Origin of the sequence: Leptospira paudalimensis, from assembly GCF_026151345.1 — a bacterium.
Classification (GTDB): Bacteria; Spirochaetota; Leptospiria; order Leptospirales; family Leptospiraceae; genus Leptospira_A; species Leptospira_A paudalimensis.
In genome coordinates, this window is sequence record NZ_JAMQPR010000004.1 from 1 (window position 1) to 48,686 (window position 48,686).

Genomic DNA, 48,686 nt, shown 5'->3' on the forward strand with positions numbered 1-48,686 from the left:
CATTTGCGAAAGGATTTCCGCTTCGATCCTTTGCGCAAGGCTTCCCTTCTATATCCTACATTCTAAATTGATAATCAAATCCCAAGGTACGCCGGCGTACTTTTCAAAATTTAGATCTAAAAATTTAATTTTATTGCATCAGTAAGTAGGAACCAAAAAATAAAACTGCAATGAAAATCATTACGGTTGCCAACATCAAAGGTGGAACTTCCAAATCCACCACCGCAATTCACCTCGCACTCGCTCTTTCAAAAAAAGGTTCTACCCTTGCCATTGACATGGACCCCCAAGCGGACCTTTCAGACTTCTTTTTCCCAGAAGAACCTGTGGAGTTTTTTGACTCAGGGAACACATTATCCGTTTTAAATGCGGAAACCACTCTCGCCGAATCGATCAAAAAATCTAATAATGTAGATGTACTTCCTTCCATCATCGAACTCTCAGATTTGAGTTACCTTGCCTCCAAAGATTTTTCCATCATCCCAAGACTAAAAAACGTTCTTTCGAAAACTAAATACGACTATGTTGTCATAGACACACCCGGATCGGGTTCCTCCGAAAACATCACTTCCTACTTACCAGCTTCCGTAATTCTTGTGCCGGTCACTCCCTCCAAATGGGCTGTCCGAACTGTTGCCCAAGTATTAAAAAAAGTAAGCGAAGCAGAAAGATTCGATGAACAAAGCAAAAAAAAGTCTGTAATGATCCTCCCCTCTCAATGGGGAACATCCCAAAAACAAATGGATCTTTTGGATAAATTAAGAAACATCAAATCTCTAAAAATTTTAGAGCCGATTCCAAAAAACGAGGGTATTCGGGACCGAACAGAGACTGGCAAACCTCTCCAAGAAGGAAGTGCTCCCTGGAAGGCTTTCGAAAATTTAGCGGAGATTCTGAAATAAGGTACGCCGGCGTACCTGAAACAAATATTATGAAAACTAAAACAAACTTTAACCCTGCAGATATTTTATCAAAAGCCTCAAACAGAACATCCTCACTCAATCCGTTCTTAAGTTCTGAAAACTCGAACCAACACCAGACCATTGATATCCCAATGGACCAAATCATCACAGAAAACAATCCAAGAAAAACGTTTAATGATGCTAGTATCCGAGAACTTGCCGACTCCATTTCTCAATATGGATTATTACAACCTATTGTTGTCAGAAAAAAAGCAGGTAAATATGAACTCATCAATGGAGAAAGAAGATACCGCGCTCACAAACTACTAAAATCAAAAACAATTCCCGCAGTAGTTAAAAACGTAGAACAAATCGACATCACAAAATTACCAGAAATCAAACTGGTTGAAAATCTACAAAGGGAAGACCTATCAGAATCTGATCTTGCCTTATCCCTCCAAGAGCTAAAAAATAGGCACAAGGAAACCAACGAACAATTAGCAAAAAGAATTCACAAATCAGCGCAGTGGGTAAAAACTAAAATCGCACACGCAGAGATTTTAAAGGAAACGAGTCTTAACTCAAATGTAGATAAATCTCATCCCATTTACCAAATCCCAACAAGCCTATTCACCGAAATTGCACCTCTCGATGTATCAAATCGCAAAAAAGCCATTGATTACCTCATCAAAGGTCTTGAGAAAAAAGGAGACTTCCCTTCCAGAAATGACCTTCGGGAATACGTACGACCTTTAAAACCGACCAAACCATCCAAAACAAAACCGAAACTCAAACAACTAGAGCTTAAAGATTTAAAATCAAAATTAGCAAAAATCAAAGAAAAGATTTCAGTTTTGCAAAATGAAAAGGCAATCTTAGAAGAAACAATTCGAAAGTATAAGAAGTAAAGTTGGTCTTTAACAAGGATTTCTTTAAGTAACTTTTTTATGTTTTAGTCAGAAAAAAACTTGTACTGTTTTCCAACTTACGCTATCTTGTACTCAATCCTTAACTGGGTTGAACAAAAACCCTGGGAAGTGTGGTAGCAACCCAGGGACTTTTCCAACAGAACAAATCCTCCCATCCAAACTTTTCTAAAGCTCACAAGCTTAGTCAGAAGCATCTTCCACTCCCCCTAATGAGACTCTGGTCGAATTATGTCTCATTTTTTCCATTGACAAATTGGAGAGATCTGTACATGTAGGGAACGTTCGGGGCACACAACCGGACACGGCTCTACCACTTATGCCGTTTTAGTTCAACCCGGAATTTTACCAAAAGTTCCGATGGACGTTCGTAAGAACTTCCAAAACGTTTCTTCTTTCTATGACCGAAGGTTTGTTTTCTTAAATGCAAAACTTCTGATCAAGAGAGTAGGGGACAATACATCCTTGCGATGTATCGGCTAAATATAACCAAACACTCGTAGCCGGAGTTGTGTGGGTTTGGAAAAGGAACCTAAAATGAAAACGAACCGAAAAGGAATATGGATCCCCGTTTGGATTGAAAACCTAAACTTATCCCATAGCCAAACAAAACTGTTTGCCGAAATTGTTTCCTTGCATGACAACGGTGGTTGTTTCGCATCGAATCGTTACTTCAGCGAAATCCTTGGGCTCAAAGCAGATACGATTTCAAGACTCATCACATCCCTCAAAAAACTCGGAATCCTAGAACAAACTGGTTTTGATGGAAGGAGACGATTTTTGAAACCAATCCTTCAATTCCAATCGCAAGCCCCGGAAAAAAATCCAAGTCTCCAACAAGAAACAAAGGGTATTAAAATCCAAACCAACACTGCAAAGGATTCCAAACCAGCATTGGATTCTTGTTACGTCCCTAGTAGTACAGTACAAATAAAGAATAAAGTACATACAAAAACTTCGTTTGAAGAATTTAAAATTTGGAGCGAAAGAAGTTTGTCCCATTCTACATTTTCCAAAATTTCACATTTAACTTCGCCAGATTGTTTGGAAGAAAGTTTACAAAGGATTTGGAACCAGTGGATGGAAAAAACAAAACCTAAATCAAATCAGTTTCAGGTAGGAATTGTATGAAAGTGTATCGGCATAAAAAAACGGGGAATTTGTACTTACAACTCGACGAAGTGAAAAATTGCACCAATGCAAATGATGGACAAAAGATGTTTTTCTACACTGAATATGGGAAAGAAAATCCAAAGAAGTTTGTGAGAGAAATCTCGGAATTTTTGGAGAAATTTGAGGAAGTGAAACTCTCTTGAATTGGATTGTTCTTAGGTGAAAGTTTTAAGTTGCATAACGAAGCATCGTTTCTGCTAACTCGATTTGGCTTTGGTTCAATCGTTTGCCTTCGGAAAGTGGAAAATTAGTTTCTAAACTTAAATTGCTAAATCCGTGGACAAGTGACCAAGACATGAGTGCAAAACTCCTGTGGTTTTCTTTTCTCTTTTTGGTCTTTAGATAAAAACGACAACCATGTACGAGAACTGCATACGATTTCAATTTTGATTGTTTCAATTGTTTGGACTCTTTGTCTCGTTTGGTTTGGAACATCAGTTTATAATAGTTGGGATTTTTCAGAGCAAATTGGATGTAGACTAGACCTAGTTTCACAAAGTATTCGTCGGGATTCTTTTTGTCTTGTGCGACTTTTTTCTGTAAGGAAGCCAATCGATCAAAACCAATCGCAGACAAAATCTCTAACACTTCGTCTTTATGTTGAAAATGCCTGTACACCGCTGCATGAGAAACTCCAGATAAATTGGCAACTTCCCTCAAAGTAAAATCGGCCATCCCTTTTTTTTGAAGGAGTTTATGGCAAGATTTGATAATGGAATTTTTTAAATCTCCATGGTGGTAGGTATTTTTTCTCACAAAGATATTCTGGAAAATAAGTTACCATTGGCAACATTTTTTCTTGCTTTTGTATCTAGGAATGTTACTGCTGGTAACATAAGTAGGGAATTTATGCAAACACTAAGCACAGCGGAAACCCAGGCCATTTTACAAGAAATGACAGAAAATTTTAATCACGGTGGTAGAAAAATCACAGTTCCACCTCCTATTTTTGTAGCGATGAATGCTGAGATCATTTCCTACACAAAAGGGAAAAGTATTACTGTTTCATTTCCAGTAACGGAAGACCAAACCAATCCAATGGGAATGATGCAAGGCGGAGTGATCGCTGCTGCATTTGATAATGCGTTTGGGCCTCTGAGTTATTTGGTGGCAAAACGCCCAACAACGACAATCGATATGAATATCCAATACATCCGAGGAGTTGCTGTAGGCCAAAAGGTGATCGTAAAAGCAACAATCGAAGCAAAAGGATTTTCAACGATTCATATGGTAGGGGAGATGAGAACAGAAAAGGATAAATTGTTAGCCACTGCGACTACCAATTTGTTGATCTTAAAAATTCCAGGTGGAGTAGGGGAGTAGTCTTTCTCTTATTTAGAATCGTAACGTTCGAGAAGCATTTCAATGATTGTGGGAGTACAAGTGGTTGTATCGTTGAAATGTTGGCTCATGATCACACCATGTAAAAATGTTTTGATGAAAATCATTTCTTTATCAGGGTCTTTGATTCCATAAGTCCTAAAACGTTCCCGCATTGCTTCTTTGAACGGAGCAAACCGTCTTTCCACGTTTTCGATCATTTTTTTGGAAAGGGAAACCGCACTTGGTTGGAATAAACAAACGGATATTAAAACCATCGTTTTTCGTTCTTCCTTTGCAAATTGGATGGAACGAATGAAAAATTCTCTTACATACTCTTTCGCAGATAAGTTAGGTGGGATATTATTATAAAATCTTTCTTGTTTTGCTAAATGAGAATCGATGATTTGTTCAAAGATTTGATTTTTACTCTTAAAATAATTGTAAGCTAACCCTTTCGAAATTTTTGCATGGTTTGCAATCATTTCCATTGTTGTTTGGGCAAATCCGTGTTTGGAGAAAAGTACAATTGCAGAGGCCAAAATTCTCTCCGTGGATCTCTCCCTAGCTAATTGCTTTTTGTTATCGGATTTATTGGGAATCTTTTGTGGCACTGTCATCAGCCTTCTTACTAATCTGAATTTCGCAAACACTTTTTGGACCAGTTTCAATGGGAATTAGTTGAGAAATCACTTGGAAGCCATCCCTTGCTTCGAAATCTTGTCAGTATGAGTTCATTTACATCCGTAACAGTACTAAAATCTGCAAATATTTACTATGATGGTAAGGTCACAAGCCGCACCGTTTTATTCCCGAATGGTGAGAAAAAAACCCTTGGGATCATGATGCCTGGAGAGTATGAATTTGGAGCGGATCAGAAAGAGATTATGGAAATCCAATCTGGTAAATTGTCTGTGTTGTTACCAGGATCCGAAACATGGCTTCAAATTAACGGTCAAGCTACCTTTGAAGTCCCTGCTGGATCCAAGTTCAAATTAAAAATTGAAACAGTAACAGATTATTGCTGTTCTTACGTTTGATCGTCGATTCCTGCATCTGCGGCATTAGTTTTTACAGATTTAATGCCGTTCTCACATGCTTGTTTCGATGAGTATCCTTCACTAGAAGCTATGATTTCACCATTGGCTGCTTTGAGTCGGAATCGGAATTCCCCTGCTTTGTCTTTGTAAATTTCAAATTTTGCTGACATGTACGTATCTCCTTGGAAAAGCAATGGTATCAGATTTTGAAAAATTCTGGCAATGAAGTTTTATTTCGAATTTTTGAATCATCTCAAGTTAATTTTTTTCATCCAATGAATAAGGAAAGAGTAAGGGCCATCAAATGATCCGTAAGGTTTTGAAAAACAGTCTATGGTTACTCTTTGCTTTTCTTTCCATCACTAGTTGTTCTGGCAAATTACCAGAAAGACCAACCATCCAATATAGTTTTCAGAATCTAACTTTAGAACAAGTGCTAAACGATGAAGTGGATTGGTCCAAACCAGAGAAAATGAAGTATAACTTTGGTTACTGGAAACGATTTGTTTGGGTAAAATTTGAACTGATCAATCCTTCTGAATTTCCTTCTCAGTACATTTTAGATATCGAATCACCATGGGTGGATGAAGTGGTGTTGGCATGGAAGTCCAGCGTTAAAGTGGAAACGACTGTCTTTAAGGGAGCCGATTCTCATACACTCAAAGAAATCCCACACAGAAACCCAGTCTTTTCACTTGATTTGTCACCAAACGAAAAACGGATTGTTTACTTAAAAATATCGAATGTTGGGATTCTATCGGCACCTCTTAGGTTATGGACACGAAATTCATTCCTGGACCGAGTGGAAAGGGATTACATTGCCAATGGAATTTATTTCGGAATCATTTCTGCTTTATTACTCTATAACCTTCTTATTTTTGTCAGCGTAAGAGAGAAGGCTTATCTCTTTTATTGTCTGTATCTAACAACACTCCTTGTCAACTATGCACTGCTTGGTGGGTTCTTCAAACAACTGCTAATTCCAGAAGTTGATTTAAATGTGAAACCTTACTTATATACTTCCGTAAATGCATCTCTTTTGTTTGTTGGCCTCTTTTCTCTTACCTTTCTCAATTTAAAAACAGTACATCCAAAGTTAGATCGATTGATTTTGGGAAGTGCTCTCGCCATTGGAGTGTATTCCGTTTTTTCTTTTTTCATTCCTTACCATTGGATGGAAATATCCTTTATCTATACTTTCCCATATTTTCTTCTATTGTTAGTATCTTCTGGGATTTACTCCTATTGGAAAGGAGTGAAGTCTTCACTCTTTTTTGTTTCAGCTTGGGTGATGTTGTTTGTGGGAGTGATTGTAGATTCCTTAACAAAAGCTTCCATCCTACCAACCACAACGTTTGGAAGGTATGGTGTTCAAATTGGTACAGCGTTTGAAGTAATTTTGTTTTCCTTAGCTCTCGGGAGAAGGTTGCGATTTTTATTAGAGGAAAACTTATCGACTCAAAACCAGTTATCAGCAATTCGTAAAGATTTTGAAATTGCTCGCCGGATCCAAATGCGAATTTTACCTGCAGAGGTACCAAAGTCGGAGTTTGTATCTGCAATTATTTCTTATCTGCCTCTCTATGATATCGGAGGTGATTTCTATGATTACTTCGAAACGAATGGAAACGAATTGGGAATTGTCATCGCCGATGTGACTGGGCATGGAGTGAGTGCGGCACTTGATTCTTCGACAGTGAAAATTGCCTTTCGGAACGCAAAAGGATTCATACATTCTCCAAAAGAATTGATGGGTGAGATGAATCAATTTTTATGCACAAGCCTACATGCACGTTTTGTGAGTGCTGCTTACTTTTACTTTGACTTCGAACAGATGAAACTAACGTTTACTTCTGCTGGTAATCCTCCTTTGATTTTCATTCGAGATGGAGAAGTCAAGTCAGCCGAATGCCCTGGACTCCTTCTCGGTGTAAGGCCCGATTTTTTGTACGAACAAAAGGAAATGTACCTCAAGAAAGGGGATCGGTTATTGATTTTTACTGATGGTTTGTATGAAAATTTGAAACCTAACGAAGATTTATATTCCATCTTATACCCTGAAATTCGACCCATCGTAGGACTTTCACAAAATGAGTTTCACCAAAAATTATTAGATAGGCTCTCTTCTATTAGAACAGTTCTAAAGGATGACATTACTTTTATCTCACTCGATATTGTATGATTCCCTAATATATCTGTTTACTTTTTTAGAACTTAAGTTTTAAAACTTGAATTTTCGCTAACGATCTGTTAGTATTCACATTTAAAACATGCGTATTTATAGCTCATTTCTCGGCTTGAAACAAATCCAGTTTTATGGGCTGATCCTGCTTTTTTGTATCGTCCCTATGGCATGTATCTTGTTATTTCCGGATGTATTCTACAAAGAATATCCCCTTGAATCATTTGTTGTATTTCATAATATCACAGAAATCTTTAGCATCATTGTTTCGTTTTCTATTTTTGGACTGGGGTATTCTTCTTACTCCCAAAGCCGAAATACTCAAACATACTTTTTGAGTATTGGATTTTTAGTGATTGGGCTCATCGATTTTATGCATACCTTGGGATACAAAGGGATGCCTGATTTTGTGACTCCCAACACAGGTAATAAATCCACTCAATTTTGGCTGATCTCAAGGTTTATCACGGCTCTTGTTTTTATTCTGGCGATTTATGTAAAACCTAACAGACGATACAGTGCTTTCAGGGCAAACGTGTATGTTGTTTTTTCGTTTTTGCTTGTTGGTTTCGTTTACAATTTGGTGATTTTTAATTCCCACCTTATCCCTGATACATATGTCCATGGTGTTGGTCTCACTCAATTCAAAAAGAATGCAGAGTTAGTGATCATGTTTATGTTGGTTGTGGCCATCATATTGTATTCGTTTTCCAAGTCCTTACACTCCGATAAACAAAAACAATATTTTTTGGGAGCATTTATCATATGCTTTTTTAGTGAACTCGTATTTGCAGTGTATACAAGTGTGTTCGATGTATTCAATGTGTTAGGCCATATTTTTAAAGTAGTTGCTTTCCAATTGATTTATCGGGCAGTGTTTGTTTCTGCGATTAACGAGCCATATGAAAGACTAATTGATTCGAATGCACTGCTTTCCAAAGAAATACAAGAAAACGAAGAGTATGCAAAAGTAATTCAGAAGTCATTAAAAGAAAAAGAAAATTTAATCGGTGAGATTTTCCATCGAACAAAAAACTCAATGGAACTTGTTAGGTCACTTCTAATGATCCAGTCATCCGATTTTCCAGATGATAAAAATATACGTAGTATCGTAGAGAATACATCTCTCAAAATCCAAACCATGTCCCTCGTACATGATCATTTGTACCAGAACAAAGACTTAAGTGAAATCCAAGTATCAGATTACCTTTTATCACTGACTGAAATGGTAAAATCGATGTTTCCAAACTTGGGGAAAGGAGTTGAGATCCAACTCGAAGCGAACCAAGGTGTACTTTTGTTAGATACTGCTGTTCCATTAGGATTAATTTTTACGGAACTTCTCTCCAATAGTTTAAAATATGCATTCAAAGATGTAACCAATGCTAAGATTTCAATCAAGTTTAGAATTGATGGGGACAGGTCTCATTTTGAATACAAAGACAATGGGATTGGTCTGCCTGCTTCGTATGATACAACTAATCATAAAAAATTGGGTTTGAGTTTACTTAAGATCATGGCTGAGAAACAAATGGGAGGAAACTTGAAGATTGATGGTAGCCAAGGGTTTTCGATGCAATTTGATTTTCCAAATAATTTGTATAAAAAACGAGTTTAGTTTTTAATCTAAACTCGGTTCCATCCATTTCATTTCAGACTAGAGTTGTATTGATTGATAACAATGTTATGTTATGGAATCTGAATTCCTGTATGCCGTTTGCGGAATGATTGTAATCCAAATTCCCATGTTTGGAAATCTCCAAATAAGATTACTTTTTCTTTCGCACGAGTGATCGCCGTGTATAAGATCCTTCTGTTGACTATGGAAAGATTGTTTTCTGTATCTACATCCAAAGCTGTTTTGGGAGGAAGATAAAGGTAAATCGATTTGTATTCAGAACCTTGGCTTTTGTGAATCGTGAGAAAGAATGCTGGTTCATGGTCAGGTAATGTATCGAGTGCAAAGGAATACAAACGATCTTCAATGGGGAATACTGCCCTTAACTCAGAATTGATGGATACCACAAGGCCAATATCACCATTAAACAATTTTCTCATTTGGTCATTTGATTGGATGATGATCGGCATGCCTTCAAAGTAAAAGGACTTGGATAATTGCCGGTATCTAAGATTCGTTTGGTTTTTAGGATTTGAAATTTGTTTTTTGGCATAACTTAAGATTTGGTTTTGGATGGCTTCGATACCAAAGTATCCATTCCGTAAGATCGTGAGGCATCTGTATTCATTCACAATGGACTCAAATATCGCTTTGTTAGATGGGTCTTTCAGTGCATTTGGTTCCCAATGGAGTTTGGATGTCGCATTGGCAGTGTGCAGATACAATGTTTCCCATAAAAATGGAACTAAACTTTCTAAGTTCCAATCGAGAATCTCAAGATTTCCATTGGCTGACTTTGTTTTTTTATCACCTTGGATCCAAACAAAATCCTTTTCCAAGTGGAGTTCTGATTTTGTGATCAAGTTTGGTGTTGGGAATGGTTTTGGTTTACTATTTTCACCAAAGGATTGTTTGACGACTTCAGCAAAAATACTAAATTCGGAAGTATCTGAAAAACGGTGGTTACTGGTAAGTTCTGATAAAAATTCTTTTTTGTTTTTTAATGTTGTGATGAGATCGGTTAACACCTCACCTTGCCCCACAGAAGGGAGTTGGTTTGGATCTCCAAGTAAAATGATATGGGTATCAAAATGAATCGCTGAGAAAAATAAATTCATCAATTTTAAATCTACCATGGACGATTCATCCATGATGATCAAATCATATGGTAAAGTGCGTTTCTCACCAAATTTGGCTTGGTTTGTCGTTGGGTTGATTTTTAATAAATTGTGAATGGTTTGTCCGCGGAACTTAGAAGACTCAGAAGGATTCTCTGCAAATCTTTCTAAATTCCTTTGGATGGATTCTGTTAATCTTTGTGATGCTCTTCCTGTTGGTGCCACAAGTGCAATCCGTTCTACGTTGGGGAGTGATTCCAATCTGTATAATGCCATTAAGAGAAAGGAAACAACCGTTGTTTTCCCAGTCCCTGGGCCACCAGAGATCACTCGGAAGTTTGTTGTGATGACATCTCTGATCGTATCCCTTTGTTCTTTCGCAAGTGTGATGTTTGATTCGGTTTCTAAATTTGTCACGATCTTAGTGATTTGTTCTTCTGTGATCGTTGTATTCTTTTTTTGGTTTGTTTTATGGGTTAAGAATGCCTCGAGTAAAGATTCGAATTTGATTTTTTCCGAATGGCTTTTTTGCAGATACAACCTGGATTCTGTTCCCTCTTTCTCGATCAAAAAAGGGAAGTAGGTTTTCAGTTTGTCGATTGTGTTATCATCCGTGATGGGAATGTACAAATCTCCGCTCTGGGATTGGACGAGTAAACTTGCAATTATATCCTTAAGTGACGAGTCCCAATCGGGGAAAAGATTGTATAAGGAATTCACAAAGGTTTGGATTTTTTCATCGATCACTTTCATGAATATACCTTTTCCAATTGGTCAGAGGCACTACGGATATAAGCCATCACTTCTTTTTTGATTCCTTCAAACTGCTCGAGTGTCCATTCGGAATCGGAATGTTTTAAATCAGAGTAGATACCAGTTTGTTTGTCACCAGACATTCCTCTTAAAAACAAATAATAGACTCCGCCAAACTTATCTAAGGCTACCTCTGGTCCGAAAAGAGACTTTAGGTATTCAAATAAAATAAAGGAATACACTGACTTTTGGAAGAGGTACCCTTTGTCACGGACGGCATTGGCGACTGCTTCGCTACTATAATCGTTGTTTGGTAATAAATTGGATTTATAATCGACAATATAGAATTTCTGATCCTTTACAAACACCAAATCGATGGCTCCTTTTAAGTAGTGTTCAAACCCATCAGTTAAAGAGGCGCCACTTTCTTTCAGTAAGTTTTGTAAGAATAAATGGAATTTTAATTCTGCAGACTTTTCTTCTTCCTTTAATTCACTTAAGGATATGGAGTTGCCAGTTGCTAGATTGATCTTTGCCGTCATTGCATTTTTTAATAGGGAAGCAACAGTCTCTTCTATTTTAAGTTCCTTACCTTCGACTTCAACGGGATACCTTGCAAACGATTTTTGGTAAGCCCACTTCCATACGGAACTTTGTAGAATCGTATCCACATCCGATTGAAAAATAGAGAAATCACATAATTCAAGAATGTTATGTAAAAAATTTCCGATCTTCGCACTTGAGGGCAATTCGATTGTCGAACTCACTTCCACATCAGGAGTTTCTTCTAATTCTTTTTTCTTTTCTTCTTGGGTGACATTTAAGTTTTTTTCATTGGCTTGCAAACTTGTATAACTATGTTGCAAGAGCACTCTACCAATTTTGATTTCAGAAGGGTATAAAATCGGGGAAGTTGGTTTCTTCGATTGGGTGTCATTTGTAGGTAGAGGATTTGTTTTTGTAACTTCTGAAATTTCGTTTGGATCTCGGAATACAAAACTCGATGTTAGAGAAGGATTCTGGTTTCTCAACGATTGGATTCTTTCTAATTCTTGGTAGAGGATTTGGCTATAACCAGAATTGGGAAGTTTATTGGCTCCGCCCCAATTGAGTTTGGGAAGGTAAAGCCTGAGGTTAGGCCTTGTGAGAGCAACATATAACAGGCGTTTTTGTTCATTCAGGAAATGATTTTGTTCGTCTTCTTTATCTGGATTTAGATCCCATAAGTCAAGAATCCATTTTCGTTTTTTACCTTCCGGTGTTTCGATTTCGATCGGGTATTCTTTATTCGTGATACGGTTTCCCCTGTTTCCAAAATAAAATAAGAATACGACTGGCCACTCCAATCCTTTTGATGCATGGATGGTTAAAATTTGTACAGAATCTTCTTCTGTCTCACGATCAAATAACGGCTCTTCTTCGGGAGATTGTTTTTTTTGTTTGAGTTCACGTAAATGGGAGAGTAACTCTTGCAAACTACAATTTGACTTCAGTTGTATTTCTAATAGTTTTTGAAAGATTTGCCGGAAGTTTGTACGTTTCCGTTCCCATTCGAGTGTACTTTTGCCTTCTAACCAAAAGAGTTTGGTTTCGTCCATGACAGAACGAAAGAAACTTGCATATCGATTTTCTTTGACGAGTCTTTGCCACTTATCGATGAGTGATTTCTCATACGAATCAATGGAGTGTTCATCAAACTTTTGGATTTCATGTGGGTGGATAGAAAAGATATCAGAGAATAGAATTTTTTTATAACTTTGTGAAGAGTTGGAACTCAGTAAACATTCCAAGAGATTTTGAATTTGATCGGCTTCTCTGGATTGGTAAATCCCTCTTTGTTTGTAGATGGAACATGGGATTCCCGCTTTTGATAGATAGAATTCAACAAGAGCTGATTCCTTCTGATTCCCACAAAGAATGGCTATGTCTTTTAACTTGACCTCTTGGATTTCTCGTTCGCCTTTTTTATTGTAGGAAAGAGTTGTTTCTTTGGTATGGATTCGTTTGATTTCATTGCGAATTGTCTCCGCCCAAGTATTTCTTACTTTGTCTACGTTTTGAATCCGTTCTTTGAAATCAAAAATATGAATCGCTGATTCATCAGGATTCACATATTGGTACTTGATGGTATCAGAGTCAGGGGAGGATACTTTCTTATATAAGTAGTTTTCTTTACTAGAGCCAGGTTCTTCGATGGGGAAAAAATGTGTTGTACCATATTCTTTTGTTTCATCATGGAAAATGGTATTGAGACCATGGATTAATTCTTTTGTGGATCGATAATTGGTTTCTAAGGTAGCTTTGGATTCGAAGTCACGAGATGCGTCCAGATAAATTCCAATATCGGCTCCGCGAAATCCGTAGATACTTTGTTTCGGGTCACCAATACAAAAGAGCATTCTTGACTTTGTATCTTTGTCTAAAAATAAAGTTTTAAAAATTTGGTATTGGTTTTTGTCTGTGTCTTGGAATTCATCTAGAATACATACTTGGAATCGTTCTTGTAAAGATTGGACCAAGGTTTGGTTTGGGTTACGAACAATCACATCATATACCTTTAAGATCATTTGATCATAGGTCAGGTATTCGCCTTTATCGATAATAGCTTTTGTTTTAGAAGTGAGTTCATTGACTGTATTTTGTAAGAAGATAGATCCTTCATAATCCAATTGATCAAGAGGGAAGATTTCCTTCAGAGAATCGACTACCGATTTTATTTTCCCTTGTAACGCAACGGCGGCTTGGTCTAATTTTTTGACAATTGCATTACCCTCCAATAGGAAATAATCGAATTCTGTAGCGTTTATTTTGTTACCAAGAGAACGACCTAACTTCTTAATCAGTTTCAATCCTTTCGTTAGATACTTTGTATCTTCGCTAAGGATCGCATTTGCAAATGATTCGAGTGAGTGCCAATTCTCCATCCATGGTTGGATGCTACCTTTCGCTCCTTGCGCAGTAATTGCTTCACCAGTTGTTCCATTTAAAGCTTCACAGATTGTGAGGATGACTTCCGAGACATTGCTTTTCTTTGCATTGTGAATGCATTCGTCTAAGGATACAAATTTAGGAAATACATAGTCCTTTGTGTCAGCAAGGAGTTTAGAAGTTGTGTTAACAACGAGGTCTTCCTTCGTTTTTAAATTAGAGATGAGAATCTCATTTGCGAGTGACTCTTTGTCTCTACCTTCCCATTGGCTCCTTTTTAATTCGTAAAACGTCTTTCGAATCAATTCTTCATTCGATGTGAGTTTGACATTGGGATTGTTTTGGGTTTCGACTGGGTATTCCGTTAATACCATATTGCAGAAACCATGGATGGTGGAGATTGTAACTTGGTCTAAATCGCGGAGATACTGGTAGTATTCTGGGTGTTGCCCATTCTCATAGAGTTCTAGGATTTTTAATTTTAATCGGGTCTTCAATTCCCCAGCAGCTTTTTCGGTAAAGGTGAGCACCAAAAAATTGAGTAGTCGATTTTCTTTGATACGATTGGTTACATCATGGGTCATCACATCACCTAACATTTGCATGATGAGGTGTGTTTTCCCAGTTCCAGCAGATGCTTCGATAAAATTGGGATGGTTACTTAAAGGATGGTTCATTTTGAAAATCCTTTTCTCAGAAGGGGTAAGAGTAGGGGATAGACCTTCTTGAATGAAAATTGGTTTAGTAAATCCTTTCCATAAGGTGATAGTTTCATATGTTCAGACTCGAATTCTAAGATTTGGTCTGCCTCTTCTTCCAAAAATTCCTTCCATGCTGATTCTAATGCATCTCTATCGTCTTCTGAGTGATCCGTTCCGTTTTCCGCAAAAAATAAATTGAGACCAGGATTTGGTACATACATAGGTGGTGATTCATTGATGAGTGTGACAATGTTTCGAATGTAATCTGCCGATTCCTTTTCTGGTAAATGGTCCAATGGAAGGATCATATCCTTTTCTTTTTGTTTTGATAAGATGGGAATGATGACTAATTTTTTTCCAATCGTTCGGAATAGGCATGCACTGAGGAATAGAAGGATCATCTTACCAAAATAGTCTTTTACGTATTCATTTGCTTTTTCGGGTTTTGGTACAAAACTCCTTGGATAAAACCAATAGTAAGTATCACCGATCGCGATTAGATTTTCCCACTCGCCCGTGATGGATTGGTTTTCATCCAAAGGAAAGGAAGGCAATTGGAAACCGTCACGTAAGCCAGTATCACCAATCGAGAGTGAACTCAAATAGACCATTCCATTCGCATTCGAAAAGAGTTCTGCCTTTAATGTTTTGTACACTTCTGCAATTGCAGTCAGTTCCTCTAATAAGGTTTCTGTTGTGACTAAATGGAAAGCACCATAGGGAAACTCAGCTTTTTTCTCTGCGATTTGACTGAACTCATTGATTTTTTGTGCAATCGTATCTTTGTCCCAAGGCCAAATTCCTTCTTTTGCCAATGATTCCGTAAAGAGAGGCACAAATTTTGATTTGAATAGGTATGTTTCCAGTGAATTGAAATAAAATGGTTCTTCCGCAGATGTTTCCTCTTCATCGTCAATATAACCTAAGTTTTCTTTGATGAAGGGGAGAATTGGATTTTTAAAGGCAGAAGCAATGGATGAAATTGAAATTTCTTTTTTGGATTTTAATTCTGAATTAGGCAAAGCCAAATCTTCTAAGGAAGTAAAACTTGGTTTTGGCAATTCTGCCTGTAAACTTCTGTATTGTTTTAAATTTCTAGCATAATCATAGGAATGTAGAATTTCCATTTCATAAAATCGACTATAGGGTGTTAGTGGGATTTCGGTCGCACTATCGATCCCAAGTGAATTCATAATCTCAAATAAACTCGAACAAGGCTCAAATTCTTTATCTTCTAATGTATTCTTACCAACATAGGAAAATGTGATACTGTCTTCTGCCGATAGAATGGTTTCCCAGAGCAATGATTCTTGGATTTCAACTCGATTCAAATCCCAAGGTTTTGCATCATTTTTTCTAAGATTAAACCTAGATAGATCTTTGGATCCAGGAAATTTTCCTTCGCCTAATCCAACGATATAGATATGGGAAAAGGGAATGGGTCGCATGGGTTGCAAGAGAGAAATGGTAATCCCTTCTGTTAGGTAATTTCCTTTTTGAGTCGCAATGTTAGAAAAGATTTCATCCGTTTGCAAGGTTAGGAATTGTAAGAAGTCGTTTACATTATTCCATTCAGTATCACACCATTTCGCAATGGTTTCTAACCATGTAGTCAAATAGATCCTTTCGTTTTCTGTTTCCTCACTAAACTTGAAGAACTGATTCCATTTGGATTCGAATGACTTAAATCTTTCACTTGTAGGCAACTGTAAAAATTCAGATGTAAAAAACGTTTGTAACGATTTGATTTGTTCCCAAACCAAATTGAGATGCAAAACGGAATCTTCTTCTGCTAAAGGATCTGTGATCATACCCATATTGTCCCAAGTTGTTTTTTCATCACTGATGACTGAGAGGACTGCGCGTTTCACTCCAAAGGAAATGGTATATGGGTTCTCCTCTTTGTTTTCGTCATAGAGGGAACCAAGTGAATTGAGTAGTTGGGTTACGGAATTTGTTTGGTCAGAGGATTCGTTTTTGTTTTTGCCAGTGATGAGTGGATTTTCTAATAATTGAATGAAATCGTCTTTTTCAATGCGTTGGTTTAAAAACGATGCGAAGAGAATTGAAAATACTTTGTATAACAAAGAAGAATCTTTTGCCACTAAATCAGAAAGAGAATAATGCAATCGATGGAGAGTAGGGGTCTCCTCTAATCTTTGTGTTGTATAAATCCCTCCATGGAAAACCCATTCAATTGCTGCTTTGTAATCATTGGTATTGGGAACAAGGATCGCAAAGTCTAACAAACTTAAAGTCCCTTTGCTTGCACTTATTTTATGAAGGATATCATGTGCGATGGATTCCATCTCGCGGTATTCAGAAGGTGCATTCCATACCCGAACAGTTTGGTCGTTTAAGTAGTTCTCTTCCTTTACTTGTTCTTCAAGTAAGATGGACTTGAGTTTTGCAAGCATACCACCACTTGCATATTTGGATTTTTCTTTTTGTTTGGTACTGTTTGAAAATTCTTTTGCTATATAGGATTGTGGTTTTGCAAATTTGGATAAGTAGTTTTTAGTTTTCTCTGGATTTTGTCCAATGACTTTGCCATTATGAAATTGGTAGATATAGATGTTAAAATTTGGATTCTTCGAAACTGTTTTCAAAAAATCAATATAAGTCCCAGACAAATTGGACAAACAAAAAAAATGTAAATTCCCATGGAGGGATAATTCTTTTCCTTTCACGAGGTAATAGAATAAGTTTTTTTTGTCGTCTTTGTTGATCCCAAGATAAATTTCTTTTTCCAATTCCCAGTATGGATCTTTTGTGAGTTGGTTTGAAATGTTACTCTTCGTATCCCTTAGCCAGTTGTGAATCCAGTCTGACCTGTTCAATTCATAATCTTTGAAATATTTTGTCAATAGATCAGATAAATAGTATAACTTTGGTAAATCGGAAATGTATGTTTTGATCTCTGGATGATTTTGGAATAAGGTTGTTTGGTTTTCATATAGGTAACGAAAACAATCCTTTTGAAAGGAATTGTAATCATAAAAATTTTCCTCTTCTGCCCAAGGAGGAATTTGTAAGGAAGCAAATATCGTTTTTAAAATCGCTTTTTCTAAGAATGTAAATTCAACATTGATAGAAAGTTGTGAGTCATTGTATTTCGGTATGTTTAGTTTTAACCAAGGAATTAAATTGGTATTCGGCACAACCACAAGTGGCATGCGAAGTGGATTTTCAATTTGTTCCTTCTTGATTTGTTTGGTTAGTTCCGAAGTGATTTCGTGCAGATGAAGTCCTGCAAAATAATGTATTGGCAAAAAAAATCCCTTATTTCAAAAATCAAACATAGTTTCACCTCGTAGAATTGGGAACGCAATCATTATCTGTTGTTCCTTTTTGAAAAAGAAAAAATTAGGGCGCCATTTCCGGCTATACGCTCCAATCTTTGCCAAAGGCAAAGGATTTCCGCTGCTATCCGGGGCGCACCTGTATCGAAAAAAAATAAAAATGGGAGAGAAGGTCTCTCCCAAATGTCCACCTAGCAAATACTAAGTGATCAGTAGTTTATTCACTTTCAAACTTAAGTGTGGATGCAGTGCTTGTGCTGTGTTTAAATGTTGTTGTGTAGAGTGAAATTGGTTTTGGAACCGCATACATTGGGTCTATGTTATCAATGGCTAAACCAATGCGAGATCCAGCAGGGAAGTCATGTGCGACTGCTTGGAGGTCTACATTTAGGTCTACGTCTTTTCCTTTTACATTGAAAAGCGTTGCTGTTCCATGGCTGATGAGTTTTCCCGTTCCCCAAAAGTCAACTTCATAGAGATAAACAACTACATGCGGTGCGTAGTCAGAACTATTGATACGACCTTTGTAGAATGTTCTCCCACGAAGTTTGAGTGGGGAAGATAAACTATCAGATAGATACACCATCGCATTTGTCCGATCAATTAAATTCACATTGGTTGTGACAGGAACAGAAACGGCACCGTCCAAAATCTCTGATAAAAGAGGAACTCCTGTTGTCGCAATAGTTCCGCCAGATAGAATCGTATCATTTCCGTTACTTGTGTTTGCTGTTGATGTGATTTTGCCAGGGCTGAATAAACCCATTGGTCGCAAATGGTAAGTCTTTTCAACTTTCGATGGGTTTGGCCAAGTGGAATAACTCACACGATCACTAGAAAAACGTTTTTGGATTGTCACTTTTGGTTTTGTCATGATTCCATTTTGGATTCCCTTTAACCAATAGTCAAACCAGTCATAGGCGTTCGTCCAAACATAATTGTTAATTCCGAGAATCCCACCAATCTCTGCTGTTGCATGGATTCCATTGTTTAAATCCAGTTTTTTAGGAACAGTGAGTTGTTCGAAGTAGGGAAGGATTTGGTTTGGTTGGAATAAATTATCTTGTGAGTTATTGGAAATGTAAACAGGTTTGCCAGATGCATTGAGCTCCGCTACAAAATTGTTAGGTGATCTTTCTCTTGCCCATGACAATACGGTAGCAACGTCTCTTGTATCCAATAGTTTTTGAAAATTCTCTGCAATGATTGGATCCATCCTTCCTGTGATATAACCTGCAGTCACAAGGAGGAGTCCCCAAACAAGTCTTGGCGTTTGGTTGCCATAAAGAGAATCAGGTAAACTTCCCCAACCACTCATAGCTACTGCAGTTTTGATCCTTGGTTCTTTGCTGAGTCCCAGTAATGAGATTCCAGCTCCATACGAAATTCCCGCAATACCGATGTTTGATGCATTCACTGGAGCATTCGCTAAAAGGAAATCGATTCCTTTGGATAAGTCTTCCATATCTTTCGGGCCTGCTACATTGATGAGTCCACCAGATGTTCCAAACCCTCTTGTGTTGTAACTAAAAACAACGTAACCTTTTTTTGCGAGTTTCGCAGCAGGGACAATGTATTCGTATTCATTGAGTGCCCAGCTATTGACAAAGATAATCGCAGGGAATGGACCTGTACCTGATTTTGGGATGAATAAGTTCCCTGTGATTTTCACTCCGTCGTTCCCTAAAAACGAAATGTTATCGTTAAAGGAAAAACTTCCATCGTTTTCATTCTGGAATGCCGTTTGGATGTCTCTTGTGTATGCGGCATTACTTTGTTGTAACATTTCTGGTGTTGCACTTGTGTTTTGTGATCCGCCATTTACCACCGACAAGATGGCACTCGTTTCTTTTCCGTTTTGGTTTCCATTCCCCCCACACGCCACAAGTAGGAAGTTCCCTACGATGAGGAGGAGAGTGAGATAGTTTTTTTGCTTTTTCATAATTCGCCTCTGAATTGACTCAAAAATAACATAAAGAAGGGGTGTTTGCGTCTAAAATGGGAATCTTGGACGAAAAAGTAGGTCTAAAATGATAATTTTGTACGTTTTATTCGGACACTCGCAATTCCAAACAGTTGACGAATCCGTGCATATTGTCCGACTTTTGTCGTATGTCTGAATTTATGGGGTCTTGGCTCCAATTTGGTGCTTGGTATCATTTTGTTTTAGGAATCGGAATCCTCGTAAAAGAGAAAGGTTCCAAAGGGTTTCCCTTCGCAATGATTGCGGCTTTTTCTGGCGGGACACTTATCATTTACGCCTATAGATTGTTTGCTGGATTCGAATTTGAATTCCCACTCCTGAATCATGGGTATGTGCCCATCATCTATTTGATTCCAGGGAGTATGCAGTATACCATTGAACAGTTCTTAAGTACAGAACCAGTCCCTATCGGTAAGCTCAAACGATTGTACCCAACATTTGTTGTGATTGTACTACTTGTTTCCTTACAAATCTTCTATCCGCAATCGTTAGAACAATCCATGAATGATAGTTTTACCGGACTTCCCTTTTCCATTCCGGAATATTTTGCCTTACTTGGTTGTTTGTATTGGGTAATCAGTTTCTTATGGATGATTTACCAGTATCGACATATCCTTTACAACAATCCAAATGAGGAAGCAAAACTTGGTGTTCGGGTTTTGGGGATGATCTTAAAAGGAAACATAACATTCGCTAGTTTTATTTTTGTAAGCACTTTATTTCGTTGGAACTCAGGGATTTATTTTACAGCAGGGATCGCCACACTCATGGCAGTCTTTGCCTTTATTGGAACGGAAATCAATCATGAGTTGTTTAAAGATATTTTACCAGGCCTACGGCAATCCTATCGCACTTCTAGAATCCTAAATCTCAATTTAGAAAAATTACAACAAGACATAGACCATTTGCTAAAACAAGAATTCGTTTACCGAGAAGAAACGATCAATTTATCCAATCTATCGGAACGATTAGGGATTAAGGACTACCAATTGAGTGAGTACATCAATGCGTATTTAGGAATGAACTTCAATCGATTGGTGAATGAATACCGAATTGCAGAAGTTTGCAAAATGATCGAACAAAACCCAAAGGTCAATTTGTTGTCACTTGCGTACCAAGTTGGGTTCAATTCAAAAGCAAACTTTAATGTAGCTTTTAAGTCATTGAAGAAAATGTCGCCGAGTGATTATGCGAAGTTAGTGGGAAAAGGAGAGAGGAGAAGGTAGGAGGAGGGGGAGCATCTTCTTCCTTTTTTTCTTAAATTTCAAAATTGATTCCGTGAATCTCATTCTGTTTCGGTTCAGGTTTCTGATGTTATTTCATTCCAAACTTCTTTAAAACAAAGCTTTTCAACGATTCTGATTCATTTCTCCCGAATCCAGATCTGAATTTTTTACAACCCAATCTCTTTTTTGTCCTAGGTAACACTTATATTCTGTTCTGTTTGCCAATGAATCCAACCGTTACTTTTTTCCAAAAATTGTGACACTTTCTCCGTTGGCCTTACATCCATTTGTATGAAACAGAACAAATCAAAGGAAATTATTAAAAGTATTACAAAGGATGTGATGGAGGCGATCCAGTCAGGCAGTCTTCAGAAGTGGGTCAAACCTTGGCGGAGTTTTGGATTTCCAATGAATGCATATACATACAAGTACTATGGTTTACTGAATACCTTTTGGCTCACCAATGACTTAGTGAAGTTCGGGTTTACTTATCCCGTTTGGGCCACTGAGTGCCAATGGAAAAAACTCGGTTATTCATTGAAAGCAGGGGAATCGACAAAAACAGAAGTTTTATACCCTTGTCATGTTCAAATTCCAATCATTCCCAAAAAGAAATCTGCAGTTGAAGGTGGCGACGATGAACAAGAAGAAACTGAAATCAAATATAAATCTTGTTTGGTGCATAAGGCATATCCTGTTTTAAACATTGCTCAGGTGAATGTTCCTGATAGTGAATATCATTTGTTTGTAAAGATGACGGTTCAAAATGCTCCCGAAAGCGTTTCTCATTTTGTGAAATCGATCAAACATAAGATGGAAGAGATCGAAAATGATCGAGCAGCATATGTTTTCCGATCGGATACCATTTGGATGCCAAAAAAAGAATTTTTCAATACCGAGGCTGACTACTGGACTACCTACTTACATGAGTTAGGTCATTGGACTGGAGCTTTTCACAGATTGAATCGAGATTTATCTGATGGTCTTCGGAATTATGCTTTTGAAGAATTAGTCGCGGAACTTTGTTCGGCGATCTTTGCTGGCGAATTTGGATTTAGCGGAGACTTGCAGCATAAAGAATACATTGGGTCTTGGCTTAGGATCTTGGAAAACAATCCACGAGCGATTGTTAAAGCAGGATATCTTGCCATGGAAGCTGTGGAATATTTGAAGAAGGAAGCGAATAAAGGGGTGGGGGGATGATTTGTTTAGAGAGAGTGCATGAGAAAGATTTTTAATGAGAATCAATTGGTAGAATATTTGTTGAGAATTAAGTTAATTTATCCTACCTAACCTATATACTGAAAAAATGAAGGATTTTGAAACTTTTATTAAATGAAAAAACTTCGATTTTTTCATTTAATTCTTTTTCTTGCGATCATTTGCCAATGTACCGCAAGTGCTCAAAAGAAAAATTAGGCAAAATCATCCTCTCAATCCAAAACCAACATCAATTTAGATCGAGAATGGAATAACGAATATATTGATAAACACGCACTTTCAATACCACGAGAAGTTGAAACCGATTTAGATTCGCTTGCATATCATTTAACTTATTCTTTTGTAACGGAACGAGCGAAAGCACGTGCTATTTTTCGGTGGATATCGCAGAACATTCGATATGATTGGTATGCTCTTCAATCTGGAACTTATTTGAAGAATCCGATGGACGCATCACATGTTTTGGAAACAAAGCTAACAGTTTGTGAAGGTTATGCAAATCTTTTCAATGAACTTGCAGCAAGATCTGGCTTAGAAAGTGTAAAAGTTATTGGTCATGGAAAAGGTTTTGGTTATGATCCGAATAAACCACTCGGAAGCAACAATCATGCGTGGAATGCAGTGAAAATTGGAGGACAATGGAAACTTATCGATGTAACTTGGGCGTCTGGTGGAGATACAATCTTACAAGATCAAAAACAGTTTAATGACTTTTATTTCTTAACACCTCCTGAATATTTTATTAATGATCATTTACCAGCTAATTCTAAATGGCAATTGTTAGACAAAGCGATATCAAAATCTGAATTTCACAGAACAGTTAGGAAAAGCAGTGAGTATTTCAAATTTGGAATTAATAATATTAATTATAATCAAAATATAATTCGAGGTGAAGCAATCATATCGATTTTCTTTGATACAACTGAAAACCTAGAAATTCATGCAAAGTTGAATCAATCCGATAAATATTACTTTGTATCAAAGATTAAAAATAGTTATGGAATCTATGTTACTTCTCCAGGAAAAGGAACCTATTCGCTACAACTATATGCGAAATATGCAAATGAGAAAGGAGGTTTGCCTTTTCTTTTGGAATATAAGGTCGTCTTTAGTGGGGGCAATCCTTTTAATCAGTTTGTTACCATATATTCCGGTAACCATATAATCCATGATCCTATCCTAAAGTTTTTGAACGCCAATCAGATGTATGATTTTCAATTCACAGTTCCTGGTGTGAATCGGATCGCCTTTGTAGATGGGAATGGTAAATGGACTTATTATTTGAATCGAGATAATAATGATTTTTATATTCGTAACTATTTTCCAAAAGGAAAATTAACAATCAAATAGATGTTGGTAATGATCGCTGGCCAACGATTGCAGAATATTATATGAAATGAGAATAAAATTTTCATCAAATTTATGGTCGTCATGAAAGAATGCACAGAACTCTTAAAGAAGAAACGGCTCTTCCTCCAAAATAAAGTTTAAATGCCCAACAGAGAGCCTTTGATAACTTTTGCGATGAGTTTAATAATATACGTCCTCATGAAGCTTTGGATTTCTTAACTCCTTCCAAAGTATACAAACCATCCATACGTGAGTTTCCCAAAAAGATTCTGGAAGTCGCTTATCCAACTCATATTATCACTTATAAAGTTCATGAAAGTGGTTTTGCTCAATATGGATCCCATCGTATCTTCTTTGGAAATCCTTTTATTGAAGAGGTGGTTGGCTTTGAAGAGGTCTCTGACAGGCATTGTGGTCTTTATTTTGCGAACGCAATCCTTGGAATTTTAGATTTGTATACGAGTAAAGTGTTGAAATACCAGAGGTTGTTGTATAGAATTGACGAGTAAAAGTGTCACCTATGTGAGTGATCTAAAGTGTTACCGATGTGCCTCTCTGCACACCAGCTATCATATGTAATGCGACATAATATACATTATCGCACGTAGTATACTGCATCAAAATAGATAGTATTCCAAATTAAAATAATGCTTCAAAAGTAAAAGTATTCGAAGTAAAGTTTACCTCTTCATGGTTGATGACCATTCAAACACTCGAAGGGATGTTCAAAATGGTGCTTACTTTGGACGAAAGACATGCAATCATTAAGATACTCTAAAACCAATGCAGCACCCTAAGAAATTCAAACTATCTGAAGTGATCCTCTGCGATGTATTTGGAATCAAAATTCGACAAATTCGACAGGAAACGAGGGTGTATTGTCGAATTTTAGAGATAGATTTTCCTCCCTAATCAATATTAGGTGCTGGAAACGCTGTACGCAAAAACAAAATCAGTTTCGATTCATTTGTTTTAACTTGTTTAGATCAATTTGGTTCGGTTTTGGATTCAGATTTGTTTTCTTCGTATTCTTTGCTACTGTTCCTAACTCTTTGTCGGATTCAAACTTCTTGATGAATTGAGTTTGTCTGTTTGGATCAATTTTGGAAAACCTTGAATAGGTGTGGATGGCAAGTTTTCGAAGATGAGAGTTTTCATGGCTGTCTTCAATGGTTTTTTCAAGAGCACCTTGGCTTGTAGGATTCTGGTACAATTCCATTAAACGAATCGCTCTTGCACGGATGAAAACATAGTTATCTTTGGATTGTGCAATTTGAATCAAATAAGGCAAAGGAACATCTGTCACTTTTCCAATTCTTTCTTTGTAAACCTCACCTTCTTCTTGGTGGTGAGAGTTCGAAAGAATCTCTTTGATCTTTTGGTATGTTTGGAGATCTAAATCGTCTGCACTGATTGGAAACATTACAAAGATACAGAGACTTAAAATGATGAATGAGAATCGAACTTGTTTCATTTAATATACCAAAGGATTCAATCTAAGAATCCATCCTTGTTCCGCCGTGATTTCTCCTTGTGTGAAACCAACTGCTCCAGACCAAAACATCATATTTCGCCCGCCTGAATTTGTTCCACTTCCCCCCAAACATTCATTTAAATCGATAATTCCATTGAAATTGATGTCATTGGAAATACTGCATGTAGGTGTGTCTCTGAGTGGATCTCTATCGGCAATAGATCCACTATCTCCATACGCTTCTGTGACATGCCAAAGTCCTAAGAAGTGTCCTGCTTCATGAGATAAGGTTTCACCGAGCAATACTTGTTCATCGTAAGTCAAGAGTTCTCCAGGATTGGAATACAATCGATGTGCATCGACAAAGACAACAATCCCTGATTGTTTGGTTCCGAGAAGTGTCGCAGGACCTGGAATCCCACCTGACACACCAAGTACGCCACCATATTGGATTTCCTCTCTGACGATAAAAACATTGAGAGCATTCTGTTTGCCCACATAACTCGTTGTTTGAAACAATCCACCTAGACTCCCTGGAAATCCAGTCTCGGTTCCAAGATCAACAATCAAATCATAACCAGGTAACTGTGCTGACATCACGGACACATTGAGTTTGATTCTGACGGAAGACTTTGCATAATTTTCTTTCCATCGATTCAAGGCAACTTCAATAGCTTGTTCTGTTTGGATTGGGTATGCTGCTCCATTCACAAAGATTAGATTAACATTCAATTTTTTTTCTGAGTTCCAGAATTGGTTTAAACCACTCATAGAACTGAGGGCGGTTGAAGTTTGAAAATTGGATTCATCAATGTCCAATTTACGACAGGAATTCACGAAGGTGACCTTCGCACCTGCAGGATTTTCGAAATTAAAATCAACTCCCAATGGTTGAGAAATGTCTACCGTATTGGAAATGGAAACGGCAGGACTTGTTGCATACGAAGTATCCTTTGCATAAGGTAACATTGAAGTATGGGTATTATAACCAATATAAGTTGCTACGTCTTTATTCAAAAAGCCAGTGCTAGGATTATTTCGATCCAAATACCATAGAGGGAATACTCCACCTGGAAGTGAGTCAGCATTTTCTAATATGACTTGGACCATTGGACGTACTTTGTTCAAAGTAACCGGATAAATTGAGGTATATTGGAATAGATCTCCATTGGGAGACCAAGCACCAATGGGAATGGGTTGTATCGTTTCCTTTGTCGTACACGGGCCAGTGCTAGAATTGAATAAGGAGTTTATGAGAAGGAATGACAGAACATTGTCAGGGATACCTGAGTCGGCTTTCTTTTTGACACAATCACCTAGAAAAAGAAGGATAGGTAAAAGAATTAGGATATTGTACTTTCGCATATATAATTCAACAATTCAAATCGTTGGATTTTTCTTAAATATTCAATTCTTTTAATCTGAAAAGAATTTTTTTGCCATATATCGGCTGTTCCACGGATTAGATTCAAAATGAAAATTTCAGTGAAAGTGAAAGCAAACCAAAAGACTCAAAGCCTGGAATTTCAATCCGAGAAGGAATGCATTGCAAAATTAAAATCCTTGCCAATCAAAGGCAAAGCCAATCAAGAATTAGTTGGTCTTCTATCAAAACATTTCGGAGTCACAAAAAAGGATATCGAAATCATTTCCGGCCATGTTTCCAACATAAAAATCGTGGAAATCTCTAATTTGGATTGATAAGTATCAATTACCTACTCCTATTACGTTTCAGTTTTTCTGTTCACAGGATTGTTATAAAAGAGTAATCTGTACAAATTGACAATCCACTCGATTTCTGGAAACATAAGATGAAACACCCTTCAGCACTTCTCCAAACCAAGAACCTCGGAAAAACATACCAAGTTGGTGAAGTACCTCTCGTTGCCCTTCATTCCGTCAATGTCGATTTTTTTGAAGGGGAACTCGTTGTCATGTTAGGGGCATCAGGGTCTGGCAAATCTACCCTTCTCAATATTTTAGGTGGTTTGGATACAGCCACTACAGGCGAAGTTTTATTCCATGGAAACACATTAGCACTCGAGTCAGATGAAGGCCTTACACTCTACAGAAGGAACCATGTTGGATTTGTGTTTCAGTTCTATAACTTAATCCCAAGTTTGACAGCAGAAGAAAACGTAAGACTCGTGACCGATCTTTCAGAGAATTCAATGACACCTCTCGAAGCTCTCACTCTCGTAAAATTAGCAGAGAGAAAAGACCACTTCCCGGCCCAACTTTCAGGTGGCGAACAACAACGTGTGGCCATCGCACGAGCCATTGCCAAAAGACCGGAGCTCTTGTTATGTGATGAACCAACGGGAGCCTTGGATTTTAAAACAGGAAGGATTGTATTAGAAGCAATCACAGGGATCAACAAAGACCTAGGAACCACAACTGTTGTGATCACCCATAATGAATCAATCGCTCAAATAGCAGACCGCATCATTCTCGTGAAAGACGGAACCATTGTTTCTGACGCAAAAAATCATCATAAAAAATCAGTATCCGAGGTGAGTTGGTGATCGGCTCTACTCTCAATTTAAAACTGTTACGAGATCTAAAAACGATCTCCTTACAAGGTTTAACCGTTGGACTTGTCATCGCTGCAGGTCTCAGTTATTTCTCCGCTTCCTGGTCCTCCTACTTTTCGTTATTACAAGCAAAGGAACAATTTTACAGCAAACAAAGTTTATGTGATGGGTTTGTGTATTTGAACCGGGCTCCAAATTTTTTGGAACGAAAAATTGCAGACCTTCCTGGGATTACCAGTTTCGAAACTAGGATTTCAAAAGAGATTGTTTTAGATTTTCCAACTGAAGTGTATCCTTCCGCAGCACAACTCTTGTCAGTCACAGACCACATCAATACCATCTATTTAACGAAAGGTTCATTACCAAAACAAAACCAAGAAGTGGTGATCAGCGAAAGTTTTGCCAAAGCAAATGATTTAGAACCTGGCGCCGAATTATCGACCATCATTGGAGGGAAACGTGTTCTTCTTACGGTCACAGGGATTGGACTCTCTCCAGAATTTGTCTATGTCTTTCGTCCAGGGAACCCTCTCCCTGATGACAAACACTATGGAATCTTTTGGATGAAACGCGAGGCAATCGAAGCCAATTTTAATTTTGAATCCTCCTTCAATCAGGTGGTATTCCAACTCACAAAAGATCCATTGGATCGAAAAAAAACATTACACGACTTAGATTTAATCCTCGAGGAATACGGTGGCCTTGGTGCCAAAGAACGGAAGTTTATCCCTTCGGAATCCTTTCTAAACGATGAGTTTAGACAACTGAGGACAACGGCTGTCTTCCTACCTGGGATCTTCCTTGCTATCGCGGCCTTTTTATTACACATTATCTCCAATCGTCTCATCACAAAAGAAAGGGAACAAATCGCAACCTTACGCGCGTTAGGATACACTGCCTTACAAATAGTTTTCCATTACCTAAAACTCATTTCGTTCATCACAGCGATTAGTAGTTTACTTGGAATTTTCATTGGCTATCTGCTTGGGACTGCGATGACAAACTTATACGGAGAATTTTATAAATTCCCACATCTGGTTCCTGTATTCCCACCTCTTCTGATGTTGTTTAGTTTTTTCTTTGGAATTTTGATTGGAGGGATCGGTACTCTTTTTTCCTTATATAGCATCATCAAACTAGACCCTGCACAAGCCATGCGCCCTGCTCCACCAGGGAAATATTCCATCGCATTTTGGGAATCATGGATCACTAATATGCAAACCATCCAACGAATGGTACTCCGAAACTTATTCAAACGACCCATGCGGACACTCTTAACCATCCTTGGTTTATCTACATCCATTATGATTATGATCATTGGAAACTTCATCCAAGATACCGTTGGATCTCTTTTGGATTTGCAGTTTAATACCATCCAACGGGAGACACTGACATTAACATTTCGGAATCCCATCTCAGAGTCTGTTTTATTCGAACTGAAAGAGATGGATGGAGTATTCCTCGCAGAAGGGCAAAGATCCATTCCGATTAAGATGACAAAGGATAGGAAAAGTAAAGACATTGTCCTCACAGGTCTACCTGACAATTCCGAATTAAGAAAAATCCTCGGACAGGATTTAAAACCCTTACAAATTCCAATCTCTGGAATCATGGTAAACCAAGACTTAGCAAAACGTATGGACATCCATATGGGTGAAACGATTCAAATCGAAACACTCGATGGTGAAAAAAAGAAATTTTCTGTCCAAGTCACTTCCTTTGCCAATGAAATTTTGGGACAAGGTGTATTCATAAACAAAGAGAATCTAAATCGTATCTTAGAGGAAGGGAATCTCATCAATACGGCTTTGTTAAAAACGGATCCAAACAAAGACATTGCGTTAATCAAAGAATTTAAAGATGATCCACTCGTCATAGGTCTTTTTTCCAAAACGGCCATCCTCAAAGGTTTCCAAGAAGTGATGCAGAGATCCTTACAATCTACCTCTGTCATCATCCTTATTTTTACTGTCATCATATCCATTGGAGTGATCTACAATACGGCAATGATCACTCTATCAGAAAGGATTTATGAATTAGGAAGTTTGCGGATTTTAGGATTCACGTTAAAAGAGGTATTTGCCATCATTGCTTGGGAATTATCATGGCAAATTCTATGTGCCATTCCCATTGGATGTATCTTTGGATACCAATTGGCAAATGTGATCTTAAATAGCAATGAAACAGAAGGGTTCCGAATTCCCGCAATGATTTACCCTTCTACGTACTATTATTCAATCCTACTTGCAGTATTCACAGCGGGCATTAGCTATTTGATTGTATTTAGAAAATTAAAAACCATGGATTTATTAAGTGTTTTAAAGGTAAGGGAGTAAAATGATGCAAATGGACTTCGTAGAAATTTTAAAATCTAAGAACGCAAAAATTGGAATTGGAGTTTTATTATTCTTAGGTTTCTCTTTTTTACTCTTACGTAAGAATCCCAAACCAGTTGAAATTTCCCAAGTAACCAAAGGAACGTACCAACAAATCCTCTCCGTCCAAGGGAAATCAAAGATCAAAGAATTGTACACTGTGTATTCTCCAGTCAATGGGGTGATGCGAAGGGTGGAGCTCCATGCGGGTGACCAAGTGAAGAAAGGTATGACCTTACTCACTGTTGATTGGGACATTGTCAAAACAGTGAAGGCAAGTGCGAATGGCCATATCCTTAAAGTATACCGAGAAAGTGCAGGCCCAATCGCCATGGAAGAAAGGATCTTAGACTATGGTGACCTTTCGAAACTGGAAATCATTGCTTATGTTTTAACTGAAGATATGCCTGAGCTCACACTTGGTGACCCTGTGAATCTTTCTGGATTTGGGGATCAAATCTTAAAAGGGAAAATCGCAAATATAGAACCCGCAGCCATTACCAAGATCTCTTCGCTTGGAGTGGAAGAACAAAGAGTTCCCATTTCGATCGCATTTGATCCACCAAATGGAATGGGTGATGGTTATGAATTAGAATGTAAGATCATTCTCTTTGAAAAACCAAACTCGATTCTCATACCAAGTTCCGCACTCTTCCGACAAGATGACAAATGGGCAGTGTATACGGTTGAAAAGAAAAAGGCAACATTACGCTTTGTGACGGTAGAACACCAAAGTGAAGGGATTAGTCTCATCAAAGAAGGTTTGAAAGAAGGAGAATCCATCATTTTGTATCCAGGTGATGGGATCTCAAATGGAACAAAAGTAATCGCTGAGTAAACCTTATTTGCCTTTGGGCAGAGTGAAGTAAAATTTAGATCCCTTCCCTACTTCACTCTCCACAAAAATTTTCCCGTGATTTTTTTCGATAAATTCCTTACATAAGATCAAACCAAGAGTTGTGCCTCGTTCCCCTAAGGTTCCCGGCATACTCTTTTGTTTTGCATCGATTTGAAAGAACGTACTTCGAATTTCATCTGAAATCCCTGTTCCAAAATCTTCGACTTGGATGGAAACATTCCCATCAATTGGTTTCGCTGAAACGATCACCTGTCCACCGACATGAGAATACTTAATCGCATTGGATACTAAGTTTCTTAAAATCGTTTCCAACATATTCTCATCTGCAAAAACAACAGTGTCATTCTCAACTAAGTTCTGAATGCGTATCCCTTTATTTTCCGTCATAAACGTAAAGTAAGAGATAACAGTATCCACCAATGATTTTACAGATACATTTTCTGGTAAAAATGAAATCTCATTGGTTTGAGACCTAGCCCAAGTTAATAAATTTTCAAGTAACGCATAAACCTCACCGGATGATTGGTATAAAATATTCAGATCATTTCGCATCCGTTTCGGAGACCTAGTCTCCATATCTTCCATTAACATACCAATAAACGTGTTCATGCCACCAATAGGTCCCTTTAGGTCATGAGATATGATGGAGAAAAATTTATCTTTTGTTTGGTTTAATAATTGCAGTTCCTTAAAATAATGATTCATCTCCGCTTGTGATTTTTTCCTTCCATCAATATCACGAGAGACACCGAGTAATTCTATTTCAGAGTTTTGGTTCTTTTGAAAGACAGTATTGGCTTCAATCCAGATCGTAGATCCATCTTTTCGCACTTGTTCCAATTCATATGCATACGGGATTTTCATACCGGAATACCGAAAATCTTCCATACGGGGGAGGAGCAGTTCCTTCAATTGCAGATAAGAATCTTGTGTGAATGTATTCGATAAGTGGTGATCCGATGCTTCCTGAATGGTATACCCAGTCACTTGCGTGATGGAAGGACTCACATAGGTAAACTTTTCTAAATCAAAATTCCAAACCCAAATGATATCGGTAGAATTTTCGGCGAGTGATTTATATTTCTCTTCGTCTTGGATTTGGCCTTTGATAAAAATATCAATGCATAGCAATAAAAAGCCGAATGTCATTAGCACAGAAATAATATAAAAAAATAAATAAGTAACGTCTTGGATCGGACCTTTCCCAAAAGCAATTTGAGTGACTGAGACTTCTGTAAATGCATAAACGAGCGATCGACCTAACAGAAATAAACCACTGAAGAGAAAAAAATAAAACAGAAAGTTTCCTGTTAGCTGTTGTTTCCTATTTTCTACAAAGATCGTTTTTGCTGTGAGAAGGAAATAGACACTCGGAAATATGGAAAGAATCGAGATTCGGTATTGTTGTGGGAAGGTTGAAAACTGGTAGAGGGCTATCGTGACAAAGAACACCACTGCAAAAAAAACACTTACTTTCCAATTTGATTTTTTCCCAAATAAATTCACAATGATCGCATGGTAAGATACAATTGATAAGAAGATGAAAGTATTTCCAAAACTAATGGAGATCCAATCAGGGATTTGACCGCGAAGAGCCCCCATCACAATCCATCCAATGCCTTGCAACAAAGTCGCAAGGGACCATGCCTTCACCATCCTGAGTTTTTTAAAATAATAACCCGATGCAAACCAGAGTCCAAGAGACATCATAAGACATCCGACAATATTAATGAATACAACTGTTCTTGGATCTAAGTTCATGAAGTGCGAAAAGATAACGAGTATTTGTATAGAAAAATGACAAGATGCGAAACGCAACTCATTTTAAATCCCTATTAGAGATTGTGATTCAATTCAGAATGATTCCAATCTAGTAGTTCCACTAGAAAAGGTTGGAACAAATTCAGTTTAGGTCAAACGAGTGTTATAAAACAAACGATTAAAGAGGATTGTGAGTGATTCTCTAAATGGATCGTTTTGGTTTTGTTTGGTTCTAACCTTCGATCCTTTCCGCGGCTTGTTGGAAACAGAGAGTGCGTTCCCATGAATGAAATCAATTAAAATGTCACGAGTGAGTTCTGGATTCTCGTATGGACTTGAGGATTGGATCAAATCCAAAATCAAATCATTTAACAGTTTCACTGCCGGATATTCCTTGTTTGGACTTTGGATCAGATACAATGACAAATCAATGTATTGGATAAAAAACGATCTATATTCGATAAGAACTGATTCCAGTTTTTCCTTCTCTTTCGCTCTTCCTTCCTCCAATTGTAATCCCTCATAAAATTTGCGAAAGACCACATCCACAAGTTCCGCCAATAGTTGGTCTTTATTTTTGAAGTAATAGTAGATTGTCATCGGATCGATTGATAATTTTTCTGCGAGTTTTCGCATACTAAAGGATTTTAACCCTTCTTTTTTTAGCAAACGTAAGGCCTGATTTGTGATTTTTTCTTTCATTTTCAGAATAATTTCTACAGTGTAGAAATATGATATCATTGAAAGCATATATTGCAAGTAGCCTAGACGGATTTATTGCAAAAAAAGATGGATCTGTCGACTGGCTTCACGCGGAAAAATACCAACTAGAAAACGAAGACTTCGGATATGAGAAGTTTATGGAATCCATCGATTGTATCGTGATGGGTCGAATCACGTTTGAAACTGTTTTACAGTTCGAACCCTATCCGTTCGAAAACGTACCTGTCATCGTGGTATCAAACAATCCAAACTACCAAATCGAATCGAAACATCAGATTACGATTTTCACTCGCCCATTACGAGAACTCATAGCTTTTCTCGAATCGAACCAGTACCAAAATGTCTATGTGGACGGTGGGAAACTCATTCAGTCGTTTCTGAAAGAATCCCTATTGGATGAAATCACAATCACTCAAATTCCAATAATACTTGGAAGTGGGATCCCACTCTTTAATGGTATTGAGAGAGAGATTGATCTTAAACATAGAAAAACACAAACCTTTCCCAATGGATTTGTCCAAACTGAATATGAGATTGTGAAATAAGGGATGTTATGTGCAAAGACGGTCAAGTGAATGTTAAATATTAAAATTCCTAATTTAAGACGACTATGAAAGACAATTTCTACAGGAAAATCAATTGACAAAAGTGGTCACAATGGTCACAATTTTATATTATGATATCGGTCGGAATTCGCGAATTAAAATCTCACCTTAGCCAGTATATCGAATTAGTTAAAAATGGCGAAAATGTGCTCATAACAGAGCACAACAGAGTGGTTGCAGAACTCAAATATCCCGAAAAAGAAAACTCCGACAATAATGTACAAAAAATTCTGAATCAACTTGCAAGCGAAGGAAAATTAATTCCTGCTAAACGAAAATCCACACAAATTAGTAAAATTCAAAAACAAAACCTAACTCATAAAAAACAAGGTGATTGGTGGGCCTTATACCAAGACTCAAAAGAAGATAAGTTTTAATATAAATGATCTACTATATTGAAACTAGTATTATACTTTCTATCATTCTAGGGGATCATTTTAACGATAAGGCAGTAAAAATTTGGAATGCTCCTAGCGAAAAAGTGAGTTCTATCCTTACCATAATAGAAGCGACTATAGTTTTAAGAAGATTCTTTAAAAATAACAAAAAGAACCTTTCTGCGCAATGGCTTTCAAAGCATGAAAAACTTCTAAAAGAATTACTTTCTGAATGTTCCTTAATGAAAATTGACGAGAGTATTCAATCAATCATTGAATTAAAAAAGGAAATTGCAGATTGTAGGTCTTTAGATGGTATCCATGTTGCAACTGCAATTTTTTTAAAAGATGTTATGCATTCATCAAACTTTGCATTTCATAGTTTTGATACTAGAGTCAATGAAGTAGCGGCAAAATTCGGATTAAGACCAGACGTCGCATAACATCGTGTGGAAGCTGTACAACCGGACTTAAGGCTAGGGAACATCGTCTCTTTCAAAAGTTATGCGCAAAGACGAAAAAAACTCTAGTCCGAGAAAAAGAAAAATAGGACTTGACTGTAATACACTTCCGTATTACATTTTTAATTATGATCAGCCTACGCCTGCCTCCAGAACTAGAAAGAAAACTAGATTCATTTGCAAAATCTGAAGGGAAAAGTCGCACAGAAATAGTGAAGGAATCGATTCTGCACTATATCAAAAGTCATGGGAATAACAAAACTCCCTATGAATTAGGTTTAGATTTGTTTGGAAAATATGATTCTGGGAATTCTGATTTAGCAGAGAATCGAAAAGTTTACCTACAGAAAGCAATCGGAAAGAAGAATGAAAAACGTAGCTCTCATTGATTCTGGTCCTATCATTGCGTTATTCAATTCGAAAGATAAGTTCCACAAACAGACTCTAAAATTTCTTAAATCTTATCATGGTGAATTAGTATCTTCGTGGCCAGTGATTACCGAAGTTATCTATCTGCTTTCTTTCTCAGTTGAAGCACAATCAGACTTTCTTGAATGGATTGAAAGAGGAAGTATCAAAATATTTGATTTAAATATCGAGGATCTTAAATATATTAAAAATCGAATGAGAAAGTATTCAGATCTACCTATGGATTTAGCTGATGCTTCCTTAATGTGTATTTCGGAAAAAATGGGAATCGAACGAATCGTTAGTATTGATTCAGACTTCTCGATTTACAAAAACTTAAAAGGGAAATTTTTACAAAACCTTTTTAAAGTTTAAATCCGACCAAGTGCATAACAGCATTTTGAGAAGGTGCACATACGATAGAAATAGACTCATGCAAAAAATCCTAACCCCACTTGACGAAAGACTCACCGATTATTCGCTTCTGAAATCGAAGGAATCCCCTTCTGATACATTCGTTGCGGATCATGAAAAAACAGCCGTTCGATTACTTTTATCAGAGTTTGAAGTCCAATCGGTTTTTTGCACAGAGAAATATTGGCAAAAACACAAAGACCTCATCACATCCAAATTACAAGATGAAACGAAGTGTTATGTTGCCGATAAATCCATCTTTGAAGAAACCATTGGGTTCCATGTACACCAAGGGTTTATGGCGGTTGGAAAACAAAAATGGGCAAAGGAAAAAGACCTGACGTTTCCCATCCTCATCCTCAATACAATCGTTGATAGTGAAAATATAGGCTCAATCCTTCGCAGTGCGGCAGCCTTTGGCATCCAATCAGTTCTATTCGATACCAAGTCAGCTTCACCCTACCTCAGACGTTCTGTCAGAGTCTCCATGGGTGCGATCTTCCAATTGCATGTAGCCAAATCGACAAGCCTACCCGAGTCGATTCAGCGCTTGCAAGTGAGGTCTGCAAATGTAATCGCACTCGCCCTTCCCAAGGAAAATTCTGATCATCTATCAAAAACAAAAACCATCCAAGAAATTGGAAAACAAGAGAACCTTGTCCTGATCATTGGAAATGAAGCGAACGGGATTGAAGAAAGTGTACTAGATGCATCGGATGTAATTGGTTACATCCCAATGAAAAACAAAATCGATTCATTGAATGTATCTCATGCCTTGGCTGTGGCACTTTCACACCTTCTCTAAATTTAGTTATCCCAATCCCAAAAAAAATCTTTATTCGTCATTTCTGGTTCTGCGTTTTCTTTTGGTGCAGAGGGAGAAGGATTGGCATCATCTAAATCACGATTTGCATTCTCTAAATCTAATGTTTCTTTTAACCAATATTCTTCTGTTCCGAAATGAGGGAAAAGTGATGGAAACGATGGGTCTTCCCATCGTTTTCCAATCCATGCTGCATAATGGATGAATCGAATGATTCGTAATGGTTCAATTAGTTTGAGCCAATTTTCATCAAAGTCTGCAAACATACAATAACCAGCAAAAAAATCAAAGAACTCATGTTTCCGATCTGCTTCCCCAAACGGAAGTAACATCCAAAAATCTTGAACAATGGGTCCATGTAAAAAATCATCAAAATCTAAAATGCTAAATCCATCGGGAGAGATTAATAAATTTCCTTTGTGACAATCACCGTGAATCCTTTGGGAAGGGATTTGGTATTCGTTTGTCAACGATTCAAAGATGGCAAAGGCACTGCGTGCATTCTTTTCGTATCTTTCGGCCAATGTAGAATTTGTGATGAATTTTTTATCTAATATATACTGCAGAGCAGTAAGACCATAACTTGGTATGTCGAGTGTTGGTCTACTTACGATCTGACTTCGTTTTCCAACAGAATGGATCCTTCCAAGTAAGGCCCCTACTCGTTCCAAATCGTTCGATTGGATTTCTTCCACTATCCTTCCATTGCGTAAGGGCCAAATGGCAAAGTAAATCCCTTCCCATTCGAAAAGTGTTTTTCCATCAATGGCAATCGGTGCAAGAACTGGGATTTCTTCTCCTGCTAACTCTTGTAAAAATGCATGTTCTTCTAGGATTTGTTTTTGGTTCCATTTCCCTGGTCGATAGAATTTAACAACAATCCTTCCAACTTTCAGAGTTTCGATATCATACACACGATTCTCAACACTGTTTAAAACAAAATACCTTCCGGTAGTTTCATAGCCAAGGGATTCGATCGCGTTTAAGATTGTATCAGGAGTTAATTGGTAAAAAGAATGATGGAGGTTCAAGTGGATTATCTGATTCTACGAATTAACGATTTTATTGCGACCAGAAGACTTTGCTTCGTATAAATTTTTATCTACTATTTTTAACAATTCATGATTCGAATGAAAATCTGTTAAATCTCCACCAGCAACTCCACCACTAAACGTAAAATGGAAAATTTGGTCCGTATCGGATTTCATCTCCAGTTTGGATACATTCTCTCTCACACGGTCTAAAATCCTTGTCGCATCGGTGATGCCCGTTTCCGGGAAAAGGATGACAAACTCTTCCCCACCAAAGCGAGAGATGATGTCTGATTTTCTAAAACTTTTTTTCAATTCATGGGCAAGTTTTTTGATCACCTGGTCCCCAATCTCATGCCCATACGTATCATTGATCGATTTAAATTTATCAATATCGATCATTGCCATTGTTAATTGGCTATTATGCCTCTTGCAACGTTGGAATTCTTGTTCGATTCGTTCTTCCATATAACGCCGATTATATAGATTGGTCATAACATCTCGAATTGCAGTTTCACGCAATTGGTCATGTAACGCTTTAATTCGTAAGGCACTAAAAATTCTTGCTAGTAATTCGATTTCTTTGGCAGGTTTTGTGATGTAATCAGTGGCCCCTGCCTCTATCGCTAATTTAAAATATTCGGGTTCTGTATGGCCTGTTACCATAATGATGGGAAGCCAACCAACTGGAGATGTAGAAAGTATATCTGATATTAAATCAATGCCATTCCCATCCGGTAGTTCCCAATCGAGTAAGACTACATCGATTGGTTCATTGAGAATTTTTTCCCGTGCAACGGAAATGGATTCAGCTTCAATCGCGGTGTAACCGTTTTTGGCAATCCACCGACTGAGAACTTTCCGTTGCAGTTCAGAATCTTCAATGATTAGGATTTTTCTGAGTCCTTTCGGCATTCAACTATCGTTTACTTTTTCTTTTTTTTACCTAGTATTTTTTCTACTTCACCAGGTTCCATTGGAACTTTTACAATCGTCCCACCTTCTTTTCTCACTTGGTCTAAATCAACAACTGCACCTGACAACAGTCTTGCTGCTTTTTTAGAATTATCCTTCACACCATACACAACCCATTTACCACCTTCAAGGGATAACACTAAATATGTACAATCAGCTGCTGCTAAAATGGAATGTGCTGAGATCTGTGCCATGAACTCATAACTGAGTACGATACCTGTTCCAACGACGACACCAGATGGTACACCAATCGCTTTGCCTACTTGGTAGACTCCATACGCCGTACCCACTCCAAAGGAAGCAGCAGAGCCCACTACACCCACTGTAGCGGACGTAGCCTTGGTGGAAGCATAGGTGACAACCTCAGTGGTGCCAGAGGCCCCTGCAACAGCTCCTCCTGCGACTGTACCCGTCACAGCAAGCCCTCCTCCTAAGACAGTTTGGCCTGCTGTCACACCCACATAACTCATAGGAGCAAGGATGTACTTTCCAGACGACTCAGTGACAAAGGCAGCAGACTTCACGGAGTATGCAGATGATTTTCTAGACATAGCAGATGTGACTTTCGCGCCCTTATCGAGCGACTGGACAGACTCATGGACCACAACTTCTGTACTATTGATGATGGAACCGAGAACGAGTTCAATGCTAGGTGCTGTCAAATACACAACACCTTTCCCTGTTAATGTAATTGTCTCCACTAACCCATACATGGTGGTTCCCGCAGCATTCGTGCCCAAGGCAACAGGATAGATGAGTCCATTCCAAGTCACATACCCAACTGATAATAAGGCAAACTTACTAATGGGTTTGATGATACTGTCATACAAAATTGCTTTGGTTGCTCTGGAAAAAGATTTGAGTAATGCAGTCGGTATCCCTTCATCTTTGTCTGCAATGGCTTCAATTTCTCCCTTGGCTTTCCCTAACTCTTCTTTTGTATCCTTTCCATATTGAAAAATGGTTTCTTTCCAACTTCCAAATATACTTTCAGAAACTACAGACCGAATCTCATTGATTTCAGAATTTCGACTAAAGAATCCACCTTTGCGAAAGTCTTCGTAGGATTCATTCCAAGAATTTTTTAATGCTTCATCTAAATCAATGTAACCATAGACAGTGGATTCAAAATCTTTTTGGAAATTCTCTTGGTACTTTTGGAATCTTTTTTTGGCAGAGGGAGATGTATCCTTTGGCATCTCTCGGTTGAGTTGCATCTCCGCCCATTCATCCCACTCTTTACGAATCTCCGCTGATTTTGCAATCACTGCTTCATGGCTTTGTTTCCCTCGATCAAACGATGATCCAATGATGCCATAAGATTCCGCAACAGAAGCATACATGATAAAGAGTCCAGGTTTGGTTGCGTTTTCACTTAAGTATTTCCGAACCTCTTCTCCCTTGTCATTGATATTGCCAGCTGCTTTCCAACTCATCTTTGTTCCGTTTTTGACAACCACAACCGATTCAGATGCTTTAATCATTGATTTCGAAAATTGTTCGGCAGCAAAATCATAACGTCTTCCAAGAACCGTAATCGATGCTTCTTCCATAGGAGGGATAAACTTAATGCTTGTACCTTTCACAGGCAATGCACCTTGGTAGTACAAAGAGCTATGGCCTTCGATCACAAGTTTTTTAGTATTCTTTAATGGATCTTCTGCTTTCTTATCAGAGCTTGCACAATACGAAATGGAAAGACCTAAAATGAGTCCAAGGATTAGTTTTTTGATTTGATTGAATTTCATTTCGCTTGCGCCTCTAATTTTTTAGAACGTTTCAATTGTTCTGACATCTCAGCATCTAATACTTTTTTGATGAGCTTAGGATCATCTGATAGGATTTTCACTTTCCCTTTCTTTTTGGCTTCTTCTAAGTTGATCACAGTACCAGTCGGGATATCCTCTTCGTCCAAATAATTTCCTTTCACATAGGCTATCACAACCCTTGGCCCATCATACATGATGAGGATTGGTCCATCCACTGCTGTGAGTAAAATTTGCGGAGGTAAGACCGTGAGTGCGGTATAACCTAACACGATCCCGGAACTCATTGTATACATCCCTGCTTCTGCCACACCTGTTGTGAGGTCGTATGTGAGCCCTGTGGCATAAGCAGTAGATTCATAACCCACTCCACCTGTCGCACCAATCGCTCCACCAGCCGTAGTTGCCGCAACAGACGTTACTTGGTTAAAGAGTGCAATCGATGTTCCTGAAGTGTAAGTAGGGACAGTTGCCGAGGCAGATAGTATGCCTATCGAACTAAACATCCCTGCTTCGAGTGTGGGAGAGAATACACGGTAACCAGCTTTTGTTCCATAATAAAAAACAAGTCCCGTGGAAACGAGAGCATTCGAAGAAAAATTCATCCCTTGTGAAAGGGGAACATAGACTCCATTGACGAGGAGGAGCTCACCTGTATTCACAGTTGTTTTGGCGATCGGTGAAACAACCACTTCCTTCAATGCAACGGTATAACCTTGGAAGATATCAATGAGTGCAAGGAGTGCATTGTCTCTCTCACCTGATTCTTCATAATTGCGAGTGAATTCGTCTGAAGCTTTTTTAAAGGAATCACCCCATGAGTTCATTACATTCTTCGAATTGTTTTTCAGTGTGGATGTAAATAGTTGATTGAGTTGGCCTGATTTTTGATTGCGAGCATCCGCATACCGACTCAGTTCTTTATCTAAAATATCGATGTCCGATTTAACTCTTGGAACTAAATACACATAACCTAATACAAATCGACTCCCTGCTTCGCTAAAACTGGATTTAGAAAGTTTCCACTCTTCTTTCGAAAGTTGGACTCCTGCATCATAAATATCTTCTGTCCTGCTTGTTCCTTCCGAATAACCGTCTTTTGTCCAATTTTTGACGGCATTCATCGTGTTCCCAAGTTTGCCCGGGAAATCTTCACTTCGTTTTTTTAATTTCACAAGCACCATCGCCTTAGCAACGTTTGCACTCATTAGATTTTCTTTTGAAAGATCGATTGCCTTTTTCCCAGAAGGGATCACAGCCCAACCTTGCTCATACAGATTTTTTCTGGATCCAATGGAATTGGCAGTTAATGGAGCAATTTTTTTAAACGTTTGGGGTTTGTTGGAAGTGAGGACAGATGTACCGAATACTTTCTCTGATTTTTCTTCACTCAAACAACTCACAAAATTTACGACAAACAGCAAAAGAACGAAACAATACAATTTCAAATGGGACTTCATAAGTTGGGAGAACGTTATAGAAGGAATTGAATCATGCAACTGAAAAATATATCCCTTTTGCTTAATCCATGTTTAGTGAAAGTATTTTACTACATACAAGAATTTGAATGACCTTTCGTGATCATTTCAAAGACTTCCTTATATGAAGAAATTAAACATATACTTTGCCATCATTGCCATTTTGTTATGTGTTGTCGTTATCTTCAAAAAAAATGATCTTACCTTTCATGCACTCATCTCTCTCTTAGCTATCACCCCCAATTCGGAAGTTTTTGACTTCAACGCTGCCGACCAAATTGCAAAGGAGAAATTGAAATCAAAATATGTTCCAACCCCTGTGTACAAAATTCCAGGACTCGATGGAATCAGTTTTGAAGATTACAGACAAATCGAATACAAACCTGATGTTGCGATTTGGAAAAATTTAGCACTGCCCTACCAATTGCATTTTTTCCACCCAGGCCATATCTATAGCAATGGAATCAAAATTTATGAAGTGATCGAAGGAAAACCAGTGGAGATTCCTTATGATTCGTCTCGCTTTAACTTTGGGAACCTTCCCCTCACCGAAGATTTTTTTGAGTTAAGTAAAAAACTCCAATACACTGGCTTTCGAGTTCATTATCCCATTAACCAAAAGGAAACCTTAGAAGAATTTTTAGTTTTCCAAGGTTCTTCCTATTTCCGTGCCTTATCCAAAAACCAAGTGTATGGTTTATCGGGAAGAGGACTTGCGATTAACACTGGCCCTGAAGGGAAAGAAGAGTTCCCTATCTTTGAAAGTTTTTATATCAAACGCCCTGAGAAAAAAGATTCCTCCATTTTGATTTATGCCATTATGAATAGTGAATCCGTCGTGGGTGCCTATGAATTTTTTGTCACACCAGGTGAAATCACAACCATTGATGTGCGTGCTAAAATTTACCTACGTAAAAAAATCAAAAGGCTTGGACTTGCTCCCATCACATCCATGTTTCTCTATGGAGAATCCAATATCCCCATCCTTGGAAACATCCACCCAGAGATCCATGACTCGGATGGACTTCTCACGTATCTTGGAGAAGACAACTGGGAATGGAGACCACTCATCAATCCTAAAAAAACCAAACTAACAAATATAGAGCTCAACCACCCGAAAGGGTTTGGACTCATCCAACGAGATCGAAAATTCAAAAGTTACCAAGATGAAAAATTGCAGTACCACCGAAGACCAAGCCTTTGGGTAGAACCAAAAGGTGATTGGGGCAAAGGGGACTTATACCTATTGGAATTTACAACCAATCTGGATTCGGATGACAACGTAACTATTTTTTGGGAACCAAACATCCCTCCCAATTTGAATGAAGGATACGAATACCAGTATAAATTGAGTTATACGGAAAAATCTCCAGACTCACACCGTCTGGGAAAGTCATCATCCTATTACAAAGGGACTGACCCTCTCTTTCCAAAAGAAAAGATGTTAACACTTTATTTTACTGGTGATAATCTAAAAGCACTAGATCCAAAAACAGAGCTCAAAGCCATCATCAAAAATGACATGATCCCAAAAGATCAAATTCGTTATAAGATCGAAAAGATCCGTGAACTTGACCAGTGGAGATTACAAATTTGGCATACATCGCCAATTGAAGTTTCCACTTGGAATGTCTATTTGGAGAAAGAAAATCAAAAAATCACAGAAACATGGATCTACAGAGATGGCATCTCCAAATAAAACTTTGTACGAAGCTGAGTTCAGTGAACGTTTGCGAACGTTTCTTTTGTTATCGGGCGTTCAAAATGAATATAAGATTTCGAATACTCTTTCTCAATTTTTCCAAAACACAAACCTATCTTATGAGTGGGACAGGGATTGGTCTCTTTGGATGGGTTATATAAACATAAACAAAATTAATACGGAATCTCCACTTCCATTCCCCGACAGAGCTTGGCAATTTGGTTCGATGGTTCCGAAAGATTCCGAATGGAAAACAGGTCCTATAAAATCCAAAGAATCCATTATCAGTTCCTTCAAACCCATCTTCGTTTTAGTTTCCATTTTCCTTTGGAGTGCTCTCTATTACCTCATCATCTTTAGGTTATTATGATCCAATTACATCGAATTTTATTTTTTATAGTCTTCATGATTCCCATCATCATTGGGCTCACTACCTTTGCCCAAATCATCTCCTTTGGTGGAGTTGAGTTAACCGAGTACTACCAATTTATCACCTTACTTTTTCTTTTGCCTATGTTATCTTATGGGGCAACCACTTCTCTTTTTGGATTTTTGATCTCTCTTTTGAAAGAGGGTGACCCATTACTGAAAGCAAAAAAAATCCCAGAGAAGGAATTGGATTTTGCAGGTATCGATCGTGTCCCGGTTGCCCTTGTCATGCCTGTCTATGAAGAAAACGAAGTTTCGATCTTTGCAAGGATCAAAGTGATTTATGAATCACTCGAGAAGTACCATTCCCTTCCCAAATTAGATTTTTTTATCTTAAGTGATACCAGAACTCCTGAAAAATGGATCAAAGAAGAAGCAGCGTATCTTGAGTTATGTGAATCCACTGGGAATTATCAAAAATTCCATTACCGCAGGAGAAAGAGTAACCTTAACGGAAAGAGTGGGAACATCGCTGATTTTTGCCGTCGTTGGGGCAATCGGTATGAGCACATGATCATATTAGATGCTGATAGTTTGATGAGTGGAGAGATCATTGTCCAACTCATCGCAATGATGGAACAAAACCCGAAGGCAGGCATTATCCAAACCAATTCCAAGTTATTCCGTGCCACCACTCTCTTCCAAAAATTAACTGAATTTTCTTCTTATCTCTTCAGTTCTTATTTCTTAAAAGGTGCTAGTTTTTGGCAGATCAATGCCAACAGTTATTGGGGCCACAATGCGATCTTACGCATCAAACCCTTTATGGAATACTGCGCTCTCCCCCACCTACCCGAATATGGTGGGCTTGGTGGAAAAATTTTAAGCCATGATACTGTCGAAGCAAGCCTTATGCGAAAGGCTGGATACGAAGTCTTGTGTGCATACGAACTCGAAGGAAGTTACGAAGAGAACCCGCCGAATATCATCGATGTTTTGAAACGAGACCAAAGATGGTGCCAAGGGAATTTACAACATTTTTGGTTTTTATTTGGAAAGAAGATTCCCTTTATCAATCGTATTCACATCTTAAATGGAATTTTGTCTTACCTCAATTCACCCATTTGGTTCTGTTATATCCTACTAAGTTTGTGGAATTATATCGAAGAAAGTAAGTTCCTAAACTACTCCATGCTTCCGGAAGAGTTTGAATACTTCAAAGCTCAGATTTATGATCCCTTGTATTTAAAACTTTTGTATCTTTCCTTACTCCTACTCTTTTTACCAAGGGTTCTCAGTTACTTAAGTTTACCGTTCAAACAAATTTTCTTAAAGTTTCCGGCCTTCCTTTTAGAGACTTTATTTTCCATTCTCATCGCACCCATCTACATGATCTATCATAGCATTTTTGTGGTGTCCATCTTCCTAAACAAAAAGATTTCCTGGGGTCCCCAGAATCGGGATGCAGAATCAAGTTACCCTTTCTCCTATGTGGTATCTTCCTTTTTTGGAATCACCATCCTTGGGCTCGTTTCTGCCTATATCAGTTACTCTTATTCTTTGATGTTATTTTTCTTAACGATGCCCATTTGGATTGGTTGGACTCTTTCCATCCCTCTAGTGATGTTCACAAGTCGCGAACAAAAATCCTTACAGTCGTTTTTTGATCTCTCGTATTGGAAACCCAATCGTGGGCTCACAAACAATTTAAGAGAAGAGCTCACCCGGAGTGACGAAAAACGAATGGAAGGAAAAGAAATTTTTTATGCACTTGTGCATCCCATTTTCCACAAGAGGCACAAACAATTACAAGGGAACAAATCCTATCGGTCGAAAGTTTCGGACTCCATTGCAAATGATTTCGATACTTTACTGGGACAAGGGCCAGAACAATTGGATCGAAAAAAATTACTCAACATCCTTTCCAATCGTGAATTATTAGATTTATTTTTTCAAAAATTTTGGACCTCTGAAAAATCCAAATGGGGACAGTATTGGAAAGCGATTTGGGAAGAGATCAACCCATCTTCTTTTCCATAATCCTCCAATAGTACGAAGATCGTTTCCAGTCTTCGATAAAACCGCAGTGACCACCTTTTGCTTCAATGACCACATCAATGTAAGCTGATGATGGAATTTCAGTGAACTCTTTCCAAGGGATGACTGGATCATCCATGGATGTCAAAATGGTTGTTGGGACTTTGATGGTTTTAAAGAAAAGATCATTCAAAGTATAAGACAAAAAATATTCATCTACCGAACGAAACTTAGAAAACTCCTTCACCATTTTTTCTGTTAAGTCCATGACTGATTGGTATTTGTCCAAATCATCAAAGGAATACAGATGAGGGAAGAGTTGGCCTTTTTTCACAAGGGATGATTTCCATGAATTTAAAAAATATTTCCGTAAGAATGGATGGTCATCCATTTTGATTGTGGCACGTTTTGGATCAAGTGCTGGGCTAAAGGCAAAACAATGTTTGAGCCCTGGGATTTTCTCATCCGCTTTTGCAGTGCTATGCCTACCTGCCATTCGAAGTACAAAATTTCCACCCAGTGAAAACCCAGCCAAATAGACTGGAAGTTTGGACTTCACTGACTTTGCAAGTGTGAGTACCGCATCATATGTTTCTTCGAGTAAACTTCCATTGAAGATCCCTTCGTTTAAATGGTGGGTGTCTCCATGGTCTCTCAGATTCAACCGATAGACTGAATAATCTTTTGCTAAAAAATGTTTGGTGGTCCGAATGATGTAGCTGGAATGGATACTCCCTTCCCAACCATGCACCAAAATCACAATGCCTTTGGGACTTGGAACTTCATGAATCCTTGCAAGGAGTGTGACTCCTTTTTTAGTTCTGACCGATCTCCACTCGCCTTCGAGATTTTTCCCATACGATTTGTCTGCCTTTGACTTAAAGGAAGCCATAAAGGACTGTACCATGGGACCTGAAAAAAGAGGGATTGGTTTGAATAAACTCATCTTGTATGCTTCCTAATCTGAAACGAAACTGTTATTTTTCAATAAATTAACAAAACCCTATCCTCATGGATGACTCTTTCCATTGACAAAGACTCCTCAATGGTTACAATTCCCACATGAGATACTTACCCATTCCCCTTCTCGTTTTTCTCTTCACTTGCCATACCTATACCCCTTGGAAATCCGGATGGAAACAAAAAGACGGATCCGAAGTATTCTATGCCGCAGTCTCTGCAAAAGCAAGTGAACAAGCGATCGAATCTGGTAGTTTGGCAATGCGAAGAACCACTTGCGTAAACGCAACGAACCTACTCTCTACTTCGTCTAAACTAACAAGTATTTTGTTGGAGAATGAATCTGTAGAGCTCTCAGAAACAGAAATCAAAGACTTGGGGCGCCTGATTGCCTCACACAAAATCAAACCCAAACAGGATTCTTGCCAATCGGAAGAAGGTGGTTTTTTCCTTCCGAGCCCTGCATGGGAAAATTGCCAATGTTTATACCTCATTGAATACCCAGGTGGTAGATCCCAATTCCGCCAAGACATCACCCAAGTCAAATAACCACTACGATTTCGGGGTGGCAAGCCAACGTTCCCAATAACGTTGTTGTAACCCCGTTAGTTCTTCCGGCCCTTTCAGTTTGGCAAGGGACAACCTCGTTGACTCAGACATCGTCTCACCCATCCACCTAAGGAACTGTTTCCATTTTTCTTCACACGAAGGTTCTGATCTCTTATGTATTTGATTTTGTTTTTGTACTGTATGATAAGAGCTCGCACTTCCAGCCAAATCTGCCTTGGATGCACTTCCTACACTCTCCCCTACTCGCCTCACACTCTGATTCGATGGACCAAGCTTTGGAACATCCTCCGAACCTTTCTTTTCTTGGAGCACAGGTTTCAAAAATCGTTTTCTACCATCAAAGTGAGTTTGCACAAGGAGACCTTTCGCTTTTAACTGCGAGACCAAACGTGAAATTGTATCTTGTTTCAGATGTAAAATTTTTGCAAAATACTCATTGGATGCATAACACCCATCCTTTGCATCCAAAGATACAATCTCTGCATACAAACGAATCTGATTCGGATTTAGATCCAAATCATACATCCATTGTGCAACCCAAACTCCCGTCCTTTCTTTCCCTTTCATCCTTCCTCTCTTTTCCAACAGAGACCTTCGGTGCCCAAAAAACAAAATGTTCTTTGGATCTTTTCCGTTACGAAGAAGACAAAGCTATCGCAACGGTAAATTCATTCGGAAGTTTTTTACAAACGTCCATGTTTGGAATTCATAGGAATCCCAGGTGATGTATGTTGCGGTATATTGTGGAAGACCGCATAAGAGTATGAGGACACCTCCCCTACTCTTATGCTTCTAATCACCAGAATGGATTTTTTTGTCAAGCCTAATGTGACATAATATCTATATGCCAAATCTCTCAAATTACAGACTCTTTGACAACGAACTTGATTTTGGATAGGGGAGGGAAGAGAGTCTTTCTGGACTGCTTCCACACAATCCAGAAAGTTTACATCACCCAGTGAAAGGGTTGAGATAATCTTAAAAAAGATCCAAAATAGTACAAGAATTTTTCTATCCCTAACTTTGTTTTTTCTCTTCCTTTGGGCGCATCGAATCCTCCCATTCCAAAACTTAAATGCATTAAACGACCAGGCTCTTCGCTCCAATCTTTCGCATTTGCGAAAGGATTTCCGCTTCGATCCTTTGCGCAAGGCTTCCCTTCTATATCCTACATTCTAAATTGATAATCAAATCCCAAGGTACGCCGGCGTACTTTTCAAAATTTAGATCTAAAAATTTA

42 protein-coding genes and 1 pseudogene are annotated in these 48,686 nt (G+C 38.1%); 26 read left to right on the plus strand and 17 right to left on the minus strand.

Annotation, left to right across the window (positions count from 1 at the left end; all coding sequences use genetic code 11):
• Positions 1-170 precede the first annotated feature (170 nt).
• From ND855_RS18600 to ND855_RS18615, 4 genes are all read left to right on the plus strand, one after another.
• The gene (locus tag ND855_RS18600) at positions 171-902 is read left to right on the plus strand and encodes a ParA family protein (protein WP_100726768.1); all 732 of its coding nucleotides are present in this window, start codon (positions 171-173) and stop codon (positions 900-902) included.
• A gap of 29 nt (positions 903-931) precedes the next feature.
• On the plus strand, positions 932-1,810 hold the full coding sequence (locus tag ND855_RS18605; protein ID WP_265359708.1) for a ParB/RepB/Spo0J family partition protein: 879 nt from the start codon (positions 932-934) through the stop codon (positions 1,808-1,810).
• Positions 1,811-2,365: 555 nt separating this feature from the next.
• Positions 2,366-2,959, plus strand: a complete 594-nt coding sequence (locus tag ND855_RS18610; RefSeq protein ID WP_265359709.1) for a helix-turn-helix domain-containing protein — start codon at positions 2,366-2,368, stop codon at positions 2,957-2,959.
• On the plus strand, positions 2,956-3,144 hold the full coding sequence (locus ND855_RS18615; RefSeq protein ID WP_265359710.1) for a hypothetical protein: 189 nt from the start codon (positions 2,956-2,958) through the stop codon (positions 3,142-3,144). Before ND855_RS18610 ends, ND855_RS18615 begins: the two co-directional genes overlap by 4 nt.
• A gap of 25 nt (positions 3,145-3,169) precedes the next feature.
• Here the strand turns inward: ND855_RS18615 and ND855_RS18620 are convergent, their stop codons facing one another.
• Positions 3,170-3,757, minus strand: a complete 588-nt coding sequence (locus ND855_RS18620; protein WP_265359711.1) for a TetR/AcrR family transcriptional regulator — start codon at positions 3,755-3,757, stop codon at positions 3,170-3,172.
• 93 nt (positions 3,758-3,850) lie between these two features.
• On the opposite strand from ND855_RS18620, the gene ND855_RS18625 reads away from it, so the two are divergent.
• On the plus strand, positions 3,851-4,324 hold the full coding sequence (locus ND855_RS18625; RefSeq protein WP_135592422.1) for a PaaI family thioesterase: 474 nt from the start codon (positions 3,851-3,853) through the stop codon (positions 4,322-4,324).
• An 8-nt stretch (positions 4,325-4,332) separates the two neighbouring features.
• On the opposite strand, the gene ND855_RS18630 is transcribed toward ND855_RS18625, so the two are convergent.
• Positions 4,333-4,941: a TetR/AcrR family transcriptional regulator gene (locus tag ND855_RS18630; protein WP_265359712.1), complete on the minus strand. Its 609-nt coding sequence runs from the start codon at positions 4,939-4,941 to the stop codon at positions 4,333-4,335.
• A 108-nt stretch (positions 4,942-5,049) separates the two neighbouring features.
• Here ND855_RS18630 and ppnP point away from each other — a divergent pair, with 108 nt between their 5' ends.
• A complete protein-coding gene (gene ppnP / locus ND855_RS18635; protein ID WP_100718568.1) occupies positions 5,050-5,361 on the plus strand; it encodes a pyrimidine/purine nucleoside phosphorylase in 312 nt (103 codons plus the stop codon).
• Here the strand turns inward: ppnP and ND855_RS18640 are convergent.
• Complete coding sequence (locus tag ND855_RS18640; RefSeq protein ID WP_012476865.1) at positions 5,352-5,531, minus strand: YegP family protein; 180 nt, start codon at positions 5,529-5,531, stop codon at positions 5,352-5,354. The genes ppnP and ND855_RS18640 overlap by 10 nt on opposite strands.
• A 134-nt stretch (positions 5,532-5,665) precedes the next feature.
• On the opposite strand from ND855_RS18640, the gene ND855_RS18645 reads away from it, so the two are divergent.
• Entirely contained in the window at positions 5,666-7,543 is a 1,878-nt protein-coding gene (locus ND855_RS18645) for a 7TM diverse intracellular signaling domain-containing protein (RefSeq protein WP_265359713.1), read from the plus strand.
• A 178-nt stretch (positions 7,544-7,721) separates the two neighbouring features.
• Positions 7,722-9,161 (plus strand): MASE3 domain-containing protein, encoded by a 1,440-nt coding sequence (locus ND855_RS18650; protein WP_265359714.1) that lies wholly within the window; start codon positions 7,722-7,724, stop codon positions 9,159-9,161.
• Positions 9,162-9,232: 71 nt separating this feature from the next.
• On the opposite strand, the gene recD is transcribed toward ND855_RS18650, so the two are convergent.
• The 4 genes from recD to ND855_RS18670 form a co-directional block, all read right to left on the minus strand.
• Positions 9,233-11,032 carry an exodeoxyribonuclease V subunit alpha gene (gene recD / locus ND855_RS18655; RefSeq protein ID WP_265359715.1) on the minus strand — a complete coding sequence of 600 codons (1,800 nt, stop codon included), beginning with the start codon at positions 11,030-11,032 and terminating at the stop codon, positions 9,233-9,235.
• A complete protein-coding gene (locus tag ND855_RS18660) occupies positions 11,029-14,637 on the minus strand; it encodes a UvrD-helicase domain-containing protein (protein WP_265359716.1) in 3,609 nt (1,202 codons plus the stop codon). The genes recD and ND855_RS18660 overlap by 4 nt, the downstream gene beginning before the upstream one ends.
• Complete coding sequence (locus ND855_RS18665) at positions 14,634-17,933, minus strand: exodeoxyribonuclease V subunit gamma (RefSeq protein WP_265359717.1); 3,300 nt, start codon at positions 17,931-17,933, stop codon at positions 14,634-14,636. Before ND855_RS18665 ends, ND855_RS18660 begins: the two co-directional genes overlap by 4 nt.
• 247 nt (positions 17,934-18,180) lie before the next feature.
• Positions 18,181-19,905, minus strand: a complete 1,725-nt coding sequence (locus ND855_RS18670; RefSeq protein ID WP_265359718.1) for an alpha/beta fold hydrolase — start codon at positions 19,903-19,905, stop codon at positions 18,181-18,183.
• A gap of 170 nt (positions 19,906-20,075) precedes the next feature.
• Here ND855_RS18670 and ND855_RS18675 point away from each other — a divergent pair, with 170 nt between their 5' ends.
• From ND855_RS18675 to ND855_RS18690, 4 genes and pseudogenes are all read left to right on the plus strand, one after another.
• Positions 20,076-21,173, plus strand: a complete 1,098-nt coding sequence (locus ND855_RS18675) for a helix-turn-helix domain-containing protein (RefSeq protein ID WP_265359742.1) — start codon at positions 20,076-20,078, stop codon at positions 21,171-21,173.
• A gap of 291 nt (positions 21,174-21,464) precedes the next feature.
• Positions 21,465-22,376, plus strand: coding sequence for an ArdC family protein (locus ND855_RS18680; RefSeq protein WP_265359719.1), 912 nt, complete (start codon positions 21,465-21,467; stop codon positions 22,374-22,376).
• A 300-nt stretch (positions 22,377-22,676) separates the two neighbouring features.
• Positions 22,677-23,744 (plus strand): transglutaminase domain-containing protein, encoded by a 1,068-nt coding sequence (locus tag ND855_RS18685; RefSeq protein ID WP_265359743.1) that lies wholly within the window; start codon positions 22,677-22,679, stop codon positions 23,742-23,744.
• Positions 23,745-23,818: 74 nt separating this feature from the next.
• Positions 23,819-24,253 (plus strand): annotated as a pseudogene (locus ND855_RS18690) (integrase core domain-containing protein); the annotation flags it as partial.
• A 443-nt stretch (positions 24,254-24,696) separates the two neighbouring features.
• Here ND855_RS18690 and ND855_RS18695 read toward each other — a convergent pair.
• The gene (locus ND855_RS18695) at positions 24,697-25,218 is read right to left on the minus strand and encodes a HEAT repeat domain-containing protein (protein ID WP_265359721.1); all 522 of its coding nucleotides are present in this window, start codon (positions 25,216-25,218) and stop codon (positions 24,697-24,699) included.
• The gene (locus tag ND855_RS18700; protein ID WP_265359722.1) at positions 25,219-26,583 is read right to left on the minus strand and encodes a M43 family zinc metalloprotease; all 1,365 of its coding nucleotides are present in this window, start codon (positions 26,581-26,583) and stop codon (positions 25,219-25,221) included. It abuts the gene before it with no gap.
• Positions 26,584-26,691: 108 nt separating this feature from the next.
• Here ND855_RS18700 and ND855_RS18705 point away from each other — a divergent pair, with 108 nt between their 5' ends.
• The 4 genes from ND855_RS18705 to ND855_RS18720 all read left to right on the plus strand — a co-directional run bounded on the left by ND855_RS18705 (position 26,692) and on the right by ND855_RS18720 (position 30,965).
• Entirely contained in the window at positions 26,692-26,919 is a 228-nt protein-coding gene (locus ND855_RS18705; protein ID WP_265359723.1) for a DUF167 domain-containing protein, read from the plus strand.
• A gap of 110 nt (positions 26,920-27,029) precedes the next feature.
• Entirely contained in the window at positions 27,030-27,743 is a 714-nt protein-coding gene (locus ND855_RS18710) for an ABC transporter ATP-binding protein (RefSeq protein ID WP_265359724.1), read from the plus strand.
• Positions 27,740-30,088 (plus strand): ABC transporter permease, encoded by a 2,349-nt coding sequence (locus ND855_RS18715; protein WP_265359725.1) that lies wholly within the window; start codon positions 27,740-27,742, stop codon positions 30,086-30,088. The genes ND855_RS18710 and ND855_RS18715 overlap by 4 nt, the downstream gene beginning before the upstream one ends.
• A gap of 10 nt (positions 30,089-30,098) precedes the next feature.
• Positions 30,099-30,965, plus strand: coding sequence for an efflux RND transporter periplasmic adaptor subunit (locus ND855_RS18720; RefSeq protein WP_265359726.1), 867 nt, complete (start codon positions 30,099-30,101; stop codon positions 30,963-30,965).
• Positions 30,966-30,968: 3 nt separating this feature from the next.
• Here the strand turns inward: ND855_RS18720 and ND855_RS18725 are convergent, their stop codons facing one another.
• Together ND855_RS18725 and ND855_RS18730 are read right to left on the minus strand one after the other, a co-directional pair.
• Complete coding sequence (locus tag ND855_RS18725) at positions 30,969-32,747, minus strand: PAS domain-containing sensor histidine kinase (RefSeq protein WP_265359727.1); 1,779 nt, start codon at positions 32,745-32,747, stop codon at positions 30,969-30,971.
• A 147-nt stretch (positions 32,748-32,894) separates the two neighbouring features.
• A complete protein-coding gene (locus ND855_RS18730; protein ID WP_265359728.1) occupies positions 32,895-33,449 on the minus strand; it encodes a TetR/AcrR family transcriptional regulator in 555 nt (184 codons plus the stop codon).
• Positions 33,450-33,478: 29 nt separating this feature from the next.
• Between ND855_RS18730 and ND855_RS18735 the strand changes: the two genes are divergently transcribed.
• The 6 genes from ND855_RS18735 to ND855_RS18760 all read left to right on the plus strand — a co-directional run bounded on the left by ND855_RS18735 (position 33,479) and on the right by ND855_RS18760 (position 36,540).
• A complete protein-coding gene (locus ND855_RS18735) occupies positions 33,479-34,015 on the plus strand; it encodes a dihydrofolate reductase family protein (protein WP_265359729.1) in 537 nt (178 codons plus the stop codon).
• 131 nt (positions 34,016-34,146) lie between these two features.
• The gene (locus ND855_RS18740; protein ID WP_100726782.1) at positions 34,147-34,452 is read left to right on the plus strand and encodes a type II toxin-antitoxin system Phd/YefM family antitoxin; all 306 of its coding nucleotides are present in this window, start codon (positions 34,147-34,149) and stop codon (positions 34,450-34,452) included.
• Positions 34,453-34,457: 5 nt separating this feature from the next.
• Positions 34,458-34,895, plus strand: a complete 438-nt coding sequence (locus ND855_RS18745) for a PIN domain-containing protein (RefSeq protein WP_265359730.1) — start codon at positions 34,458-34,460, stop codon at positions 34,893-34,895.
• Positions 34,896-35,041: 146 nt separating this feature from the next.
• The gene (locus ND855_RS18750) at positions 35,042-35,302 is read left to right on the plus strand and encodes a ribbon-helix-helix protein, CopG family (protein WP_265359744.1); all 261 of its coding nucleotides are present in this window, start codon (positions 35,042-35,044) and stop codon (positions 35,300-35,302) included.
• Complete coding sequence (locus ND855_RS18755; RefSeq protein ID WP_100718584.1) at positions 35,280-35,696, plus strand: type II toxin-antitoxin system VapC family toxin; 417 nt, start codon at positions 35,280-35,282, stop codon at positions 35,694-35,696. The genes ND855_RS18750 and ND855_RS18755 overlap by 23 nt, the downstream gene beginning before the upstream one ends.
• A 58-nt stretch (positions 35,697-35,754) precedes the next feature.
• Positions 35,755-36,540 carry a TrmH family RNA methyltransferase gene (locus tag ND855_RS18760; protein ID WP_265359731.1) on the plus strand — a complete coding sequence of 262 codons (786 nt, stop codon included), beginning with the start codon at positions 35,755-35,757 and terminating at the stop codon, positions 36,538-36,540.
• 2 nt (positions 36,541-36,542) lie between these two features.
• Here ND855_RS18760 and ND855_RS18765 read toward each other — a convergent pair whose 3' ends face one another.
• Genes ND855_RS18765 through ND855_RS18780 form a run of 4 tightly spaced genes read right to left on the minus strand, consistent with a single transcriptional unit; the run spans position 36,543 to position 41,790 of the window.
• The gene (locus ND855_RS18765) at positions 36,543-37,589 is read right to left on the minus strand and encodes a serine/threonine protein kinase (RefSeq protein WP_265359732.1); all 1,047 of its coding nucleotides are present in this window, start codon (positions 37,587-37,589) and stop codon (positions 36,543-36,545) included.
• A gap of 15 nt (positions 37,590-37,604) precedes the next feature.
• Positions 37,605-38,504, minus strand: a complete 900-nt coding sequence (dgcR, locus tag ND855_RS18770; protein ID WP_265359733.1) for a diguanylate cyclase DgcR — start codon at positions 38,502-38,504, stop codon at positions 37,605-37,607.
• 11 nt (positions 38,505-38,515) lie between these two features.
• A complete protein-coding gene (locus ND855_RS18775; RefSeq protein ID WP_265359734.1) occupies positions 38,516-40,312 on the minus strand; it encodes a hypothetical protein in 1,797 nt (598 codons plus the stop codon).
• On the minus strand, positions 40,309-41,790 hold the full coding sequence (locus ND855_RS18780; RefSeq protein WP_407658768.1) for a hypothetical protein: 1,482 nt from the start codon (positions 41,788-41,790) through the stop codon (positions 40,309-40,311). Before ND855_RS18780 ends, ND855_RS18775 begins: the two co-directional genes overlap by 4 nt.
• A gap of 142 nt (positions 41,791-41,932) precedes the next feature.
• Here ND855_RS18780 and ND855_RS18785 point away from each other — a divergent pair, with 142 nt between their 5' ends.
• The 3 genes from ND855_RS18785 to mdoH are packed head-to-tail and all read left to right on the plus strand — an operon-like array spanning position 41,933 to position 45,919.
• On the plus strand, positions 41,933-43,507 hold the full coding sequence (locus ND855_RS18785; RefSeq protein ID WP_265359736.1) for a glucan biosynthesis protein: 1,575 nt from the start codon (positions 41,933-41,935) through the stop codon (positions 43,505-43,507).
• On the plus strand, positions 43,491-43,880 hold the full coding sequence (locus ND855_RS18790; RefSeq protein WP_265359737.1) for a hypothetical protein: 390 nt from the start codon (positions 43,491-43,493) through the stop codon (positions 43,878-43,880). Before ND855_RS18785 ends, ND855_RS18790 begins: the two co-directional genes overlap by 17 nt.
• Positions 43,877-45,919: a glucans biosynthesis glucosyltransferase MdoH gene (gene mdoH / locus ND855_RS18795; RefSeq protein ID WP_265359738.1), complete on the plus strand. Its 2,043-nt coding sequence runs from the start codon at positions 43,877-43,879 to the stop codon at positions 45,917-45,919. The genes ND855_RS18790 and mdoH overlap by 4 nt, the downstream gene beginning before the upstream one ends.
• Here the strand turns inward: mdoH and ND855_RS18800 are convergent.
• Positions 45,897-46,862, minus strand: a complete 966-nt coding sequence (locus ND855_RS18800) for a YheT family hydrolase (protein ID WP_265359739.1) — start codon at positions 46,860-46,862, stop codon at positions 45,897-45,899. The two genes, mdoH and ND855_RS18800, sit on opposite strands and share 23 nt — an antisense overlap.
• Before the next feature lie 116 nt (positions 46,863-46,978).
• Here ND855_RS18800 and ND855_RS18805 point away from each other — a divergent pair, with 116 nt between their 5' ends.
• Positions 46,979-47,425, plus strand: a complete 447-nt coding sequence (locus ND855_RS18805) for a hypothetical protein (RefSeq protein WP_265359740.1) — start codon at positions 46,979-46,981, stop codon at positions 47,423-47,425.
• A gap of 3 nt (positions 47,426-47,428) precedes the next feature.
• On the opposite strand, the gene ND855_RS18810 is transcribed toward ND855_RS18805, so the two are convergent.
• Positions 47,429-48,013 carry a helix-turn-helix domain-containing protein gene (locus tag ND855_RS18810; protein WP_265359741.1) on the minus strand — a complete coding sequence of 195 codons (585 nt, stop codon included), beginning with the start codon at positions 48,011-48,013 and terminating at the stop codon, positions 47,429-47,431.
• Positions 48,014-48,686 lie beyond the last annotated feature (673 nt).

Coding starts and splice junctions, on each gene's coding strand:
- ppnP (WP_100718568.1), top strand. CDS start 5,050: ATGAGTTCATTTACATCCGTAACAGTACTAAAATCTGCAAATATTTAC.
- ND855_RS18660 (WP_265359716.1), bottom strand. CDS start 14,637: ATGAACCATCCTTTAAGTAACCATCCCAATTTTATCGAAGCATCTGCT.
- ND855_RS18605 (WP_265359708.1), top strand. CDS start 932: ATGAAAACTAAAACAAACTTTAACCCTGCAGATATTTTATCAAAAGCC.
- ND855_RS18730 (WP_265359728.1), bottom strand. CDS start 33,449: ATGAAAGAAAAAATCACAAATCAGGCCTTACGTTTGCTAAAAAAAGAA.
- ND855_RS18700 (WP_265359722.1), bottom strand. CDS start 26,583: ATGCGAAAGTACAATATCCTAATTCTTTTACCTATCCTTCTTTTTCTA.
- ND855_RS18725 (WP_265359727.1), bottom strand. CDS start 32,747: ATGAACTTAGATCCAAGAACAGTTGTATTCATTAATATTGTCGGATGT.
- ND855_RS18670 (WP_265359718.1), bottom strand. CDS start 19,905: ATGAAAAAGCAAAAAAACTATCTCACTCTCCTCCTCATCGTAGGGAAC.
- ND855_RS18800 (WP_265359739.1), bottom strand. CDS start 46,862: ATGAGTTTATTCAAACCAATCCCTCTTTTTTCAGGTCCCATGGTACAG.
- ND855_RS18780 (WP_407658768.1), bottom strand. CDS start 41,790: ATGAAGTCCCATTTGAAATTGTATTGTTTCGTTCTTTTGCTGTTTGTC.
- ND855_RS18775 (WP_265359734.1), bottom strand. CDS start 40,312: ATGAAATTCAATCAAATCAAAAAACTAATCCTTGGACTCATTTTAGGT.
- ND855_RS18625 (WP_135592422.1), top strand. CDS start 3,851: ATGCAAACACTAAGCACAGCGGAAACCCAGGCCATTTTACAAGAAATG.
- ND855_RS18675 (WP_265359742.1), top strand. CDS start 20,076: ATGTCTGAATTTATGGGGTCTTGGCTCCAATTTGGTGCTTGGTATCAT.
- ND855_RS18740 (WP_100726782.1), top strand. CDS start 34,147: ATGATATCGGTCGGAATTCGCGAATTAAAATCTCACCTTAGCCAGTAT.
- ND855_RS18745 (WP_265359730.1), top strand. CDS start 34,458: ATGATCTACTATATTGAAACTAGTATTATACTTTCTATCATTCTAGGG.
- ND855_RS18645 (WP_265359713.1), top strand. CDS start 5,666: ATGATCCGTAAGGTTTTGAAAAACAGTCTATGGTTACTCTTTGCTTTT.
- ND855_RS18750 (WP_265359744.1), top strand. CDS start 35,042: ATGATCAGCCTACGCCTGCCTCCAGAACTAGAAAGAAAACTAGATTCA.
- ND855_RS18790 (WP_265359737.1), top strand. CDS start 43,491: ATGGCATCTCCAAATAAAACTTTGTACGAAGCTGAGTTCAGTGAACGT.
- ND855_RS18695 (WP_265359721.1), bottom strand. CDS start 25,218: ATGAAACAAGTTCGATTCTCATTCATCATTTTAAGTCTCTGTATCTTT.
- ND855_RS18810 (WP_265359741.1), bottom strand. CDS start 48,013: ATGAAAGGGAAAGAAAGGACGGGAGTTTGGGTTGCACAATGGATGTAT.
- ND855_RS18615 (WP_265359710.1), top strand. CDS start 2,956: ATGAAAGTGTATCGGCATAAAAAAACGGGGAATTTGTACTTACAACTC.
- ND855_RS18705 (WP_265359723.1), top strand. CDS start 26,692: ATGAAAATTTCAGTGAAAGTGAAAGCAAACCAAAAGACTCAAAGCCTG.
- ND855_RS18600 (WP_100726768.1), top strand. CDS start 171: ATGAAAATCATTACGGTTGCCAACATCAAAGGTGGAACTTCCAAATCC.
- dgcR (WP_265359733.1), bottom strand. CDS start 38,504: ATGCCGAAAGGACTCAGAAAAATCCTAATCATTGAAGATTCTGAACTG.
- mdoH (WP_265359738.1), top strand. CDS start 43,877: ATGATCCAATTACATCGAATTTTATTTTTTATAGTCTTCATGATTCCC.
- ND855_RS18785 (WP_265359736.1), top strand. CDS start 41,933: ATGAAGAAATTAAACATATACTTTGCCATCATTGCCATTTTGTTATGT.
- ND855_RS18805 (WP_265359740.1), top strand. CDS start 46,979: ATGAGATACTTACCCATTCCCCTTCTCGTTTTTCTCTTCACTTGCCAT.
- ND855_RS18735 (WP_265359729.1), top strand. CDS start 33,479: ATGATATCATTGAAAGCATATATTGCAAGTAGCCTAGACGGATTTATT.
- ND855_RS18760 (WP_265359731.1), top strand. CDS start 35,755: ATGCAAAAAATCCTAACCCCACTTGACGAAAGACTCACCGATTATTCG.
- ND855_RS18630 (WP_265359712.1), bottom strand. CDS start 4,941: ATGACAGTGCCACAAAAGATTCCCAATAAATCCGATAACAAAAAGCAA.
- ND855_RS18710 (WP_265359724.1), top strand. CDS start 27,030: ATGAAACACCCTTCAGCACTTCTCCAAACCAAGAACCTCGGAAAAACA.
- ND855_RS18640 (WP_012476865.1), bottom strand. CDS start 5,531: ATGTCAGCAAAATTTGAAATTTACAAAGACAAAGCAGGGGAATTCCGA.
- ND855_RS18610 (WP_265359709.1), top strand. CDS start 2,366: ATGAAAACGAACCGAAAAGGAATATGGATCCCCGTTTGGATTGAAAAC.
- ND855_RS18755 (WP_100718584.1), top strand. CDS start 35,280: ATGAAAAACGTAGCTCTCATTGATTCTGGTCCTATCATTGCGTTATTC.
- recD (WP_265359715.1), bottom strand. CDS start 11,032: ATGAAAGTGATCGATGAAAAAATCCAAACCTTTGTGAATTCCTTATAC.
- ND855_RS18720 (WP_265359726.1), top strand. CDS start 30,099: ATGGACTTCGTAGAAATTTTAAAATCTAAGAACGCAAAAATTGGAATT.
- ND855_RS18680 (WP_265359719.1), top strand. CDS start 21,465: ATGAAACAGAACAAATCAAAGGAAATTATTAAAAGTATTACAAAGGAT.